Annotated in this window: 54 protein-coding genes and 1 tRNA gene (1 of these 55 running past the window's edge); 27 read left to right on the top strand and 28 right to left on the bottom strand. The window is 69.6% G+C overall.

The features are described from left to right. Positions 1-716, top strand: the 3' portion of a protein-coding gene (locus AB6A65_RS15355) for an aminotransferase class III-fold pyridoxal phosphate-dependent enzyme (RefSeq protein ID WP_371039301.1). The gene continues 634 nt to the left of window position 1, outside the view; the window shows 716 of its 1,350 coding nt (coding positions 635-1,350); its start codon lies off the left edge, out of view; it ends in the stop codon at positions 714-716. A gap of 110 nt (positions 717-826) precedes the next feature. Here the strand turns inward: AB6A65_RS15355 and AB6A65_RS15350 are convergent, their stop codons facing one another. Further along, on the bottom strand, positions 827-1,813 hold the full coding sequence (locus AB6A65_RS15350) for an adenosine kinase (RefSeq protein WP_371039275.1): 987 nt from the start codon (positions 1,811-1,813) through the stop codon (positions 827-829). Next, positions 1,810-2,454 carry an endonuclease III gene (gene nth / locus AB6A65_RS15345; RefSeq protein ID WP_371039274.1) on the bottom strand — a complete coding sequence of 215 codons (645 nt, stop codon included), beginning with the start codon at positions 2,452-2,454 and terminating at the stop codon, positions 1,810-1,812. The genes AB6A65_RS15350 and nth overlap by 4 nt, the downstream gene beginning before the upstream one ends. Before the next feature lie 108 nt (positions 2,455-2,562). Between nth and AB6A65_RS15340 the strand changes: the two genes are divergently transcribed. Both AB6A65_RS15340 and AB6A65_RS15335 read left to right on the top strand, forming a co-directional pair. Continuing rightward, the gene (locus tag AB6A65_RS15340) at positions 2,563-3,429 is read left to right on the top strand and encodes a methylated-DNA--[protein]-cysteine S-methyltransferase (RefSeq protein WP_371039273.1); all 867 of its coding nucleotides are present in this window, start codon (positions 2,563-2,565) and stop codon (positions 3,427-3,429) included. A gap of 169 nt (positions 3,430-3,598) precedes the next feature. Next, entirely contained in the window at positions 3,599-4,210 is a 612-nt protein-coding gene (locus AB6A65_RS15335; protein WP_371039272.1) for an OmpA family protein, read from the top strand. 65 nt (positions 4,211-4,275) lie between these two features. Here the strand turns inward: AB6A65_RS15335 and rsmD are convergent, their stop codons facing one another. Beyond that, positions 4,276-4,836: a 16S rRNA (guanine(966)-N(2))-methyltransferase RsmD gene (rsmD, locus tag AB6A65_RS15330; protein ID WP_371039271.1), complete on the bottom strand. Its 561-nt coding sequence runs from the start codon at positions 4,834-4,836 to the stop codon at positions 4,276-4,278. Further along, positions 4,833-6,044, bottom strand: a complete 1,212-nt coding sequence (locus AB6A65_RS15325) for an NAD(P)/FAD-dependent oxidoreductase (RefSeq protein WP_371039270.1) — start codon at positions 6,042-6,044, stop codon at positions 4,833-4,835. The genes rsmD and AB6A65_RS15325 overlap by 4 nt, the downstream gene beginning before the upstream one ends. A 95-nt stretch (positions 6,045-6,139) precedes the next feature. Here AB6A65_RS15325 and AB6A65_RS15320 point away from each other — a divergent pair, with 95 nt between their 5' ends. Then, positions 6,140-6,628, top strand: a complete 489-nt coding sequence (locus AB6A65_RS15320) for a peroxiredoxin (RefSeq protein ID WP_371039269.1) — start codon at positions 6,140-6,142, stop codon at positions 6,626-6,628. Between the two features lie 19 nt (positions 6,629-6,647). On the opposite strand, the gene AB6A65_RS15315 is transcribed toward AB6A65_RS15320, so the two are convergent. From AB6A65_RS15315 to AB6A65_RS15285, 7 genes are all read right to left on the bottom strand, one after another. After that, positions 6,648-7,403 (bottom strand): hypothetical protein, encoded by a 756-nt coding sequence (locus AB6A65_RS15315; protein WP_371039268.1) that lies wholly within the window; start codon positions 7,401-7,403, stop codon positions 6,648-6,650. After that, the gene (locus tag AB6A65_RS15310) at positions 7,400-7,702 is read right to left on the bottom strand and encodes a 4a-hydroxytetrahydrobiopterin dehydratase (protein WP_371039267.1); all 303 of its coding nucleotides are present in this window, start codon (positions 7,700-7,702) and stop codon (positions 7,400-7,402) included. Before AB6A65_RS15310 ends, AB6A65_RS15315 begins: the two co-directional genes overlap by 4 nt. Next, on the bottom strand, positions 7,699-8,898 hold the full coding sequence (locus AB6A65_RS15305) for a GNAT family N-acetyltransferase (RefSeq protein ID WP_371039300.1): 1,200 nt from the start codon (positions 8,896-8,898) through the stop codon (positions 7,699-7,701). The genes AB6A65_RS15310 and AB6A65_RS15305 overlap by 4 nt, the downstream gene beginning before the upstream one ends. A gap of 32 nt (positions 8,899-8,930) precedes the next feature. Then, positions 8,931-9,695 (bottom strand): glycerophosphodiester phosphodiesterase family protein, encoded by a 765-nt coding sequence (locus AB6A65_RS15300; protein WP_371039266.1) that lies wholly within the window; start codon positions 9,693-9,695, stop codon positions 8,931-8,933. After that, positions 9,692-10,159 (bottom strand): RidA family protein, encoded by a 468-nt coding sequence (locus AB6A65_RS15295; protein ID WP_371039265.1) that lies wholly within the window; start codon positions 10,157-10,159, stop codon positions 9,692-9,694. Before AB6A65_RS15295 ends, AB6A65_RS15300 begins: the two co-directional genes overlap by 4 nt. A gap of 104 nt (positions 10,160-10,263) precedes the next feature. After that, complete coding sequence (locus AB6A65_RS15290; RefSeq protein WP_371039264.1) at positions 10,264-11,577, bottom strand: HlyD family type I secretion periplasmic adaptor subunit; 1,314 nt, start codon at positions 11,575-11,577, stop codon at positions 10,264-10,266. After that, positions 11,574-13,307 (bottom strand): type I secretion system permease/ATPase, encoded by a 1,734-nt coding sequence (locus AB6A65_RS15285; RefSeq protein ID WP_371039263.1) that lies wholly within the window; start codon positions 13,305-13,307, stop codon positions 11,574-11,576. The genes AB6A65_RS15290 and AB6A65_RS15285 overlap by 4 nt, the downstream gene beginning before the upstream one ends. A 207-nt stretch (positions 13,308-13,514) precedes the next feature. Between AB6A65_RS15285 and AB6A65_RS15280 the strand changes: the two genes are divergently transcribed. Together AB6A65_RS15280 and AB6A65_RS15275 are read left to right on the top strand one after the other, a co-directional pair. After that, entirely contained in the window at positions 13,515-14,276 is a 762-nt protein-coding gene (locus AB6A65_RS15280) for a VacJ family lipoprotein (protein ID WP_371039262.1), read from the top strand. Continuing rightward, positions 14,266-14,865: a phospholipid-binding protein MlaC gene (locus AB6A65_RS15275; RefSeq protein WP_371039261.1), complete on the top strand. Its 600-nt coding sequence runs from the start codon at positions 14,266-14,268 to the stop codon at positions 14,863-14,865. Before AB6A65_RS15280 ends, AB6A65_RS15275 begins: the two co-directional genes overlap by 11 nt. Before the next feature lie 12 nt (positions 14,866-14,877). Here AB6A65_RS15275 and AB6A65_RS15270 read toward each other — a convergent pair whose 3' ends face one another. Beyond that, entirely contained in the window at positions 14,878-17,046 is a 2,169-nt protein-coding gene (locus AB6A65_RS15270) for a transglycosylase domain-containing protein (protein ID WP_371039260.1), read from the bottom strand. 252 nt (positions 17,047-17,298) lie between these two features. On the opposite strand from AB6A65_RS15270, the gene AB6A65_RS15265 reads away from it, so the two are divergent. Next, positions 17,299-17,637 (top strand): P-II family nitrogen regulator, encoded by a 339-nt coding sequence (locus tag AB6A65_RS15265; protein ID WP_371039259.1) that lies wholly within the window; start codon positions 17,299-17,301, stop codon positions 17,635-17,637. 33 nt (positions 17,638-17,670) lie between these two features. Continuing rightward, entirely contained in the window at positions 17,671-19,014 is a 1,344-nt protein-coding gene (locus tag AB6A65_RS15260; protein ID WP_371039258.1) for an ammonium transporter, read from the top strand. Between the two features lie 80 nt (positions 19,015-19,094). Here the strand turns inward: AB6A65_RS15260 and AB6A65_RS15255 are convergent, their stop codons facing one another. After that, the gene (locus AB6A65_RS15255; RefSeq protein WP_371039257.1) at positions 19,095-19,472 is read right to left on the bottom strand and encodes a rhodanese-like domain-containing protein; all 378 of its coding nucleotides are present in this window, start codon (positions 19,470-19,472) and stop codon (positions 19,095-19,097) included. A 148-nt stretch (positions 19,473-19,620) separates the two neighbouring features. On the opposite strand from AB6A65_RS15255, the gene mutL reads away from it, so the two are divergent. Further along, positions 19,621-21,477 (top strand): DNA mismatch repair endonuclease MutL, encoded by a 1,857-nt coding sequence (gene mutL, locus AB6A65_RS15250; RefSeq protein ID WP_371039256.1) that lies wholly within the window; start codon positions 19,621-19,623, stop codon positions 21,475-21,477. Beyond that, a complete protein-coding gene (locus tag AB6A65_RS15245; protein ID WP_371039255.1) occupies positions 21,474-22,643 on the top strand; it encodes a DNA recombination protein RmuC in 1,170 nt (389 codons plus the stop codon). Before mutL ends, AB6A65_RS15245 begins: the two co-directional genes overlap by 4 nt. Before the next feature lie 18 nt (positions 22,644-22,661). Here AB6A65_RS15245 and AB6A65_RS15240 read toward each other — a convergent pair whose 3' ends face one another. Then, positions 22,662-23,321, bottom strand: a complete 660-nt coding sequence (locus AB6A65_RS15240) for a ChrR family anti-sigma-E factor (RefSeq protein ID WP_371039298.1) — start codon at positions 23,319-23,321, stop codon at positions 22,662-22,664. An 8-nt stretch (positions 23,322-23,329) separates the two neighbouring features. Continuing rightward, positions 23,330-23,890: a sigma-70 family RNA polymerase sigma factor gene (locus AB6A65_RS15235; protein ID WP_371039254.1), complete on the bottom strand. Its 561-nt coding sequence runs from the start codon at positions 23,888-23,890 to the stop codon at positions 23,330-23,332. A gap of 228 nt (positions 23,891-24,118) precedes the next feature. Here AB6A65_RS15235 and AB6A65_RS15230 point away from each other — a divergent pair, with 228 nt between their 5' ends. The 5 genes from AB6A65_RS15230 (at position 24,119) to AB6A65_RS15210 (ending at position 28,751) form a co-directional block, all read left to right on the top strand. Then, positions 24,119-25,414 carry an NAD(P)/FAD-dependent oxidoreductase gene (locus tag AB6A65_RS15230; RefSeq protein WP_371039253.1) on the top strand — a complete coding sequence of 432 codons (1,296 nt, stop codon included), beginning with the start codon at positions 24,119-24,121 and terminating at the stop codon, positions 25,412-25,414. Then, positions 25,411-26,169: a DUF1365 domain-containing protein gene (locus AB6A65_RS15225; RefSeq protein ID WP_371039252.1), complete on the top strand. Its 759-nt coding sequence runs from the start codon at positions 25,411-25,413 to the stop codon at positions 26,167-26,169. Before AB6A65_RS15230 ends, AB6A65_RS15225 begins: the two co-directional genes overlap by 4 nt. Next, on the top strand, positions 26,166-27,374 hold the full coding sequence (locus AB6A65_RS15220; protein ID WP_371039251.1) for an MFS transporter: 1,209 nt from the start codon (positions 26,166-26,168) through the stop codon (positions 27,372-27,374). Before AB6A65_RS15225 ends, AB6A65_RS15220 begins: the two co-directional genes overlap by 4 nt. A gap of 270 nt (positions 27,375-27,644) precedes the next feature. Then, the gene (locus tag AB6A65_RS15215) at positions 27,645-28,376 is read left to right on the top strand and encodes an SDR family NAD(P)-dependent oxidoreductase (RefSeq protein WP_371039250.1); all 732 of its coding nucleotides are present in this window, start codon (positions 27,645-27,647) and stop codon (positions 28,374-28,376) included. Between the two features lie 48 nt (positions 28,377-28,424). Next, the gene (locus AB6A65_RS15210) at positions 28,425-28,751 is read left to right on the top strand and encodes a DUF3775 domain-containing protein (protein ID WP_371039249.1); all 327 of its coding nucleotides are present in this window, start codon (positions 28,425-28,427) and stop codon (positions 28,749-28,751) included. A 13-nt stretch (positions 28,752-28,764) separates the two neighbouring features. On the opposite strand, the gene AB6A65_RS15205 is transcribed toward AB6A65_RS15210, so the two are convergent. From AB6A65_RS15205 to AB6A65_RS15185, 5 genes are all read right to left on the bottom strand, one after another. Beyond that, the gene (locus AB6A65_RS15205; RefSeq protein WP_371039297.1) at positions 28,765-29,910 is read right to left on the bottom strand and encodes a saccharopine dehydrogenase family protein; all 1,146 of its coding nucleotides are present in this window, start codon (positions 29,908-29,910) and stop codon (positions 28,765-28,767) included. Further along, the gene (locus AB6A65_RS15200) at positions 29,907-30,962 is read right to left on the bottom strand and encodes a saccharopine dehydrogenase (RefSeq protein WP_371039248.1); all 1,056 of its coding nucleotides are present in this window, start codon (positions 30,960-30,962) and stop codon (positions 29,907-29,909) included. The genes AB6A65_RS15205 and AB6A65_RS15200 overlap by 4 nt, the downstream gene beginning before the upstream one ends. 10 nt (positions 30,963-30,972) lie before the next feature. Beyond that, positions 30,973-31,626 carry a histidine phosphatase family protein gene (locus AB6A65_RS15195; protein ID WP_371039247.1) on the bottom strand — a complete coding sequence of 218 codons (654 nt, stop codon included), beginning with the start codon at positions 31,624-31,626 and terminating at the stop codon, positions 30,973-30,975. Positions 31,627-31,719: 93 nt separating this feature from the next. Further along, on the bottom strand, positions 31,720-32,421 hold the full coding sequence (locus tag AB6A65_RS15190) for a response regulator (protein WP_371039245.1): 702 nt from the start codon (positions 32,419-32,421) through the stop codon (positions 31,720-31,722). Further along, complete coding sequence (locus AB6A65_RS15185; RefSeq protein WP_371039244.1) at positions 32,418-34,334, bottom strand: PAS-domain containing protein; 1,917 nt, start codon at positions 34,332-34,334, stop codon at positions 32,418-32,420. The genes AB6A65_RS15190 and AB6A65_RS15185 overlap by 4 nt, the downstream gene beginning before the upstream one ends. Before the next feature lie 204 nt (positions 34,335-34,538). Here AB6A65_RS15185 and AB6A65_RS15180 point away from each other — a divergent pair, with 204 nt between their 5' ends. From AB6A65_RS15180 to AB6A65_RS15145, 8 genes are all read left to right on the top strand, one after another. Then, a complete protein-coding gene (locus AB6A65_RS15180; RefSeq protein WP_371039243.1) occupies positions 34,539-36,515 on the top strand; it encodes an AMP-binding protein in 1,977 nt (658 codons plus the stop codon). A 125-nt stretch (positions 36,516-36,640) separates the two neighbouring features. Next, complete coding sequence (locus AB6A65_RS15175) at positions 36,641-37,399, top strand: ABC transporter ATP-binding protein (protein ID WP_371039296.1); 759 nt, start codon at positions 36,641-36,643, stop codon at positions 37,397-37,399. 95 nt (positions 37,400-37,494) lie between these two features. Further along, positions 37,495-38,481, top strand: a complete 987-nt coding sequence (locus AB6A65_RS15170; RefSeq protein WP_371039242.1) for a branched-chain amino acid ABC transporter permease — start codon at positions 37,495-37,497, stop codon at positions 38,479-38,481. 4 nt (positions 38,482-38,485) lie between these two features. Beyond that, positions 38,486-38,761 carry a hypothetical protein gene (locus AB6A65_RS15165; RefSeq protein WP_371039241.1) on the top strand — a complete coding sequence of 92 codons (276 nt, stop codon included), beginning with the start codon at positions 38,486-38,488 and terminating at the stop codon, positions 38,759-38,761. Beyond that, complete coding sequence (locus AB6A65_RS15160) at positions 38,748-39,824, top strand: branched-chain amino acid ABC transporter permease (protein ID WP_371039240.1); 1,077 nt, start codon at positions 38,748-38,750, stop codon at positions 39,822-39,824. The genes AB6A65_RS15165 and AB6A65_RS15160 overlap by 14 nt, the downstream gene beginning before the upstream one ends. A 66-nt stretch (positions 39,825-39,890) precedes the next feature. Next, on the top strand, positions 39,891-41,177 hold the full coding sequence (locus tag AB6A65_RS15155) for an ABC transporter substrate-binding protein (protein WP_371039239.1): 1,287 nt from the start codon (positions 39,891-39,893) through the stop codon (positions 41,175-41,177). Between the two features lie 115 nt (positions 41,178-41,292). Beyond that, positions 41,293-42,114, top strand: coding sequence for an ABC transporter ATP-binding protein (locus AB6A65_RS15150; protein WP_371039238.1), 822 nt, complete (start codon positions 41,293-41,295; stop codon positions 42,112-42,114). Positions 42,115-42,129: 15 nt separating this feature from the next. Continuing rightward, complete coding sequence (locus AB6A65_RS15145; protein WP_371039236.1) at positions 42,130-43,365, top strand: phenylacetate--CoA ligase family protein; 1,236 nt, start codon at positions 42,130-42,132, stop codon at positions 43,363-43,365. Positions 43,366-43,384: 19 nt separating this feature from the next. Here AB6A65_RS15145 and AB6A65_RS15140 read toward each other — a convergent pair whose 3' ends face one another. The 3 genes from AB6A65_RS15140 to AB6A65_RS15130 all read right to left on the bottom strand — a co-directional run bounded on the left by AB6A65_RS15140 (position 43,385) and on the right by AB6A65_RS15130 (position 45,644). After that, complete coding sequence (locus AB6A65_RS15140; protein ID WP_371039235.1) at positions 43,385-45,211, bottom strand: PHA/PHB synthase family protein; 1,827 nt, start codon at positions 45,209-45,211, stop codon at positions 43,385-43,387. A 148-nt stretch (positions 45,212-45,359) separates the two neighbouring features. Further along, complete coding sequence (gene ykgO / locus AB6A65_RS15135) at positions 45,360-45,485, bottom strand: type B 50S ribosomal protein L36 (protein ID WP_371039234.1); 126 nt, start codon at positions 45,483-45,485, stop codon at positions 45,360-45,362. Positions 45,486-45,569: 84 nt separating this feature from the next. After that, positions 45,570-45,644: transfer RNA gene (locus AB6A65_RS15130), tRNA-Val, on the bottom strand. 151 nt (positions 45,645-45,795) lie between these two features. Between AB6A65_RS15130 and AB6A65_RS15125 the strand changes: the two genes are divergently transcribed. Continuing rightward, positions 45,796-46,659, top strand: coding sequence for an N-formylglutamate amidohydrolase (locus tag AB6A65_RS15125; protein ID WP_371039233.1), 864 nt, complete (start codon positions 45,796-45,798; stop codon positions 46,657-46,659). 4 nt (positions 46,660-46,663) lie between these two features. On the opposite strand, the gene AB6A65_RS15120 is transcribed toward AB6A65_RS15125, so the two are convergent. Beyond that, a complete protein-coding gene (locus AB6A65_RS15120) occupies positions 46,664-47,917 on the bottom strand; it encodes a DNA polymerase IV (RefSeq protein WP_371039232.1) in 1,254 nt (417 codons plus the stop codon). A 79-nt stretch (positions 47,918-47,996) separates the two neighbouring features. Continuing rightward, positions 47,997-48,686, bottom strand: a complete 690-nt coding sequence (gene pyrF / locus AB6A65_RS15115) for an orotidine-5'-phosphate decarboxylase (protein WP_371039231.1) — start codon at positions 48,684-48,686, stop codon at positions 47,997-47,999. Positions 48,687-48,877: 191 nt separating this feature from the next. Here pyrF and clpB point away from each other — a divergent pair, with 191 nt between their 5' ends. Further along, a complete protein-coding gene (gene clpB / locus AB6A65_RS15110; protein ID WP_371039230.1) occupies positions 48,878-51,502 on the top strand; it encodes an ATP-dependent chaperone ClpB in 2,625 nt (874 codons plus the stop codon). Positions 51,503-51,578: 76 nt separating this feature from the next. Here clpB and AB6A65_RS15105 read toward each other — a convergent pair whose 3' ends face one another. From AB6A65_RS15105 to AB6A65_RS15095, 3 genes are all read right to left on the bottom strand, one after another. After that, on the bottom strand, positions 51,579-52,073 hold the full coding sequence (locus AB6A65_RS15105; RefSeq protein WP_371039229.1) for a fasciclin domain-containing protein: 495 nt from the start codon (positions 52,071-52,073) through the stop codon (positions 51,579-51,581). A 90-nt stretch (positions 52,074-52,163) separates the two neighbouring features. After that, entirely contained in the window at positions 52,164-52,640 is a 477-nt protein-coding gene (locus AB6A65_RS15100; protein WP_371039227.1) for a fasciclin domain-containing protein, read from the bottom strand. A gap of 224 nt (positions 52,641-52,864) precedes the next feature. Next, the gene (locus AB6A65_RS15095; RefSeq protein ID WP_371039226.1) at positions 52,865-53,305 is read right to left on the bottom strand and encodes a DUF302 domain-containing protein; all 441 of its coding nucleotides are present in this window, start codon (positions 53,303-53,305) and stop codon (positions 52,865-52,867) included. A gap of 288 nt (positions 53,306-53,593) precedes the next feature. Here AB6A65_RS15095 and msrP point away from each other — a divergent pair, with 288 nt between their 5' ends. Then, positions 53,594-54,499, top strand: coding sequence for a protein-methionine-sulfoxide reductase catalytic subunit MsrP (gene msrP / locus AB6A65_RS15090; protein ID WP_371039225.1), 906 nt, complete (start codon positions 53,594-53,596; stop codon positions 54,497-54,499). Beyond that, a complete protein-coding gene (gene msrQ / locus AB6A65_RS15085) occupies positions 54,499-55,125 on the top strand; it encodes a protein-methionine-sulfoxide reductase heme-binding subunit MsrQ (protein ID WP_371039224.1) in 627 nt (208 codons plus the stop codon). The genes msrP and msrQ overlap by 1 nt, the downstream gene beginning before the upstream one ends. Positions 55,126-55,286 lie beyond the last annotated feature (161 nt).

The following is a 55,286-nucleotide window of genomic DNA, read 5'->3' as shown; positions in this document are numbered from 1 at the left end:
CCTTCCAGGGGCCGGGCACCATCGCCGCCTTCATCATGGAACCGATCCAGGGCGCCGGCGGCGTCATCGTGCCGCACGAGACGCTCATGCCGCTCATGCGCGACATCTGCGACCGTCACGGAATCCTGATGATCTCGGACGAGGTGATCACCGGCTTCGGGCGCACCGGCGACTGGTCGGGCGCGCGGCACTGGGGGGTGAAGCCCGACCTCATGAGCGTCGCCAAGGGCATCACCTCGGGCTACTTCCCGGTGGGCGCCGCGCTCGTCAACGAGAAGGTGGCCGAGGTCTTCGAAACCGCCGACGCCGAGGGCGCGATCTTCCACGGCTACACCTACTCCGCCCACCCGGTGGGCGCGGCGGCGGTGGTGGCCTGCCTCGAGGAGACGCTGCGCCTCGACACGCGCTCGAACGCCGGCCCGCGCGGCACGCAGCTCTACGAGGGGGCGAAGCGGCTTGCCGAGAAGCACGACATCGTGGGCGACGTGCGCGGCGGGCACGGGCTGATGACCGGCATCGAGATCGTGTCGGACCGCGCCGCCCGGACGCCGATGGATGCGGTCACCATGAAGCGCATCCACCAGGCCACCTACGAGGCGGGGGCCATGGTCCGGCTCGGCATGCACAACATCCTGATGTCGCCGCCGCTGACCATCACCGAGGCGGAGGTCGACACGATTCTCGACGCGCTCGAAAAGGGGTTCTCGGCGGCCTGACGCGGGGGCGGCGCGACCCGCGCTGCTTCTTCTTGGTGGAAATACTCTCGGGGGGGGTGAGGCCCGGAACGGGCCGAGGGGGGCGGACAGCCCCCCTTTTGCGTTTCGGCTCAGACCGGCAGCCCGGCCTCGGCGAACAGCGCCTTCAGCTCCGTCTCCGGGCGCGCGCCGTAATGCGAGATCACCTCCCCGGCCGCCACCACGCCCATGCGGCCCGCGATCTCCAGCGACTGGTTGCCGGCAAGGCCGTAGAGGAACCCGGCCGCGAACTGGTCGCCCGCGCCGGTGGCGTCCACGGGGGTGACACGCTCCACCGGCACCACTGCCTCCTCCTCGCCGCGCACCAGCACCACGTCGTGGCCCGAGCGGGCGCACACCACCAGCCCGCTCTCCGCCGCGGCCCGCTCGAGCGCCGCAGAGAGATCGGTTTCGTAAAGCGATTCCCATTCGTGCTCGTTGCCGATGACGAAATCGCGCTCGCGCACGAGCTGGCGGAAGTCCTCACGATGGCGATCCACGCAGAAGGAGTCCGACAGGGTGATGCCCGCCATGCCGCCCGCGGCGCGGCAGGCGCGCGCCGCGGCGGTGAAGGCCGCCTTTCCCGCGGGCTTGTCGTAGAGATAGCCCTCGAGGAACAGGATCTCGGCGTCGCCCGCCACGCCCTCGTCGACGTCGCCGGGCCCAAGCTCGGCCGAGATGCCGAGATAGGTGTTCATCGACCGCTCGCCATCCGGCGAGACGAAGATCATCGACCGCGAGGTGGGCAGCTGCCCCTCTGCCACGGGCGGGTTCGGAAAGGCGGTGCCGTCCCGCGCCATGCCCTCGGCGTAGAAGCGGCCGAGCGCATCGTCGCGCACGCGCCCGATGAAGGCGGTGCGCAGCCCCAGATTGCCGAGCCCCGCGAGGGTATTGGCGACCGAACCGCCCGCCGCCTGCCAGCGGTTCTCCATCGCGCCGTAGAGCAGCTCGGCGCGGTCGCGCTCGATCAGCTGCATGATCCCCTTCTCGATTCCCATGCGCGAAAGGAAACCGTCGTCGCAGTTGCTGATCACGTCGACGATGGCGTTGCCGATGCCGACCACCTGGTAGCGTTTCACAGGGTCTTCTCCTCGTAGGCGCAGAGATCGCGGATGAGGCAGGCCGCGCAGGCGGGCTTGCGCGCCTTGCAGACGTAGCGGCCGTGCAGGATCATCCAGTGATGGGCGTGGAGCTGGAATTCGGCGGGCACGTTGTCCTCGATGGCGCGCTCCACGGCGACCACGTCCTTGCCCACCGCGAGGCCCGACCGGTTGCCGAGCCGGAAGATGTGGGTGTCCACCGCCTGCGCGGGATGGCGCCACCACATGTTCAGAACCACGTTCGCCGTCTTGCGGCCCACCCCCGGCAAGGACTGGAGCGCCGCGCGCGAGGACGGGACCTCTCCCCCGAACGCCTCGACGAGAATGCGCGAGAGCTTCAGGACGTTCTTCGCCTTGTTGCGGTAAAGGCCGATCGTCCGGATGTGCTCGATCAGGCCCTCCTCGCCCAGCTCCAGCATCTTCTGCGGCGTGTCGGCCACCTCGAAGAGCTTGCGGGTCGCCTTGTTCACGCCCGCGTCGGTGGCCTGCGCCGAGAGCGCCACCGCGACGAGCAGCGTGAAGGCGTTGGTGTGCTCGAGTTCGCCCTCCGGCTCGGGCTCGGCCGCGCGAAAGCGGGTGAAGATCTCCCGGATGCTGTGGTAGTCGAGTTGCGCGGCCATGGCGCTCCTCATGCCCCGCCGGGGCGGGATGCGCAACAACCGGGTCGCGCGGGCGCGCGTCCGGGCTTAGCCCTGTCGCCATCAGGACACCGGTCGCGGGAGGACGGCATGGACGGCAACGCGGAAACCGGCGGCACCGCGGACCCCGGGGCGGGGGCGGGCTATCACTACCAGCTGGTGCGCCGCGCCATCGCCGAGATCGACGCGGCGGAGACGCCGCTGTCGCTCGACGAACTCGCGGCCCGGATGCACATGAGCCCGGCCCATTTCCAGCGCGTCTTCTCGCGCTGGGCGGGCGTCTCGCCCAAGCGCTTCCAGCAATACCTCGCGCTCGGCCACGCCAAGACGCTTCTGCGCGAGCGTTTCACCACGCTCGACGCCGCCCATGCCGCGGGGCTTTCAGGTGGCGGGCGTCTCCATGACCTGTTCCTGCGCTGGGAGGCGATGCGGCCGGGCGACTACGCGCGACGGGGTGCGGGTCTTTCGATCCGCTGGGGGTGTTTCGACAGCCCTTTCGGCGAGGTGCTCGCCATGGGCACCGCGCACGGCCTCTGCGGGCTGGCCTTCACCGATGAGACGGGGCGCGAGGCGGCTTTCGAGGATCTCTCGTCCCGCTGGCCCGCCGCGCGCTTCGCCGAGGATGCGGACCCGCTCCGCGCCTCGGTGGAGGCCGCCTTCGGCGGCGGCGGGCGCGCGGCGCTGCACGTCCTGGGCGCGCCCTTCCAGATCAAGGTCTGGGAGGCGCTGCTCGCCGTGCCCTCGGGCCACGTGACGACCTACGCCGAGATTGCGCGCGCCATCGGCAGCCCGCGTGCCGTGCGCGCGGTGGGCGCGGCGGTGGGGCGCAACCCGGTCGGCTGGCTCATCCCCTGCCATCGCGTGATCGCGGGGTCCGGCAAGCTTGCGGGATATCATTGGGGCCTGCCGGTCAAGCGTGCCATACTCGCCTGGGAATCGGCCCGGGCAGAGGCGTGACCGGCGCATGCCGACCGGCGAAGAACCGCCCAGACTCGTGGAAAACCGGTGTCGGAGGCGCCGGGCTCTTGGCATACTGTGTCGGAACCGGGCCGACACGGACCCAGAAAGACGAGGCACAGACATGACTTCACTGAAGCGTTCCCTGATTTTGGCCACCGCGTCGGCGATGGCTCTCGGGGCCTGCACCACGGACCCCAACGATCCCAACCGCAACACCCAGCAGGGCCTTCTGCTCGGCGGCGCGCTGGGCGCGGCAGCGGGCGCGATCGCGGGCAACAACCCCGAGGAGCGCCGGCGGAACGCGGTCGCGGGCGCGATCATCGGCGGCGCCGCGGGCGGTAGCACCGGCAGCATCCTCGACCGACAGGAAAGGGAGCTCCGCCAGCAATTCGACGACGATCGCATCAGCATCACGAACACGGGCGACCGCCTGATTGTGACGATGCCCAACGGCATCCTCTTCGACACCGACAGCGCGGCGGTCCGCACCGGCCTGCGCGGCGACCTTTCGGTGCTGGCCCAGAGCCTGCAACGCTACCCCGACAGCGCCGTCCAGGTGATCGGTCATACCGACAATACCGGCGAGGCGGCCTACAACCAGCGCCTGTCCGAGCGCCGGGCGGAGGCGGTGGCCTCGACCCTCGTGACGGACGGCGTGCGGCCCCAGCGCCTGCGCATCATCGGTCGCGGCGAGGACCAGCCCGTGGCGAGCAACCTGACGCCCGAGGGGCGCCAGCAGAACCGCCGCGTCGAGGTGGTGATCATCCCGACCACCTGATCGGGACGGCACGCGCGGCGGGGATCGCCCGTCGCGCGCTTTGGCTGCCGGGGCGCCGGTGACGGTCAGGGCGCCCGGAGAAGCGTGACGGTCGTGTCGCCGTACCGCCGCGCTTCGAGCGTTTCGAAACCCTCGGGCGGCACCACCGCCCCGCCTTCCTCCCAAACCACGAGCGCGCCGGGCGCGAGCCAGCCGCCGCGCCGTGCGCCTTCCAGCGCGGCCCCGCCCAGGGCCTTGCCGTAGGGCGGATCGAGGAAGACGAGGTCGAAGGGCTCCCCCGGGTTCTCTCCGAGCCGCGTGGCGTCGCGCCGCCAGATCCGCGTCACTCCGCCCGCGCCGCAGATCTCGACGTTGCGGCGCAAGAGCGCGCGCGCCTTGGCGCCCTCGTCCACGAATGTCGCGCGGGCGGCCCCGCGCGACAGCGCCTCGAGCCCGAGCGCCCCGGTGCCGGCGAAGAGGTCGAGCACCCGCGCCCCGGTGACCGGATCGCCGAAGCGACCGCCGTCCAGCACGTTGAAAAGGCTTTCGCGCACACGGTCCTGCGTCGGGCGCAGATGCGCGCCCGCATCCCCCGCGCCGAGCCCCGCAAGCGCCCGGCCCCGCCACCGTCCGCCGACGATCCTCACGCCGCGAGCAGCGCCTTGAGGTCGGTCCCGGGATCGGCGAGGGCGGCCCGGTCGGGCGAGCGGCCCGCCTCCAGCAGCCGCTTGCCGACCATGTAGTCGCGGGGCGCGTTCATCGCGTCCACGGCGAGCAGCGTATCGTCCGCGAAATACCAGTGCGACACCGATCCCGTGGTCGTCCCGGGGCGCACCACCACGCGGTCATGCCCCTGGCCCAGCCCCGCGATCTGGAGCTTGACGTCGTACTGGTCGGACCAGAACCAGGGCGTGGGATCGTAGGCCACGCCCGCGCCCAGCATGTTCCGCGCCACGGTTTCTGCCATGTCGATCGCGTTCTGCACGCTTTCCAGCCGAAGGCGTCCGCCGCGCCAGGGAAACGAGGCGCAATCCCCCGCTGCCCAGATCGCCGGGTCGGAGCTGCGCCCCTCCGCGTCGGTGCGGATGCCGTTCTCGATGGCGAGCCCCGCCGCCTCGGCCAGCGCGGTCGCGGGCGTGATGCCGATCCCCACGATCACCATGTCGAGGGCAAGCTCGGTGCCATCGGAGAGCGCGGCGCCCGTCACCCGGTCCTCGCCCACCAGGCGTTCGAGCCCGGTGCCTTCGCGCAGGTCCACGCCGCGGGCGCGGTGCAGCGCGCGGAAGTAGTCGGCCGTCTCGGAACAGGCGACGCGGCCCAGGATGCGGGGGGCCGCTTCCACCAGAGTGACCTCCATGCCCGCCTTCGCGCAGACCGCCGCGGCCTCGAGCCCGATATAGCCGCCGCCCACCACGAGGGCGCGCCCGCCCGCCCGGATCGCCGGGGCCATGGTGTCCACGTCCCTGAGGTCGCGCACGACATGGACGCCCGCGAGTTCCCCGCCGATCGCGCCGGGCAGCCGCCGCGGCACCGCGCCGGTGCAGAGCGCGAGCGTGTCGTAGGGATGGGTGTGGCCGCCCGCGATCACCGTCCGGTCGGCGCGGTCGATCGCCACCGCGGTTTCGCTCAGGTGCAGGTCGATTCCGTTTTCCGCGTAGAAGCTTTCGGGCCGCAGGAAGAGCCGCTCTAGCGCCATCTCGCCCATGAGATACTGCTTGGACAGCGGCGGGCGCTGGTAGGGCGGCACGGGCTCTTCGCCGATCATGGTGATCGCGCCCTCATGTCCCTCGGCCCTGAGCCGCGCGGCGAGCGACGCACCCGCCTGCCCCGCGCCGACGATGACGATCCGCTTCATCCCGCATCCCTTCCCGTTTGCCGTGGTCCTGCCCCGCGCCGGAGCCTATATCGCGTCTGGAGACAGGTGCAACGAAACTGGAGAGAGGGACAGACATGACCATTTCCACAGGCGAGAAGCTGCCCGCCGCGACGCTGATGCGCATGGGCGCGGATGGCCCCGAGGCGGTGGCGCTCGAGGATATCACGGCGGGCCGCAAGGTCGTGATCTTTGCCGTGCCCGGCGCCTTCACCCCCACCTGCCATTCGGCCCATGTGCCGAGCTTCGTGCGCACGAAGGACGGGTTCGCGGGCAAGGGCGTGGACGAGATCGTCTGCGTCGCGGTGAACGACCCGTTCGTGATGGGCGCGTGGGGCGAGGCCACCGGCGCGAGCGCGGCGGGTCTTTCCATGCTGGGCGATCCCGACGCCGCCTTCACCAGGGCGATCGGCATGGACTTCGACGCGCCGCCCGCGGGGCTGCACGCGCGTTCCAAGCGCTACGCCATGCTGGTCGAGGACGGCGAGGTGAAGCTCTTGCATGTCGAAGACAATCCCGGCGCCTGCGAAAGCTCCGCGGGCGAGGCGCCTCTCGCCGCGATGTGAAGGGCGCGGGGCCGCGGGCTCAGCCGCGGCCCCGTGACCCTGCGAGGAGCGGCGCTGCGAGAAGCGCCAGAAACAGGATCGCCGAAAGGCCGCTGCCCGCCCCGCGCCCGCCCAGGAGAGCGGTGCCGGCCCAGACAGCCAGAAGCGCGCCGGACAGAAGGACGACCCGGGCCGCCGGCCGTCGCGCCCGCAGCGCCGCGATCTGTACGGCGGCGATCAACGCGCCCGCGCCCGCCGTGGCGGCCGCGGATGCGGCGGCGGGGGGCAGGTCGGCGCCCACCAGCACCGCATGGGCCGCCGCCGGGAAGAACACCAGCGCGAGATGCGACGGGTCGGCGCGCGCCGCCATCGCCGCCGGGCGCGCCCTGGGCCAGCGATGGCCGACGGCCACCAGCCCGGCACCGAGCGCGAGGGGCAGGCCTGCGAGAAAAAGCGCCGACGCCAGCCAGCCCATCGGCTCCAGCCCCGGCAGGCGTTTCAGCGTGAGGATCAGCCCGCCCACCGCTGCGAGGATCACCGGATAACCGAGATAGCCGAGTGCCCAGCGCGGGACGCCGACCCAAAGCCCGGCAAGGCCGAGCGCGGCGACGATGGCAGGCAGCGCACGGGCGAGCGGGCCGGGCAGCTCCGTTCCGGTCGCGAGCACCCAGAGCCCGGGCAGGGCCACCAGCGCCATGGCGGGCAGCGCGGCGAGCACCGCCTCGCCCGTCGATCTCTCGGCCGGGCGCAGCCGCGTGCCCTGTCCGAAGGGGGCCGGCCCGTGCGTCTCGCTCACCCGAGGCCGGCGAGCTGGTCGAACTTGCGCGCGAGCTTGGCGTCGAGCGACGACAGCCCGTCCACGTCATGGGTCGTCAGGGTGACGGTGACGGTCTTGTAGACGTTGGACCATTCCGGGTGATGGTCCCACTTCTCCGCCCAGAAGGCCGCGCGGGTCATCCAGCCGAAGGCTTCGACGAAATTGTCGAACTGGTAGGTGCGGGTGATCGCGTCGCGCCCGTCCACCATCTGCCAGCCGGCGTCCAGGAGCGGCTGCAACACGGTCTTGCGTGCGGTATCGCTGAGCTTCTCGGTCATTCGGGTTCCTCCACATCTGCCTTTCGGAATGGCCCGTAGGCCGTGAGCACCTCTATGTCCTGCGTCACCGCGCGCCGCTCGGCCTCGAGGTAGCGCGCGACCGCGTCGGCGAAGCCCGGATCGGCGATCCAGTGCAGGGAATGCACCTCGCATGGCAGGTAGCCGCGGGCAAGCTTGTGTTCCCCCTGCGCGCCGGCCTCGACGCGGGAAAGACCCTCCGCGATGGCGAAGTCGATCGCGCGATAGTAGCAGGCCTCGAAATGAAGGCAGGGGTGATGCTCCACGCAGCCCCAGTAACGGCCGAAAAGCGTGTCGCGCCCGATCAGGTTCATGGCGCCCGCGACATGGCCGCCCTCGCGGCGGGCCATCACCAGGAGGATGTCGTCGCGAAGCCGCTCCTGCGCGAGGTCGAAGAAGGCGCGTGTCAGGTAGGGGCGGCCCCATTTGCGCGCGCCGGTATCCTGGTAGAAGCGCCAGAAGGCGTCCCAGTGCCCGGGCCGGATCGCGTCGCCCGTCAACGTCTCGATCTCGCCGCCGAACTCGTTGGCCTGTCGGCGCTCCTTGCGGATCGTCTTGCGCTTGCGCGAGGAGAGGTCCGCGAGGAAGGCGTCGAAATCCGCGTAACCGCGGTTCTGCCAGTGGAACTGCTCGGTCACGCGGCGCATCAGCCCCATCTTCTCGCCCGCCGCTGCCTCCTCTTCCGTGCAGAAGGTGACGTGGACCGAGGAGAGCCCGTTGTCGGCGGCAAGCTGCACCGCCCCCTGCACCAGCGCCGTGCGGCCCCGGAGTTCTTCACCGGGGCGGACCAGAAGACGCCGCCCGGTGGCGGGCGTGAACGGTACCGCGATCTGGAACTTCGGGTAGTAGCGCCCGCCGGCGCGCTCGTAGGCGTGCGCCCAGTTGTGGTCGAAGATGTATTCGCCCTGGCTGTGGCCCTTGGCGTAAAGCGGTGCCACCGCGATGACGCGCCCGCCGGCGCGCGCCACGAGGTAGCGCGGCTCCCAGCCGGTGCCGGGCCCGACCGATCCGCTTTCCTCCAGCGCGGAAAGGAAGCGGTGGGTCGTGAAGGGGTCGATCGGCCGACCGCCGCTGGCGGCCTCGGGGCAGGCGCAGGCATCCCAGTCCTCCGCCGCAATGTCGGCGAGGCTTGCATGGGCCGTGACCTCGATCGGCTCGTCCTGTGCACCGTCGTCCATCATGCGGGAAACTGGGCCGCGACGGTCCGCGATCAAGCCGGAACCGCCGCGCGGTAGCATTCGAAGGTCACGTTCTGCGCCAGCCGGCGCGCCGCGCGTTCCTCGGCCTCCGACCGGATCGTCCAGGACAGCACCGGAACGCCGGTCGCGCGGATATCGGCCACGCGCGGGCGATCGAGGTCGGTATGCTCGTGGCTGATGAACATCGCGCCGCTGCGCTCGAATTCGGGCGCCTCGCGCAGTCGGGCGCGAAGTTCCTCGGGCATGTGCGGCCAGAGCGCCTCATCGAAGGCGCTGGTGGTGAGGCCGCGCGGGATGTCGGGCCGAAGCGCGCCCATGCGCGCGACGGCGTGACCGTTGAAGGACATCACCGCCAGCGGCCCCGTGTAACCGGCAAGTGCGCGCGCGGCCGCGGCCTCCAGTGCGCCATCCGTCGGTCCCATGCGGCCGTGCTGGTCCTTGAGCTCGACCAGCAGCGGCACGCGGCCGCCCACGATAGCGAGGATCTCGCGCAGCGTGGGGATGCCCTCGCCGTCGCCGCCCGACAGCGCGATGCGCCCGAGTTCCGCCGCGTCGCGCTTGCGGATCACGCCGGTTTCGCCGGTCAGCCGCCGCAGGTCGTAGTCGTGAAACACCATCGCCTCGCCGTCGGCCGAGGGCTGCAGGTCGATCTCGATGCCGTAGCCCGCCGCGACGGCGGCGCGCACCGCCGCGCGGCTGTTCTCGGGCCGGCCCTCGCCGTGAAGCGCGCGGTGGGCGATGGGCGTTTTCAGGAAGACTGGGTCGAGCGCCGTCATGCGATCTCGAAGATCCCCTCGATCTCGACGGCGACGCCCAGCGGCAGCGACGCCGCCGAGACGGCCGAGCGCGCGTGCCGGCCGGCATCGCCCAACGCCTCGACGAGAAAGTCCGACGCGCCGTTCACCACCTTGGGCTGCTCGGTGAAGTCGGCGGTGGAGTTGACGAAGCCGGTCAGCTTCACCACCCGCGTCAGCCGGTCCATATCGCCGCCGCAGGCCGCGCGCAGCTGCGCCAGAAGCGACAGCGCGCAGCGCCGCGCCGCGGCCGCGCCGGCCTCGGTGGACAGCTCCGCGCCGAGTTTGCCCGTGATGAGCGCGCCGCCCTCGTCCATGGAAATCTGGCCCGATACGTGCACCAGGTTCCCGGTCTGCACGTAAGGCACGTAATTCGCCGCCGGGGCCGGCGCGTCGGGCAGCGTCACCCCAAGCTCCGCCAGCCGTGCCTCGATCTTTCCGCTCATGCTGTCCTCCCGTGTTCCTCCAGAGTCGTGGCGGACGCTACAGTCTGGCGGCGGCCGGGAAAAGCGCCAATCGGGCCGGGCGCGGGGCGTTCGGCGCGGCCCGCTCAGCGTTCGCGGAACGCCTTCGAGAAATAGTCCGTGAGCGGCTTCAGCAGATAGGCGATGGGGGTGCGGTCATCGGTCCGGATGAAGGCCTCGACCGGCATGCCGGGCACGAGCACCAGGTCGTCTGGCAATCGGTCCTGTTCGGCTTCCGACAGCGTGATCTCGGCCCGGTAGTAGGCGTTCTGCGTGGCCTCGTCGGTAAAGATGTCGGCCGAGACCTGCGTCACCTGCCCGAAGAGTTCCGGCGTGCTGCGCTGATCGAAGGCGGAAAAGCGCAACGTCACGTCCTGCCCGGGATAAACCTGGTCGATGTGGATGGGCGCCACGCGCGCCGCGATCACGAGCGGGCGATCCTGCGGCACGATGTAGAGCAGAGGGTCCGCCGGGCGGATCACCGAGCGCGGCGCGAAGACCTGAAGCCCGTAGATGATGCCCGCGACCGGTGCGCGCACTTCCATCCGGCGAAGCCGCTCGACGAGGGTGCGGCGGCGCTCGGACAGTTCGAGTTCGCGGAACTGCAGGTCGCGCAACCGGGTGATCGCCTCTTCGCGTCGCCGCGAGCGCAGGTTCAGGATCTCGATCTCGATCTCGGTGATGCGCCCCTGCGCCTCCGCCCGCTGGGCGGTCAGCTCGCCCACCAGCCCGCTGAGCCGGGCTTCCTCACGCTGCAACGAGAGGACGCGCGAAGTCTGCGCGAGGCCGCGATCGAGAAGCGATTGCTGGTCGGAAAGCTCTTCCTCGATCAGGCTCAGCTGCCGCGTCAGCGCCGTCTGCTGCGCGTCGATCCCCTCGATCTGGTTGCCGATCTGCGCTGCGCGGCGGCGCAGCTGTCCGGCTTCGGTCTCGGCGGATTCGCGCCGCGCCTCGAAGAGCCGCAGTTGCCCGTCGATGAGGCCGCGCACCTCGGCGCTGATGTCGGCCCGTTCCACGAGCAGACTGTCGAAGACCGGCGCATCCGCCTCGTCGCGTTCGGCCTCGAGCCTGCCGCGACGGGCCATCAGTTCGAAAAGCTGGCCTTCGACGATGGCAAGTTCCGAGCGCATTTCGCCGGCATCGAGGCGGATCAGCACCTGGTCGGCCCGAACCGTGTCGCCCTCGTCGACCAGGATGCCCTCCACCACGCCGCCGTCCGGGTGCTGGACCACCTGCCGGTTGCGCTCGACCTCGATCTGGCCGGAGGCGACGACGGCGCCCGAGATCTCGGTCATCGCCGACCATGTTCCGAAGCCGCCCACCAGCGTGACCAGCGCGACGAGTCCCACGGCCATGGGCATCCGCATCCGGAAGCGCGGAGAGGTCGCCTCGTCGCTCATCGCATGCCTCCCGGCGTCGCGGATTTCAGGATCTGCTGATGGTTCTTGACCTGGCTTTGAAGCACTTCGTCCTTGGGGCCGAAGGCGACCCGGTTGCCCTGGTCGAGCATCAGAAGCATGTCGCATTCCACGATCGCCGCCGGGCGATGCGCCATGATGAGCACCGCGCCGCCCCGCGCCTTGACGCCGCGGATGGCCGCGTTGAGCGCGAGGCTCCCCTCGTTGTCGAGATTGGAGTTCGGCTCATCGAGCACGAGCAGGACCGGATCGCCGTAAAGCGCGCGGGCGAGGCCGATCCGCTGGGTCTGGCCGCCCGAAAGCCGCCCGCCGATGTTGCGCAGCTTGGTGTCGTAGCCATCGGGAAGTTTCAGGATCATCTCGTGGGCGTCGGCGAGCTTGGCGGCCTTCACCACCGCGTCCGGATCCGGGGTCAGGGACAGGCGGGCGATGTTCTCGGCGACCGTCCCGTCGAAAAGCTCCACGCTCTGCGGCAGGTAGCCCACATGGCGCCCGAGCACTTCCGGCACGTACTGGTCCAGCGTCGCGCCGTCGAGGCGCACCTTGCCGCCTGCCGGCCGCCAGAGCCCCGTAAGCGCGCGCGCGAGCGTGGACTTGCCCGCGCCCGACGGCCCGATGACCCCGAGCGCCTCGCCGGGGTTCCCCGCGAAGCTGACGATCCGGAGCGCCGCCTGCGTCTGGCCGGGTGGCACGACGGTCAGTTGCTGCACGTCGAGCTTCGCGCGCGGCGCGGGCAGGCTGGTGCGCGCCGTCTCGGGGGGCACCTCGGACAGGAGTTCGGCAAGCGAGGCCCAGCCGCGCCGGGCGGCCTGCATCAGCGGCCAGTTCCCGATGGCAAGCTCGATCGGCGCGAGCGCCCGGCCAAGCAGGATGGAGCCCGCGATCATCGCGCCGGGCGTCAGCTCCCCGCGCAGCACCAGCCAGGCGCCGAGGCCCAGCATCGCCGATTGCAGCATCAGCCGGAAGGTCTTGGTCAGCGAGGTGAAGGTCCCGGCCACGTCGGAGGCGCCGACCTGGTTGTCGAGCGCCTCGTCGCGCGCCTGCCGCCAGCGATCGAAGGCCGCGCCGCGCATTCCGAGGCTCTGCACCGTCTCCGCCTCGTCGCGGATCTGGTTCGCCATGGTCTCGGCGCGGTAGACGGCGGCGTTGCCCTTGTCGAGCGGGCGGCGCGAGAGCCACTGGTTGATCGCCGTGAAGGCGATGAGCAGCGTGCCGCCGGCCACGGCCAGGATGCCCAGCCAGGGATGGAAGAGCGCGATGCCGAAAAGGAAGAAGGGGGTCCACGGGATGTCGAAGAAGGCCATGAGCCCCGGCGACGTCAGCAGGCGCTGCACCGATTCGAGAGCGCGCAGCCCGGTGCCGGAGCGCTGGTCGGGCGCGATGGCCGACTTGCGCATCACCGCGTCGAAGACCCGCCTGTCGAGCCGCGACTGGAAGCGCGCACCGACGCGCGCCATGATCCTCGAGCGGGCGTAATCCAGAAAGCCCATCATGCCGTAGAGAAAGACAACGAGGATCGAGAGCGCGACGAGCGTCGCCTCGGACCGCGAACTCAGGACACGGTCGTAAAGCTGGAGCATGTAAAGCGGCCCCGTCAGCATCAACAGGTTCACGAAGAAGCTGAAAACGCCCACGAACCAGAAATAGCCGCGGTTCTCGCGACGCGCCGCCCGAAGCTCTTCCAGCCCGGGCGAAGGATCGATCTTTCTCATACGCGTCGTTCCGCCCTGCGCTCTTGTCCGCTCAGCGTGCTTTTGCCAGAGTTTGCAGGGCGGGTCCACTTGTCGCGCATCCGCCACAGCGCGGCGAAGACGGCGCGGAGGGTGATGGGCATTCCGCTCGCTTGTCCTCATGAAAGCGCCTAGTCTGCGCCGGGCGGGTCTCTTCCGCGCTTAGATGATCCTTGAAGGAAATCCATGGTGTCCCCTTTGCGCCTTCGCCGCCTCGTGATGCTTCTGGCATTGCCGCTTCTGGCCGCGTGTTCCGTGCCCGAGCCCGGAAACGAGGGCGGGATCCACGATCCCTACGAGCCGGCGAACCGGCGCGTTCACGAGTTCAACAAGAGCCTCGACCGCTCCGTGGTCCGGCCGCTGGCGCGGGGCTACACCCGGGCCGTGCCCGACGGGATCGAGGACAGCATCGTTCAGTTCGGCGACACGTTCTCGACCCCGGGCTATGCCGTGAACCGCCTTCTGCAGGGGGATCTCAGGGGCGCCGGGCTCAACACCGTGCGGTTCGCGACGAATGCGGTTCTCGGGTTCGGGGGCATCTTCGATGTCGCCAAGGAGTTCGGGCTGCCGGCCGACGAGACCGATTTCGGCGAGACGCTGGCGGTCTGGGGCGTTCCGGAGGGCGCCTATCGCGTGTCGCCCGTTTTCGGGCCCTCCACCGAACGCGATTCGGCGGGCCGCCTCGTGGGCTGGTTCCTCAACCCGCTCGACATCGCTCTGCCGCGGCCCGAACGGTATTCGGGGCTCGTGGCGCGGGGCCTCGGCGGGCTGACGGAGCGCGGGCGCTTCTCGGACACCTACGATTCCGTTCTGCATGAAAGTGCCGACAGCTATGCGCAGACGCGCCTGATCTATCTCCAGAACCGGCGCTTCGAGCTGGGCGCGCGCAGCGGCGGCGCGCCGGCCGAGGAGACCTTCACCGATCCCTACGAGGAACTCTATGGCGACTGACATCTCCCGCCGCGGCTTCCTTGCCGGCGCTGCTACCGCCGCCGTCCTCGCGCCGCGCCCCGCTTTCGCGCTGACGGAGGGCCGGGCGCGCGGCCTCGTCGACAGCCTCGTCGAAGAGATCAACGCGGTCATCTCGTCCGGACGGTCGGAACGGCAGATGTACCCAGAATTCGAGCGCATCTTCCGGCGCTACGCCGACGTGCCGACCATCGCGGCCTACGCCCTCGGCGTGGACCGGCGCCGGGCGAGCGAGGCGCAGATGCGCGCCTTCACCGAGGCGTTCACCGGTTACATCTCGCGCAAGTACGGCAAGCGGTTCCGGGAGTTTTCCGGCGGGCGGCTCGAGGTCGAGACCGTGAGCCGGGTGAAGAACTATTACCAGGTCCGCACCACCGCCTACCTGCCGGGCCAGTCCCCCTTCATCGTGGATTTCCACGTCTCGGATCGGTCGGGCCGCGATCTCTTCTTCAACATGTTCATCGAAGGCGTGAACATGCTCCTGACGGAGCGCGAAGAGATCGGCGCCATGCTCGACCGGCGGGGCGGCGACATCGACCGGCTCATCGCGGAGCTGCGCGGCGCGGGCTGAGCGCCGGGCCGGTCAATTGGCGCCGAAAAGATCGCGCAGCACCTGCTCCAGCACCGAATCGGCGACATCGTCACGGCCGCGCCGCTCCGCGGCGGGCCCGTCGCGCGATGCCGCGGGCGCGCGTTCCGCCGGGCGCAGCATCGGCAGGGGCCGCGGCGGCAGATCCGCGTGCACGCGGCGCATGGTTTCATGCCAGATCTCGGCGGGCAGCCCGCCGCCGGTGACGCCTGAGAGCGGGGTGTTGTCGTCGTATCCCATCCCGACGCCCGCGACGTAATCGGCGGTGAAGCCCACGAACCAGGCGTCGCGCGCGGCCTGCGTGGTGCCCGTCTTGCCCGCGGCCTCGCGATCGGGCAGGGCGGCGCGGCGGCCCGTGCCCTCGCTCACCACCTTCTCCATCATGTAGATCAATTCGCGCGCGGCCTCCTCGCGGATCACGCGTTCGCCGATGCCGCCTTCCGAATTGTCGATGAGCGCCCCCGCGTCGCCTTTCAGCCGCAGCTCCATCAGGCCGTAGGGCGATACCGAGGATCCGCCGTTCAGGATCCCGGCATAGGCGGCCGTCATCTCCAGCAGCGTCGACTCCGACGCCCCGAGCGCCAGCGCGGGGCCGGCGGCGAGATCGCTTTCGATACCGAAATCGGCGGCCACGCGCCGCACGTTCTCGCGCCCCACATGTTCGGAGATCTTCACCGCCGGGATGTTCAGCGAGCGCTTGAACGCCTCGGTGAGCGTCACGAGCCCCGCGTAGTCGTTGGTGTAGTTCTCGGGCGACCAGGGGCCCGAGCCGGGAATGTCGATGGTCAGCGGCTCGTCGCGGATCATGTCGTTGGGGTGGTAGCCGAGTTCGAGCGCGGTGGCGTAGACGAAGGGCTTGAAGGCCGATCCGGTCTGGCGCTTGGCTTGCGTCGCGCGGTTGAACACGCCCGAGACGCGGGTCTTTCGGCCGCCCACCATGGCGCGCACCGCGCCGTCGGCCGACATCACGACGATGGCGGCCTGCGCCTCCGAGCCCTCGCGCACCTTGGTTTCGAAGATGTGCAGCAGCGCCTCTTCGGCGGCGCGCTGCATGGCCCGGTCGAGCGTGGTCGTGATGACCACGTCCTCGGTGGTGTCGCGCGTGAAGTATTCCGGCGTCGAGGACATCACCCAGTCCGCGAAATACCCCCCCGCCTTGGCCTCCGCGGTCTCGGAGAGCGCGGCCGGCTGCGCGAGCGCGGCCGCGGCCTCCGCCTCCGTCAGGTAGCCCTGCTCTTCCATCAGCCGGATCACCGTGGCCGCGCGTTTGCGGGAGCGTTCGAGGTTGTTGGTGGGTGCGAGCGCGGTGGGCGCGGTCAGCAGCCCCGCGAGCATCGCGCCCTCGGACGGCGCGAGGTTCCGCGCAGGCTTGCCGAAGAAGCGCTGCGCCGCGGCCTCGGCGCCGTGCGCGCCGCCGCCCATGTAGGCGCGATTGAGGTAGATCGAGAGGATCTCGTCCTTGGAGTACTTGGCCTCCATCGCCATGGCGTAAAGCGCCTCGCGCAGTTTCCGCCAGAGCGTGGTCTGCCGGCAGTCGGCCTCGTAGGCGGCCTGAGTTTCCCACGCGGCGGGGTCGTATCGCACGCCGAGGCAGAGCAGCTTCGCGGTCTGCTGGGTGATCGTGGAGCCGCCATGACCCTGAAGCGGCCCGCGCCCTTCCGACAGGTTGATGCGGATGGCGCCCGCGATGCCGATCGGGTCCACCCCGGGATGCAGGCGGAAGCGCTTGTCCTCGGTGGCGATCACGGCGTTCTTGAGATGCGGCGACACGGTATCGGCCGTCACGACGCCGCCGAAGACCTCGCCGCGCCAGGCGAACACCTCGCCCTGCCGGTCGAGCAGGGTGACCGAGCCGCGCGCCCGCCCGTCCAGGATCTGCTCGTAGGGAGGCAGGGTGGCGTAATAATAGGCGACGCCGCCGCCGATCAGCAGCGCGACGATGAGGGTGACGCGCCAGGTCAGCCCCCAGAGCATCCGCGTGACGAAGGCGAAAAGGCCCGTGACGGCCGCCACGACGGGATTGCGCGGCGCCTTGCGCCGGCTGCCAGTCCTGCGTTTGCGCCGCGCGGGTTTGCGCGCGGCGGTCCTGGAGGGGGGGTTCCCGCGGCCCTTGCCCCGGCGATCCGCCACCAGCCGGGGCGGCCTGCGGCCTGAATCACTCATTATGCTTCTCTCGGCGCCTGCTCTGGGGGCGAGCATATCCTTTAAACGGCGCGATGTTTAGGGCGTCCGTGCCGCGGTGCAGCTTCACGTGTAGATTAAAAATAAGGCATATTTTTATTAATGCTCAAAAATTACGCATATGTTCGCGCCTTGCCGTCCCCGAGCGGGGGCAAATCTTTGCACCGCCTCCCCTGACCGATTTTCTGCATCTGCACAGGAGCAGCGGCAGCTGCCTAAGCGAAGGGGATGACGTTGAAACTGATCATAGCAACGATCAAGCCGTTCAAGCTCGAGGAGGTGCGCGAGGCGCTCACCTCCGTCGGCGTCCGCGGCATGATGGTCACGGAAATCAAGGGGTTCGGGTCGCAGTCCGGCCATACGGAGATCTATCGCGGCGCGGAATACGCCGTGAACTTCGTGCCCAAGGTCAAGCTCGAGATCGCGGTGGACGACGGCATGGTCGACCAGGTGGTCGAGACCATCGCCAAGACCGCGCGCACCGGAAAGATCGGCGACGGGAAGATCTTCGTCCTGGATCTTGCGCAGGCCGTTCGGGTGCGCACGGGCGAAACCAACGCGGACGCGCTTTGACGCGGGTCACAGGATGAAAGAGGGGAAAAACCTATGAAACTCACGAGAACTCTTGCCCTGGCCGGCGTGCTGGCGGCGCTGCCCGCGCTCGCCATGGCGCAGGACGAGGCGCCGGCGCCGCTGGCGACGGACGAATTCGTCTGGATCATGAACTCGCTGCTGTTCCTGATCGGCGGCTTCCTGGTGTTCTTCATGGCCGCCGGCTTCGCCATGCTCGAGGGCGGGCTCGTCCGCTCTAAGAACGTGACAATGCAGATGACGAAGAACGTCGGGCTCTTCTCGCTCGCGGCGATCTTCTACTGGCTGATCGGCTACAACCTGATGTATCCGCTGGGCGACTGGGCGATCGAGGGCTGGTTCTCGGGCCTCTTCCCGGCCTGGGCGGTGCTCGAGCCCGTGGGCGTGACGCTCGCGGACGCCGATGATGCCTCCTACGCCTCGACCGGATCGGACTACATCTTCCAGCTGATGTTCTGCGCGGCGACCGCTTCGATCGTCTCGGGCGCGCTCGCCGAGCGGATCAAGCTCTGGCCGTTCCTGATCTTCACGATCGTCCTGACGGGCTTCATCTACCCGCTCACGGCGTCCTGGCAGTGGGGCGGCGGCTGGCTGTCCGAGGCCGGGTTCTCCGACTTTGCCGGCTCGACCGTCGTGCATGCCTGCGGCGCGGCCGCGGCGCTTGCCGGCGCAATCGTGCTCGGCCCGCGCAAGGGCAAGTACGACAAGGACGGCAAGGTGCACCCGATGCCGGGCTCCAACCTGGCGCTGGCGACGCTCGGGATGTTCATCCTGTGGCTCGGCTGGTTCGGCTTCAACGGCGGCTCGCAGCTCGCCATGGGGTCGGTCGGCGACGTGGCGGATGTCTCCCGCATCTTCTCCAACACCAACATGGCCGCGGCATCGGGCGCCGTCACCGCGCTGATCCTGACGCAAGTGCTCTACGGCAAGCCCGACCTGACCATGGTGCTCAACGGCGCGCTGGCGGGCCTCGTCTCGATCACCGCGGAGCCGCTCGCGCCCTCGCTTCTGCTCGCGGGCATCATCGGCGCCGTGGGCGGGGTGATCGTGGTGCTGACCGTCCCGATGCTGGACAAGTTCAAGATCGACGACGTGGTCGGCGCCATCCCGGTGCACGGTTTCGCCGGGATCTGGGGCACCTTCGCGGTCGTGCTGACCGGCACCTCCACGATCGGCCCGCAGATCCTCGGCATGGTCGGCATCATCGGCGCGACCTTCGTCCTGTCGCTGATCGTCTGGCTGATCCTCAAGGCCGTGATCGGCATCCGCGTCGACGAGGAGGCGGAGATCAACGGCCTGGACGTGTCCGAGCTGGGCATGGAGGCCTACCCCGAGTTCTCCAAGGGCGGATCTTCCTGAGCCGATCCCGAGAGAACCTTAAAAGAGGCCCGGGCATGGTCGTGCCCGGGCCTTCCTCGTTTCCGTCGGTCATGCGGGGCTCAGGGCTCGACCTTCTGCGGCGCGCCGCTTGCCATGTTCGTGCCGACATAGGGAAGTTTCGCGGTCTTCCATCCGGCGAACCCTCCTTCCATGTGCGCGATCCGGTCGAAACCCGCCTCGATCGCGGCGCGCGCGGTCTTCTCGGAGCGCACGCCGGAGCCGCAGTGGAACACGAGCCGCTTCTCGGACTGGCCGGGCAGGGATTTCGCGTCGAAGAAGGCGAGCGGCATCAGAAGCGCGCCCTCGATGTGCTCGAACATGTATTCCTGGGGCGTGCGCACGTCGATCAGCACGATCTCGCCTGCCCGGGCGGCGCGGGACACCTCCTCGGGGCTCCAGGTCTCGAGCTTGGCGTCGCCGACGGTCTCGGTCTTCATGAACGTCTCCTTGGCTGCATGGTCGGTCGGGGTCCGAAGGCTGCCCCGCGCGCCCAAGACTAGCGGTTCGCCGCGCCGCCGCACAGAGGGCGGCGACGCGGCCGTGCCGGGTGGTCGAATCGTGCATGGGCGTGCTAGGTCTTGTTGAATGAACGAGTTCAGCCACAAGATAACCGCGTCGCGCCCGGTCATTCGTGCGCTCGACGAGGCCGCCATCAACCGCATCGCCGCCGGCGAGGTCGTGGAGCGGCCCGCCTCGGCGGTGAAGGAGCTTGTGGAGAACGCGATCGATTCCGGCGCCGGGCGGATCGAGATCGCCCAGGCCGGCGGCGGCAAGACGCTGATCCGTGTCCGCGACGACGGCTGCGGCATGACGGCGGACGACCTTCCCTTCGCGGTGGCGCGTCATGCCACCTCCAAGATCGACGGGTCGGACCTTCTCGATATCCGCAGCTTCGGGTTCCGCGGCGAGGCGCTGGCCTCGCTCGGCGCGGTTGGCCGGCTGACGCTCACCAGCCGGGCGCAGGGCGCGGAGGCCGCGTCGCTGACCGTCACGGGCGGCGACATGGGCCCGGTGCGGCCCGCCGCGCTCGACCGCGGCACGGTGGTGGAACTGCGCGACCTCTTCCGTGCGACGCCCGCGCGGCTGAAGTTCCTGCGCACCGACCGCGCAGAGGCGCAGGCCATCGCCGACGCCGTGCGCCGCCTCTCCATGGCCAAACCCTTCGTGGGCTTCACGCTGCGCGACGTGACGGGTGGCGGCGAAGGGCGGGTCAGCTTCCGCGCCGACGCGGAGACCGGCGATCTTTTTGACGCGCTTGCCGGGCGGCTTGCATCGGTCCTCGGAGAGGATTTCCTGCGAAACGCGCTTCCCATCGAGGCCGAGCGCGAGGGGCTGCGGCTGCGCGGCTACGCGGCGCTTCCCACCTACTCGCGCGGGGCGGCGGTGGCGCAGTATCTTTTCGTGAACGGCCGCCCGGTGCGCGACCGGATGCTGGTGGGCGCGCTGCGTGCCGCCTACATGGACGTGCTGCCGCGCGACCGCCACGCGGTGGCCGCGCTTTACATCGACTGCGATCCGCGGCTCGTGGACGTGAACGTGCATCCCGCCAAGACGGAGGTGCGCTTTCGCGACCCGGGCGTGGCCCGCGGGCTGATCGTCTCGGCGCTTCGTCATGCGCTGGCCGAGGCCGGGCACCGGGCGTCCACCACCGTGGCGGGGGCGGCGCTCGGCGCGGCCCGGCCGGAAGCGCCGGCCGCGCCCCGCTACCAGATGGACCGGCCCTCCGCCGGGGCGCGGGCCGCCTCCTACATGGCCCAGTCACCGGGCTTCGCCGAGATGGCGGACGACTGGAGCGCGCGGATCGACGCGCCGCAGGACGTGGCCGAGGACGCGCCAACCGCGCAGGCGGCGCCGGCGGAGCGGCTGCCGCTCGGCGCCGCGCGCGCGCAGCTTCACGAGACCTACATCGTCGCGCAGACGGAAGACGGCGTGGTGATCGTGGATCAGCACGCGGCGCATGAGCGGCTGGTCTACGAGCGGCTGAAGCGCCAGCTCGCCGAGGCGGATGTCGCGTCGCAGGCCCTGCTCATTCCCGAGATCGTGTCGCTGGCCGGCCCGGACCGGGCGCGCCTTCTGGACGCGGCGAAGGATCTGTCCCGTCTCGGGCTGGCGCTCGAGCCTTTCGGCGGCGACGCCATCGCGGTGCGCGCGACCCCGGCCGCGCTGGGCGCGGTGGATGCGCGCGCGCTCGTGCGCGACGTGGCCGACGAACTGGCCGACGAGGGCGAAAGCCAGGCGGTCGAGACGCGGCTGCTCTCGGTGCTGAGCCGCGCCGCCTGCCACGGCTCCATCCGTGCGGGACGGCGGATGCGGGCCGAGGAGATGAACGCCCTGCTGCGCGAGATGGAGGCGACGCCGCTTTCGGGCCAGTGCAACCACGGGCGGCCCACTTACGTCGAGTTGAAGCTTGCCGACATCGAGCGGCTTTTCGGACGGCGATGATCGCGTTCGGCGACCGTGCCGTGGCGCTTGACGATCCCCTCGCCCTCGCGCTCATCGGCGGGGCGGCGCTTCTCCTGCTCGCGCTGTGGCTGCTGATTGCGACCGCGCGCGCCGCGGGCCGGGCGGCGCGGACGGTCGAGCCGCTTCAACGGCAACTTGGCGCGCTCGGCCAGCGGGTGCGCGAACTGGGCGACGGGCAGCACCGGCTTTCGGGCGGGCTGACCCACGTCGCCGAGGCGCAGGCCCGCTCGCAGACGGAGACGCTGCGCCTGATGGAAGAGCGCCTCGCGCAGGTGAACGAGCGGATCGGCGAGAGCCTCTCGGGCAGCGCGCGGCGCACCGCCCATTCGCTGGGCGAGCTTCAGGAGCGTCTGAAGACCATCGACCGCGCGCAGGAGAAGATCGCCCAGCTTTCCGGCGATGTGCTCGGCCTGCAGGACATCCTGTCCAACAAGCAGACGCGCGGGGCGTTCGGCGAGATCCAGCTTTACGACATCCTCGCCAAGGCGCTGCCGCGCGACAGCTATTCGGTGCAGGGCAAGCTTGCCTCGGGCGCGCGCCCCGATGCGCTCGTGCATCTGCCGCACCCGCCCGGGCCCATCGTCATCGACAGCAAGTTCCCGCTCGAGGCGTACGAGGCGCTGCGGCGCGCGGAAACGCGCGAGGCGGCGCAGCGCGCGGCGCAAGCGTTCCGGCAGGCCGTGCGCACCCATGTCCGCACGATCGCGGAGAAATACATCGTCGAGGGTGAAACGGCCGACGGCGCGCTGATGTTCCTGCCGTCCGAGGCCGTCTACGCGGAGCTTCACGGCAACTTCCCGGACCTCGTGCGGGAGGGCTTCGCGGCGCATGTCTGGATCGTGTCGCCCACCACCTGCATGGCCACGCTCAATCCCATGCGCGCGGTCCTGAAGGACGCGCGGCTGCGCGCCGAGGCCGCGCGGATCCGCCGGGAACTGTCGCTGCTGGGGTCGGACATGGCCCGGCTCGGGCAGCGCGTGGAGAATCTCGAGCGCCACTTCGGGCAGGCGGCGCGGGACGTCGCCGAGATCAGGCTGAGCGCGGAGAAGGCGGCCGCGCGGGCGCACCGGCTCGACCGGTTCGAGTTCGACGACCCGATCGATGAGGCGGCGGCTGGACCGCCGTCCCCCGACGCGGCGGAGTGAGCGGCCCGCCGGCCGGGATCAGATTTGCAGGAAGGGCTGGGCGAGCCGCGGCACGAGGCCCGAGAACCGCAAGGGGGCGTCGGTGACCGCGAGGCAGATGCAATCCTCGCCCTCTTCGGCGACGGGGCTGTGGTGCAGCTTCTCGTCGGCGATCTCGACGTCGCCCGGCCCGAAGCGATCGGTCTCGTCACTGAATGCGCCGCGCAGGACGAGCGTGACCTCGGCACCGCTGTTCCCGTGATCCGGAACCGCCATGCCTGCGGGGATGTAGAGAAGCCGCGCGCGCGCCTCTCCGGTCATCGGCAGGAGGGCCTGCCTTACGCCGCGGCCGATGTTCTGCCAGCGCACGTCTTCGAGCCCCCCGCCGACATAGACCCGAACGGGCGCGGGCAACGCCTCGCCGGGCGCGGCGGCCGGAACGGCCGCCTCGGCCGGTTCGGGAAGACCCGTCTCGATCAGGCGCAGCGTCGCGGCGAGGCTGTCCTCGTCGAGCGCCACCGCGTCCTCGTTTTCGAGCACGGCGCCACCCAGGGTTTCGTAGCTCGCGGCCTCGGCACGGCAGGCGTCGCACAGGGACAGGTGCGACGCCACCACGAGATCGAAGGCCTCGGGCAGGGCGCCTGCGGCGTAAGCCATCAGCAGTTGCGGACTCAGGTGATGCTTGATCTTGGCAGTCATCGGCATGGTCACTTCATTTCGTGGCGCAGGCGCTCCAGCGCCAGGCGAATTCTCGATTTTATGGTGCCGAGCGGCAGGCCCGTCTCGGCGGCGATCTCGGTGTGACTGAGTTCCCCGAAATACGCGCGCTCGATCAGGTATCTCTGCTTGTCCGGCAGCGCGCGCAGCGCCTCGGCCAGGCGGTCCGTCTCCTGCTGGAGCGTCACCACCTCTTCCTGGTCGGGGTCCGCCTCGGGCCCCCAGGGAAGATCCTCGGGCTCGGGGCGGCGCTGGCGGCGCAGCGCGTCGATCCGGCGGTTTCGCGCGATCGTGAACACCCAGGTGGCGACGCTGGCGCGGGCCGGGTCGAACTGGTGCGCCTTCTGCCAGAGCGTCGCCATCACTTCCTGCGTGCATTCCTCGGCAAGGCCGGCATCCGCGCCCGACCGGATCAGGAACGCCTTCACGCGCGGGGCGAAATGTCCGAAAAGCTCGGCGAAGGCGCCCTGATCGCGCGTGTCCCGGATGCGATGGACATGCGCGGTCCAGTCGCAGGCGGCATCGCTCTTGGCGTCTCCCGCACCCGTCACGATCGCGGCCCGCGCTGCATGAGCGCGCCCGCCCGGAAAGCTGGAAAGCACAGGCGCCGGAGGCGGCGTGAATGCGTGGTCGAGTGTGTCGACATCCGTAAACATACCTTTATTACGGGTCGCCGAAAGCGGTGGATCACCCGGGCCGAAAGATTCCTTGTCATCGGCCCGGCCAAGATCACCGTAATGAAGTGCACAAGACAACCCAAGAGACGGAGTCCGCCCCCCATGCCATTCGAGCAGCCCCCCACCACCCCCCGCAGGATCGCCGTGATCGGCGGAGGCATTTCCGGCATGGGCGCGGCGCATTACCTGGCGGACGCGCACCGCGTGACGCTCTTCGAGGCGGAGCCGCGGCTGGGCGGTCATGCGCGCACGGTGCTCGCGGGCAAGCACGGCGACCAGCCGGTGGACATGGGCTTCATCGTCTTCAACAACGCCAATTACCCGCTGCTCACCCGGCTGTTCGACGAGCTCGACGTCCCCGTGACGGAAAGCCGCATGAGCTTCGGCGTCTCGATCGACGGGGGGCGCTTCGAATACGGTCTTTCCAGTCTCGGGTCGGTTTTCGCGCAGCGCCGCAATCTCGCAGACCCGCGCTACTGGCGGCTCATCCACGACGTGCTGCGCTTCAACGCGCGGGGGTACGACACCGCGCAGGAGGCCGGGCTGACCGTGGGCGGCCTGCTCGACCGGCTGCGCTCGGGCCGCTGGTTCCGCGACTACTACCTGCTGCCCTTCTCGGGCGCGATCTGGTCGGTGCCCAAGGCGCAGATACTGGAATTCCCGGCCCGCGCGATGCTGGAATTCTTCCGCAACCACCACCTGCTCGGGATCACCGGACAGCACCAGTGGTACACCGTGGCCGGCGGCTCGATCGCGTATGTCCGCCGCCTCGAGGCGGCGCTCGGCGGCCAGGGAGTGGACATCCGCAAGTGCTGCGCGGTGCGTTCCGTGCGCCGGGATGCCGGCGGCGTGGAGGTGGCGGTGCCCGGCGGCCCACCCGAGCGGTTCGACGAAGTGGTGTTCGCCACCCATTCGGACCAGGCGATGCGGCTTCTGTCGGATCCGACCGCCGAGGAGCGCGCCACGGTCGGGCGCATCGGCTACCAGCCCAACCGCGTGGTGCTGCATTCCGACACCGGCGTGATGCCGCGCCGGCGGCTCGCCTGGTCGTCGTGGAACTACACCGAGGACCCTGGCGGGCCGCAGGGGCGGATCGGGGTGAGCTACTGGATGAACTCGCTTCAGCCGATCCCCGAGGACGATCCGCTTTTCGTGACGCTGAACGACGCGCGCCCCATCCGCGAGGAGCTCATCCACGAAGAGACCACCTTCGCGCACCCGGTCTACGACACCGCGGCGCTCGAGGCGCAGGCGCGGTTGCCCGAACTCCAGGGCGCCAACGGCACATGGTTCTGCGGCGCCTGGGTCAAGAACGGGTTCCACGAGGACGGCCTGTCGAGCGCCCATGACGTGGCGCGGACGATCCTTGCCCGCGACGCCGGGATCGCGGCGGCGTGACCGCGCGGATCGAGCATATCGCCGGGCAGACCTTCCACGGGCGGAAGGGCGAGGTCCGCAACGCGTTCCGCTACGGCGTGGATTACCTTCTGCTCGACGCGGAGGCGGAGGTTGCCGCGCCGCGGCTCTTTTCCCGCAACGCGCGGAACCTCGTCTCGCTCTGGGACGTGGATCACGGCGGGGCGCGGGGCGCGGGGCGCGGGGCGGCCTGGGTGCGCGACGTGCTTGCCGCCCACGGGCTCGATCTGCCGGGACCGGTGCTGCTGCTCGCGCAGCCGCGGATACTGGGCCACGTCTTCAACCCGGTCAGCTTCTGGCTGTGCCATGACGCGGAGGCGCGGCTTTGCGCGGTGATCGCGGAGGTCAACAACACCTTCGGCGACCGTCACTCCTATCTCGTGCATCACGACGACCTGCGCCCGATCGCGGCCGAGGACCGGCTGACCTCGCGCAAGATCTTCCACGTCTCGCCGTTCCAGCCGGTGGAGGGCGACTACACTTTCCGCTTCGACATAACCCGCGAGCGTGTCGGCGTGTGGATCGACTACCTGCGGGAGGATGGCGGCCTTCTGGCCACGCTGACGGGGCCGCGTCGCCCGCTGACCACCCGCCGGCTTCTCGGTACCGGTCTGCGCCGGCCCTTCGGCTCGCGGAGGGTGCTCGCGCTCATTCACTGGCAGGCGCTGAAGCTGTGGTGGAAGGGCGCACGCTTCCATTCCCGCCCCGAGCCGCCGGAGGCCGAGATCACCCGATGACCCAGCGCCTCCCGGCCTATGGCCTGTTCGCCGCGATGCTCGCGGCGGCCGGGCTTCCGCTCTATATCCACGCGCCGAAGGTCTATGTGGACGAATACGGCGTGAGCCTTGCCGCGCTGGGCGCGGTGCTCTTCGGTCTGCGCCTTCTGGACGTGGTGCAGGATCCGCTGCTCGGTCGGCTCGTCGCGATGCTGCGGGGCCGCCGGCGGATCGCCGTCGCGGCAGGCGTCGCCATCATCGGCGCGGCGATGGTCGGGCTTTTCGGCGTGACGCCGCCGGTGGCCCCGCTTCTGTGGTTCGCGCTGATGCTGACATTCGTCTTCTCCGCGTTCAGCTTCCTGACCATCGCCTTCTACGCGCAAGGCGTGACCAAGGCGGACGACCTCGGACAGGGTGGGCATCTTCGTGTCGCGCGATGGCGCGAGACCGGCGCGCTTCTGGGCGTTTCCGCGGCGGCGGTGGCCCCCGCCGTGCTGGGATTCTCGGTCTTCGCCTGGGTTTTCGCCGCGCTGGCGCTGGCGGCGGGCCTTTCGATGCGGCGCGAATGGCGCGGCCCGGCCGGCGACGCGCTGGGCGGCGGGGGATTCGGACCCGTGCTGGCTGACCCGGGCGCGCGCCGGCTGCTGCTTGTCGCGCTCGCGAACGCGACGCCCGTGGCGGTGACATCCACGCTCTTCCTGTTCTTCGTCGAAAGCCGCCTTCAGGCGCCGGGCTACGAGGGGCCGTTGCTGCTGCTGTTTTTCATGGCCGCGGCCGGGGCGGCGCCCGCCTGGGGCGTGGCGGCCGACCGTTACGGGGCGCGGCGCGTGCTTCTTGGCGCGATGTCGCTGTCGGTCCTGGGCTTCATCTTCGCGCTCGGGCTCGGCGCGGGGGACTGGCCGGCCTTCGCCGTCATCTGCGTCATCACCGGCGCGGCGCTCGGCGCCGACATGGTGGTGCTGCCCGCGCTCTTCGCGAGCCGTCTCGCGGTGGTCGCGCCCGGGGCGGCGGAGGGCTTCGGGCTGTGGTCCTTCGTGTCGAAGGCCACGCTGGCGATCGCGGCGGTCTCGCTTCTGCCCGCGCTCGAGGCCGCGGGTTTCGAGGCCGGCACCGAGAACGACGAAACCGCCCTCTGGACGCTGACCTTCCTCTACGCGGGCATACCTTGCGTGCTGAAACTCCTGGCCATGGGGTTGCTCGTCACCGCGCCCCTCGACGAGAAGTGAGGCGATGAGCGCCCGCCCGAATGCCGTGACCGGCACGGACGGACACGCCCGCGCCGGCATCGTGGATGTTGTGGACGCGCAGCCGGGCTGGCACAAATGCGAGACGGGCATGCGACGCGGCAGCACCCGTCCGCCCGCGGCAAGCATCCGGGCGCGCGCAGCCGCTGCGGCCCGGCGGGTCCGCGCGGCGGACGGCAACGACGCGGACGCGGTCGACAGCCGCTGGGCCGTTCGGGCGGAACCGGCGACTACTCATGGAAAGGAGACGGCGTGAAGGACTGGACTGGTAAACGCTACTGGCTGATCGGGGCGAGCGAAGGGCTCGGTGAGGCGCTCGCGCGCAAGATGAGCGCGGCGGGCGTGGAACGCATCCTGTCCGCGCGCAGCGCAGAAAAGCTCGAGGCGCTGGCGGAGGACCTGCCGGGCCGCGCCTCGGCCGTGCCGGTGGACGTGACCGATCGCGAAAGCCTCGAGCGCGCGGCGGCCGAGATCGGAGAGATCGACGGGATGGTGTTCCTCGCCGGGGTCTACTGGCCGATGCCGTCGCAGGAGTGGAAGCCCGAGCAGGTCGAGGCCATGGCCGACGTGAACTTCACCGGCGCGGTGCGCGCGGTGGGCGCCGTCCTGCCGGCCATGGTGGCGCGCGATCGGGGCCACATCGTGCTGACCGGCAGCCTCTCGGGGTTCCGCGGTCTGCCCGGCGCCATCGGCTACGCCGCTTCGAAGGCCGGCGTCATGGCGCTGGCCGAAAGCATGCATTGCGACCTGCGAAAGACGGGCGTCGAGGTGCAACTCGTCAACCCGGGTTTCGTGCGCACGCGGCTCACCGACAAGAACGAGTTCCACATGCCCTTCCTGATGGAACCCGAGCACGCGGCGCGGGAGATCTTCGAGCACATGAGCGCGGGCGGCTTCGCGCGGAACTTTCCCACGCTCTTCTCGCTTCTGTTCCGGGGAAGCCTCTTTCTGCCGGACTGGCTTTACTACCGTGTCTTCTCATAGCATGAGCGGCTTCGCGGCAGCCGCCGCCCAGCCGGAGGGAGAGAAAGGATGCTGAGCATTTCGTCGCGCAAGGTCGCGCAGGTCGTGCTGATGGACCGCGAGCTCGGGCGGGCCGAGGCCGAGCTGCGCGCCTTCATCGACAACCTGCCCGAGGACGAGAAATACGAACTCGTGGCGGTGATGTGGATCGGCCGGGGCGCCTTCGACGCCGAGGAGCTCGGGGAAGCGGTCCGCACCGCCGAGGCGGAGGCGTCGACGCCCACCGCCGACTACCTCATCGGCACGCCGCATCTGTCCGATCACCTCGAGGCGGGCATGGAGGCGCTGGGCCTGCCGCTCGCCGACGACGAGGACGATCTTCTCGGGCACAGCTAGGCGCGGCGCGCCCTCAGCGAAGGAAGTCCACCACCTCGAGGTGCTGGGCCAGCCGGTCGATCTCCTCCAGCCAGCGCGCGACGAGGCGCGGATCCGAAGGCGCGGCGGAAACGCCCGCCGGTATCTCGCGCGCGAGAACGGACTCGACCGCCTGCGCGACGGTCCGGCTGACCAGACGGCCCATGGCGGTGCCGCGCGCGTCGCCCCAGGCATCCATCACGTAGGTCTTGTGCCAGACGGGCGCGCCCGCCTTTTCGGCCAGCAGCGAGACGCAGAGCACGACCCTGTCGGCCTCGCCCTCGTCATAGGCATTCTCGGCCCAGAGCCGTTCGGAGAGATCGCGGAGGATCGTCTCGCCCTCCTCGCCCTCGGGCAGCGTTTCGATCGTGCGGAAGATGTCGGCCCAGGCGTCCGACCAGCCCTCGAGCCGGAGCGTGCCGCGCACGAATTCCTTCACCTTCCAGCGCGGCTCGAAGCCGTATTCCTCCATGAAGGGCAGCGAGTCGCGGTTGGGATAGACCTCGAAGCTCTCGGGGCGCGGCAACGGCGCGTCGTAGCGGCGGATCGCGTCCCAGGGCCGGGTCACGCGAAGCTCGCTGAAGTCGCGGATCGAGCGCGAGGGCGAGCGGAGCGCCTTCAGCACCCCGAGGGGCGACCAGCTGAACTTGTAGCGGAAGGCGTTGGCCTGCTTCGGGATGCCGCCGCAATAGGACAGGAAGGAGAGCGTGTTCTCCGGCTCGAAGGCCGGCGAGGCGCGGTACTCGGCCACGAGGTGATGCGCCATCAGGTGGTCGATGCCGGGGTCGAGCCCGACCTCGTTCACGAGCGCCACGCCCGCCGCCCGCGCCTTGCTGTCGAGCGTGCGCATCTCCGGTGAGATGTAGGAGGAGGAGACGAAGCCCGCCCCGGCCGCGATCGCGCGCTCGGCCAGCGGCACGTGCCAGTCGCCCGGCAGCATGGACACCACCACATCGCCCGGTTCCAGCGCCGCCGCGAGCGCGTCGATGTCGAAGGCCGAGATCCGGTCGGTCAGGTCGCCCACCGCGGCCTGCGCCTTTTCCGCCGTGCGGTTCCAGACATGGACGTCGTGGCCCGCCTCGATCAGCCGCCTGAGCCCGGGCACCGCCGAAAGCCCCGTTCCGCACCAGTGGATCGTCAGGCCTGTACCTCCCTCACATGCCTGTCGAATTCCGCCCGCGCCCGGCCCCAGACGCCGCTCTCCAGCTTGTCGAGCGCCCGGAGCGAGGGCAAGAGCTGCGCCGCGAAGTCCTCCGAGGACTCCCGCGGCAGGAGCGAGGGCAGGTTGTCGATGGCCATGACGTCGAGCGGCGGCGCGTCGTGCACGCGCACCACCGGCGCGGCCCAGTTCGTGGCCGCGTCGTAAAGCGGGATCGGGTTGTAGTCGCTGTCGGGATCGCAGGCGATATCGCCGATCACCCGCAGTTCGCGCCCCGTATCGCGCGCGTCGGGCCCCACGAAGACGGGCGTGCCCGGCCGCGCGAGGATGCAGTTGAAGAAGAGCGTGTGCCCGAGGATCTCGGGGAAGGGGCCGCCATGGGCCGTTTCCTCCATGTCCCAGCGCGTGGGCGCGATGCCCATCGCCTCGCAGAGGTCGGCCGCGCCCGGGCCGACGCGCCCCTTCGCGCCGATCACGATGGCCGAGGGCGCGTCGAGGCCCGCCCTGTCCTGCCCCAGCTCGTCCAGAAGCGCGGCCGTGTCGTCGCGGGGCGCAACCGGCGGGCAGAGACCGCCACGGGCCTGCGCGGCCCAGGCCTTCAGGCTGACCGCCGCGCCGGCGTAGCCCGCCCAGTACCCGAAGGCCGCCACCCGGCGCCCCGCCTCGTCCACGAGATATTCGAGGTCGTAGAGCGCCCCGCCCCCCGCCGCGAAGCGCGCGAGCAGCCGTTGCCCCGCGTGCTGTCCCTTGAAGGCGTGGCCGAACATGATGTGGCGGTGCACGAGCGGCGTGCCGTCCTCCGGCAGCTCCTTCAGGCCGAAGATCAGCGCGTCGCGCGGCGCCTCCCGCCAGCTTCCGGCCTCGGCCAGCCCGCAGCCGGAGGCGGCGTAGTCGGCGGCCGGGATCACGCGGGTCGCGCTGTCCTCCACCGTCACCCGGATGCCCCGCCGAAGAAGATCGGCCGCGCCGGCGGGCGTGATGCCGACCCGTCGCTCGTTCGGCCGCGCCTCGGCCCTGACCCAGAGATGCGCCATGCTGCCTCCGTCAGTAATGGGTGCGCGCGTGGGCGCGGTCGGGCCGGTCGAGATGCGGCACGGCGTTGAAGCCGGAAAGGATCGTGCCGTGGTCGGTCACGAGGATCCGGTGGACCGAACTGTTGAGGATCGGCATCAGGATCCGCGCGAAGCTCTTCGGGTCGAGGCCGAGAAGGCTGCGCACGATCATGCCGATCACCCCGCCCGAGGTCACGCAGAGCACCCGGCGGCCGGGCTGCGCGGCCTCGTGCAGGATGTCGGTGACGCGAAGCTCGAACTCGCTGAAGGTCTCGTTGCCCATGATCTCTGCGTCGTGCCAGGCCTGCATGACCTCGGTGATGTGGGCGGCGAACTCCTCGTCGCTGCGCGGCATCGGCGTGCCGCGGTGCTGCCGCAGCGCGTCGCCGAGGTTGAAATAGTCCATCTCGTTGAGGCGCGGATCCGCCTCGGGGGCGGGGCCGAGCTCTCCCATGGCCGTGTGGGTCTCGCGGTGGCGGCGCAGCGTGCCGGTGAGCACCGCGTCGAAGGTCTCGCCGGTTTCGCGCATGTGGTTGCCGAGCCATTGGCTCTGCTGGTGGCCGAGCGGCGACAACCGGTCGTAGGACGCCTCGTCCGCCGCTGCCGAATTCGCCTGGCCATGCCGAATCAGGATGATCTCGCCCATGAAGGTCCCGCCTTGTTCCGGCGACAGCGCCTAGCCGATTTCGCGGGGCTTGCCAAACCGTTGGGCGAAAGCGCCGCGCGGCCTCGCATGGGCTCAGCCCCACTGCACCTCGCCGAGGAAGATGTAGCCCGCGCCGTAGACCGTCTTGATCAGGCGCGGGTTGCGCGGATCCTCGCGCAGCTTGGTGCGCAGCCGCGAGATGCGGACATCCATCGCGCGGTCGAAGCTTTCGCCGGCCGCGCCGCCGAGCGCCTCCTGCATGTGCCCGCGCGAAATGAGCCGGCGCGGGCTTTCGAGGAAAAGCCGCAGCACCTCGCCCTCGGCATGGCTGAAGGGGGTTTCCGTCCCGGCGTCGTCCTCGAGCGTGTACCGGTCGAAATGCGCGGTCCAGCCCTCGAAGCGCGCCGTCTCCGATGCGGCGGGCGCGGGCGCGCGCTTGCGCAGCCGCGCGCGGATCCGGGCGACCACCTCGGTCGGGTCGAAAGGCTTTATGATGTAGTCGTCGGCGCCGAGTTCCAGCCCGGTGACCCGGTCCTGCACCTGCGCGCGGCCCGAGATGATGATGACCGCCGCCCCGCTTTGCAGCGCGAGCCGGTGCACGAGCGTCAGCCCGTCGCGGTCGGGCAGGCCGAGATCCACGAGGCAGACATCCGGCACGGACTGGCGCAGCGCGGCCTCGAATTCGGTGGCCCGGGCGAAGCTCATGGTGCGGAACCCCGCCTCCTCCAGCGCGGTGGCGAGCATGGCGCGGATCGCCGGCTCGTCGTCGAGGATGGTGACGAGCGGCGCGCTCATGCCGCGGCCTGGGGGCCGAGCGCGGCGGCGAGCGTCTCCACCCCGAAGGGCTTGGCCAGCACCGGCGCGAGCGACAGCGCCTCGCGGTGGCGGGGATCCTCGGGCGGCAGCGAGGTCATCAGCCAGATCGGCGGGCCGTCGGGGCCGAGCGCGCGGGCGAGGTCGAGGCCCGTCTCGGCACCGGCGAGCGAGATGTCGGAAAGCACCGCGCCGATTTCCGGCAGGCCGTCGAGAAGCGCGCGCGCCTCCGCCACGGAGGCCGCTTCCGCGACCGCGTGGCCAAGTCCCGTCAGCATGGCGCGGAGCGACGCGCGCAGATCGGCGCTGTCCTCCACCAGCAGCACGAGCCGGCCATCGCCCAGCGTCGGCGCGGGCCGAAGCGGAAGCCGCAGCGCCACCCGCGCCCCGGAGAGGGTGTTGCCGAGCGTCACGCGCCCGCCGGCGAGCTTCGCCATGTCGTAGACCATCGCGAGGCCGAGGCCGGACCCCTCGCCGCCCTTGGTGGTATAGAACGGCTCCAGCGCGCGGGCGAGCGCCGCATCGGAAAAGCCCGGGCCCGTGTCGCTGACGCTGAATTCGGCCCAGGTGGCCTGCACCTCCTCCAGGACGACCGAGATGCGCCCGGCGCCGCCGCAGGCGTCGCGCGCATTCAGGATGAGGTTGAGGAGCGCGTCCTGGACGAGCCCGGCGTCGAGCAGGATCCGCCGCCCCTCGAGCCCGTTCACCACCGAGAGCGCGACGCCGTCGGGCAGCGCGGCGCGCGCCAGCGTCGCGAGATCGCCGAGGAAGGCGGACGTGTCGCACGGCCGTGGGCGCCAGTCCCGCGCGCCGGTCAGATCGGCCAGCCGGTCGAGCAGCGTGCCGCCCCTGTGCGCCGCGGAAAGCGTCGCCTCCACCAGCGCGCGCGCGTCCGTGTCGAGCGACCGCCGCGCGAGCTGGGCCTGGCTGCCGAGAATGATGGTGAGCAGGTTCGCGAAATCATGCGCGAGCCCCGAGGTGAGCCGCGCCGCCATCTCCCGGCGCCTCGTCTGCTGGAGCGTGGCGCGCGCCTGGGTCTCCTCGGTCACGTCCATCGAAAGGATGTAGACGCCCGCGATCCCGTCCGCGCGCCGGTCCGGCGTGAAGGCCGCGCGGATGCGGCGCTGGCTGATCTCGTCGGTGAACTCGAAGACGCTTTCGCGCCCCTCGAAGGCGGCGTCGAGGCGCGGGCGGATCCGGGCATGGGCCTGAAGCCCCAGAACCTCGGCGATGGGCCGGCCCACGATGTCGCGCGGGCGGCCCGGCATGACCGAGGACAGCCGCCGGTTCGAGTAGGTGTAGCGCCGCTCGCCGTCCACATGGGCGATGTGCGCCGGCATCATCTCGGCGGTGAGGCGCGTGCGCGCCTCCATCTCGGTGAGCTGGCGCGTCGCCTCCTCGAGCGCGGCGTTCGTGGCGGCGAGTTGCCGGTTCGTGGCGGCGAGTTCCTCGGAATGGGCGATCAGCCGGTCCGACAGCTCGGCCGAGCGCGCGCGCAGAAGCGCCTCGTGCTGCTTGGCCGGCGTTATGTCCGTGTAGACGGTGACCCAGCCGCCCTGGGGCAGCGGCGCGCCCTCGACGCTGATGGTGCGCCCGTTGGCGCGGGTACGCTCCATGTAATGCGGCTCGAAGGCGCGGGCGATGTCGACGCGGTCGCGCACCGCCTGCTCCACGTCCTCGACGGGTCCGTATTCGCCGCGCGTCACGAGGTGGCGGATCGTGTCCTCGAAGCGCGCCCCCGGCTCCACCAGCCATCGCGGCAGGTCGAACATCTCCTGGAACCGGCGGTTGCAGGCCGCAAGGCGCAGATCGCTGTCGTAGATCGACAGCGCCTGCTGGATCAGGTTGAGCCCCGCCATCGTCAGGGCCTCGGTGCCGCGCGCGTGCTCGGCCATCGGCGTCCTCTCCTCCCGGATGGAATGGCTAGCACCGGACGCATCGGGCGCAAAGGGCCTCCGCAGCGGGCCTGTTACAATTTGCAAGGATTTCGACATTTTCCCGAAAAGGTTGACGCCGACCCTTTCCCACGGGTCAGATATGATCTCGTCGCTTGGGAGGGCGGCGCCCCGGAGACGACCCCGGGACTGGGAGGAGACATCTTGGCGACGACACCAGCGGGCGCGGCGGATCTTCGGTCGATCCCGGCGCTACTAGAGCGGAATGTGCGCGCGTTCGGCGATGCCCCGGCCTACCGGGAGAAGGAATTCGGCATCTGGCAGGGCTGGAGCTGGGCCGAGGCCGCGCGCGAGATCGACGCGTTCGCCCTCGGGCTTCTCAACCTTGGCGTGGCGGAGGGGGATTCCGTCGCCGTCATCGGGCGCAACAGGCCCTATCTCTACTGGGCGATGGTGGCGGCGCAGTCGGTGGGCGCGGTGCCCGTGCCGCTTTACCAGGACGCCGTCGCCGAGGAGATGGCCTATGTGATGGGGCATTGCGGCGCGCGCTTCGCCGTCGTCGCCGACCAGGAGCAGGTCGACAAGCTCATCGAGGTGCAGGAGCGCCTGCACCAGCTCGAGCACATCATCTACATCGATCCGCGCGGGCTTCGGAAATACGAACATTCGCGGCTGCACCAGTTCAGCCACGTTCAGGACCAGGGCCGCGCCGCGGAAGAGGAGTTCGCGCCGGAGCTGGAGCGGCGGCGCGCGCGGCTGACCTACGACGACATCTGCGTGATGCTCTATACCTCGGGCACCACGGGAAAGCCCAAGGGCGTCGTGCTTTCGAACCGCAACATCATCGAGACGGCGAAGGCCTCCGCCGAGTTCGTCGCCCTGACACGGCAGGAGGAGGTGCTGGCCTACCTGCCGATCGCCTGGGTGGGCGACTTCATCTTCTCGATCGGGCAGGCCTCCTGGGCGGGGTTCTGCGTGAACTGCCCCGAGAGCCCCGACACGATGATGACCGACCTCCGCGAGATCGGCCCGACCTACTATTTCGCCCCGCCGCGCATCTTCGAGACGCAGCTGACCACCGTGATGATCCGGATGGAGGACGCGGGGAAGATCAAGAAGCGGATCTTCGACGCCTTCATGGCGCACGCCCGCCGGGTGGGGCCGGCGATCCTCGACGGCAAGCCCGTGGGCGGCTGGGACCGGTTCCGCTACTGGCTCGGCAACATCCTCGTCTACGGGCCGCTCAAGAACGTGCTGGGCCTGTCGCGCATCCGCGTGGGCTACACCGCCGGAGAGGCGATCGGGCCGGAGATCTTCGACTTCTACCGCTCCCTCGGGATCAACCTGAAGCAGCTCTACGGCCAGACGGAAGCGTCGGTCTTCATCACCCAGCAGCCCGATGGCGAGGTACGCTCGGACACCGTCGGCGTGCCCTCCCCGGGCGTGGAAGTCGAGGTGCGCGAGAACGGCGAGGTCTATTACCGCAGCCCCGGTGTCTTCGTCGAATACTACAAGAACCCCGAATCCACCGCCGAAACGAAGGATCCGGACGGCTGGGTGGCCACGGGCGACGCGGGCTTCTTCGAGCCCGATACCGGGCACCTGCGCATCATCGACCGCGCGAAGGACGTGGCCAAGATGGCGGACGGGAGCCTCTTCGCGCCGAAATACGTCGAGAACAAGCTCAAGTTCTACCCCAACATCCTGGAGGCGGTGGTGTTCGGGGCGGGCCGCGACCGCTGCTGCGCCTTCGTCAACATCGACCTCAGCGCCGTCGGCAACTGGGCGGAGCGCAACAACATCGCCTACGCCTCCTACCAGGAGCTGGCGGGCCACCCGCGTGTGCTGGAGATGATCCAGAACCACGTCGAGGAGACCAACCGCTCCATCGCCGAGGACGAGATGCTGTCGGCCTGCCAGGTTCACCGCTTCCTCGTGCTGCACAAGGAACTCGACGCCGACGACGGGGAGCTGCCGCGCACCCGCAAGGTGCGCCGCAAGATCATCGGCGAGAAGTTCGACGACCTCGTGACCGCGCTCTATGCCGGCTCGGAGAGCGTCTACACCGAGACGGAAGTCACCTACGAGGACGGCCGCAAGGGCAAGATCAAGGCGACGCTGGAGATCCGCGACTCGGAGGTCGGGCCGGTGCGCGCGCCACGGCAGGAGGCCGCGGAATGAGCGCCGAGCCCGTCGTCAGCCGAGACGAGCTTGCCGAAACGGTGCATGAACGCACCCATGCGGGCGGCGCGCACCGCGACGCGGGCCATGTCACCGCCGATGGCCGCACGATCGGCGGCGTGGTGATGGAGATGAAGAACATCACCCTGCGTTTCGGCGGCGGCACCGCGATCAGGGACATCTCCTTCGACATCCGCGAGGGCGAGATCCGCGCGATCATCGGGCCGAACGGCGCGGGAAAGTCCTCGATGCTGAACGTCATCTCGGGCTTCTACGTGCCGCAGGAGGGCGAGGTCTGGTTCCGCGGCGAGAAGCGCCCGTGGATGCGGCCCTACCAGGTCGCGCGGCAGGGCATCGCGCGCACCTTCCAGAACATCGCGCTCTTCGAGGGGATGAGCGTCCTCGACAACGTGATGACCGGGCGGCTGACGCAGATGCGCACGGGGATCTTCGCGCAGGCGCTCTGGAAGGGCGCGGCCGAGCGCGAGGAGGTGGCAAACCGCGAGAACGCGGAACGGATCATCGACTTTCTCGAGATCCAGCACATCCGCAAGACGCCCGTCGGACGTTTGCCCTACGGGCTGAAGAAGCGGGTGGAACTGGCCCGCGCGCTCGCTGCCGAGCCGGCGCTGCTGCTGCTCGACGAACCGATGGCGGGCATGAACGTCGAGGAGAAGGAGGACATGAGCCGCTTCATCCTGGACGTGAACGACGAGTTCGGCACCACCATCGCCCTGATCGAGCATGACATGGGCGTGGTCATGGACCTCTCGGACCGTGTGGTGGTGATGGATTACGGCAAGAAGATCGGCGACGGGACGCCCGACGAGGTGCGCAACAACCAGGAGGTGATCGATGCCTATCTGGGGGTGGCCCATGACTGAGCGACGGACGGACGGCGCTCGGCTTCGCCATCGCCCCGCCCGCCGTCCCGCGGGCGTGGCGCGCGGTGCGTCGGGAACGGCAAGGGAGGCGAGCGATGCCTGAACAGTTCTTCTGGGGCATCGAGGTCGTGCTGAACGGCCTGATGGCCGGCGTGCTCTACGCGCTCGTCGCGCTGGGCTTCGTGTTGATCTTCAAGGCGAGCGGGATATTCAACTACAGCCAGGGGGTGCTGGCGCTCTTCGCGGCGCTGACGCTGGTCGGCATCATGGACGGGCAGGTGCCCTTCTCGCATCTCATCAACGCCGTCTTCGGAACCGAGATCCACCATTTCGGCTGGCACCTTCCGGCGCTGGCCGCGATCCTGCTGACCGCGCTCGTCATGGTGGGGCTGGCCTGGGCGGTGCAGCAGCTCATCTTCCGCCACCTCGTGGGGCAGGAACCGATCATCCTGTTCATGGCGACGATCGGCCTGGCCTATTTCCTCGAGGGGCTGGGCGACGTCATGTGGGGCGCGGACATCAAGAACCTCGACGTCGGGCTGCCGCAGGGCATCAACACCACGATCGACGAGATGACCTACACCTGGTTCGGCTACGGGTTCTTCATCGACAATCTCGACATCGCGGCCACGCTGATCGCCGCGGCGCTGGTCACGCTGCTGATCCTTTTCGCGCAATACACCAAGCAAGGCCGTGCCATGCGCGCGGTGGCCGACGATCACCAGGCCGCGCTTTCGGTCGGCATCTCGCTCAACTTCATCTGGGTCATGGTCTGGTCGCTGGCGGGCATCGTCGCGCTTGTGGCCGGCATCATGTGGGGCACGAAGATGGGCGTGCAGTTCTCGCTCTCGCTCATCGCGCTGAAGGCGCTACCGGTGCTGATGCTGGGCGGCTTCACCTCGATCCCCGGCGCGATCGCCGGCGGCCTCATCATCGGCGTGGGCGAGAAGCTTTTCGAGTTCCTCATCGGCCCCATGGTCGGAGGCGCAACCGAGAACTGGTTCGCCTATGTGCTCGCGCTCGTCTTCCTCGTCTTCCGGCCGCAGGGCCTGTTCGGCGAGAAGATCATCGAGAGGGTCTGAGCCCGTGGGCAAGCTGATCGCCATCGCCAATGTCGTCGCCTGGTCGGGCTTCTGGGCCTTCGGCTACCTCGCCCTCGCCGCCGCGGGGGAGCTGTCGGGCGGGCAGATCGCCGTCGCGGCGCTGCTGGCCTTCGCCGGGCTTGCGACGGGCGTGACCTGCTGGCTCTGGCTCGCGCGGGCGGCGGAGGCCACGGGCTACGCGAAACCCTCGAAGCAGCTGACGCCGCAGGCGCGCGCCAGGGCACAGGAACAGGGAGAGGTTCGAGATGCTCTATCGTGAGGCGGGCGACTTCAAGACGAGCTACGTCGCCGACAGTCAGACCTTCCCGATCCGGTTCGATCGCTGGCGCTACTACGCGGTGCTGGCCGTGGCGTTCCTCGTCGTGCCGTTCGTCGTCAACGACTACTGGGCCAACGCCGTCCTGCTGCCGTTCCTGATCTACGCCATCGCGGCGATCGGGCTGAACATCCTGACGGGCTATTGCGGGCAGGTGAGCCTCGGCACCGGGGGCTTCATGGCGGTGGGGGCCTACGGCTGCTACAAGCTGATGACGGCCTTTCCCGACGTGTCGATCGTCCTTCACATCGTCCTCGCCGGGGGGATCACCGCGGCGGTGGGGGTGCTGTTCGGGCTGCCCTCGCTCAGGATCAAGGGCTTCTATCTGGCCGTCGCCACGCTCGCCGCGCAGTTCTTCCTCGTCTGGCTCTTCAACAAGGTGCCGTGGTTCTACAACTACTCCGCCTCCGGGCAGATCACCGCGCCGGAGCGCACGGTCTTCGGCGTGGCCGTCACGGGACCCGAGGCCCCGGCCTGGGCGGCCTATCTTCTGTGCCTCGTCTTCGTCACCGTGCTGGCGATCGTCGCGCGGAACCTGACCCGCGGCACGCAGGGCCGCAAATGGATGGCGATCCGCGACATGGACATCGCCGCCGAGATCATCGGGGTGAGCCCGCTCGCCGCCAAGCTGTCGGCCTTCGCCGTCTCGTCCTTCTTCATCGGCATCGCGGGCGCGCTCTTCTTCGCCGTCTACCTGGGCGCGGTCGAGGTGGGCGAGGCGTTCGGCATCCAGAAGTCGTTCCTGGTGCTCTTCATGATCATCATCGGCGGGCTCGGCTCGATCTTCGGAAGCTTCGCGGGCGCGGCCTTCCTGGTGCTGTTGCCGGTCTTCCTGAAGAACGTGCTGGTGGGCATGCTCGGCTGGCCGTCGGACCTTGCCGCGCATCTGGAACTCATCATCGTGGGCGGGCTCATCGTGCTCTTTCTGGTGGCCGAGCCGCATGGCCTCGCCCAGCTCTGGCGCCTCGCGAAGGAAAAGCTGAGGCTCTGGCCCTTCCCCTATTGAGGGGGCGGGCACGGCGGAAGAGGAGCCGCCGTCACTGAACGAAGATCGAAAGGGAGGAGAACCCCAATGAGAAAGACACTGACTGCCCTGGCGCTTGCCGCCAGCATGGCCGCCGGGCCGGCGCTCGCCGACCTGGTGTTCCCGGACCTGAGCTATCGCACCGGCCCCTACGCCGCGGGCGGCATACCGTTCTCGGACGGCTACCGCGACTACTTCACCCTGGTGAACGAGCGCGACGGCGGCATCGGCGGCGTGCCCGCCCGCGTGATCGAGTGCGAGACGGGCTACAACACGGAGAAGGGGGTCGAGTGCTACGAGGCCACGAAGGGCGAGGGCGCGCTGATCTACCAGCCGCTCTCGACCGGGATCACCTACCAGCTGATCCCCAAGGTCTCGGCCGACGGCATCCCGCTTCACACCATGGGCTACGGCCGCACCTCGGCGAAGAACGGCGAGGTGTTCGAGTGGGTGTTCAACTACCCCGCGAACTACTGGGACGCGGCCTCGGTGGCAATCAAGTACCTGCTGGACGAGAACGGCGGCGATCTTTCGGACAGCAAGATCACCCTGCTCTACCACAACTCCGCCTACGGCAAGGAGCCGATCCGCACGCTCGAAAGCCTGGCCGAGAAGCACGGCTACGAGCTCACGACCATCGCGGTGGACCACCCCGGCCAGGAACAGAAGAGCCAGTGGCTTCAGATCCGGCGCGAGCGGCCCGACTACGTCATCATGTGGGGCTGGGGCGTGATGAACCAGGTCGCGATCCAGGAGGCCGCCAACATCCGCTTCCCGATGGAGAACTTCATCGGCAACTGGTGGGCGGGCGCCGAGCATGACGTGACGCCCGCGGGCGCCGCCGCCGACGGCTACAAGTCGCTCAACATGAACCGGATCGCGGACTACCCGGTCTTCGCCGACATCCGCACCCACGTGATCGACAAGGGCCTCGCGGCCGGCGACGGATCCAACGTGGGCAAGGTGCTCTATACCCGCGGCATGTATGCGGCCATGCTCGCCGTCGAGGCGGCCAAGACCGCGCAGGAGATCCACGGCACCGACCAGATCGACGCGGCGATGATGCGCGACGGCATGGAAGCGCTGGAGATGACGGCCGCGAAGATGGAGGCGCTGGGCGCGCCCGGGATCGGGCCCGAGTTCGGCGTGACCTGTTCGAACCACGGCGGCTCGGGCGGCGGCATCGTCCAGCAATGGGACGCCTCGGCCGGAGAGTGGACGGCGCTGACCGACTACATCGCGCCCGACGACCAGATCCTGCAGCCCTTGATCGAGGAGGACTCCATGGCCTTCGCCGCGGAGAACGACATCGATCTGCGCTGCAACGAGAGCTGAACCGGCCGCCCCGGCCGCCCGCCTGCAAGGGCGGCCGGGCACCCGGTATCCAGGGAGCGAGGACCGGCCGGGCGGCACCGCCGCCCCGACCGGCCCCGAAACGAGAGAGGCGAGGATGCTCGACGCAGGCCGCACGGAGGAGGCGCTCCTCGAGGTCAACAACATCGAGGTGATCTACAACCACGTGATCCTCGTGCTGAAGGGCGTGAGCCTTTCCGTGCCGAAGGGCGGCATCGTCGCGCTTCTCGGCGGCAACGGGGCGGGCAAGACCACCACGCTCAAGGCGATCTCGAGCCTCTTGGCCTCCGAGCGCGGGGAGGTCACCAAGGGCTCCATCGTCTACCGCGGGGAACGCGTGCAGCATCTCGACCCCTCCGCGCTGGTGAAACGCGGCGTCATCCAGGTGATGGAGGGGCGCCACTGCTTCGAGCACCTCACGGTGGAGGAAAACCTGCTGACGGGCGCCTCCACTCGCAGCGCGGGGGCCGCGGCGATCCAGCAGGATCTCGAGATGGTCTACGAGTACTTTCCCCGTCTGAAGCAGGTGCGCAAGGGCCAGGCGGGCTATACCTCGGGCGGCGAGCAGCAGATGACGGCGATCGGGCGCGCGCTGATGTCGCGCCCCGAGACGATCCTGCTGGACGAGCCGTCCATGGGCCTCGCGCCGCAGCTCGTCGAACAGATCTTCGGCATCGTGAAGTCGGTGAACGAGAACGAGGGCGTGACGTTTCTGCTGGCCGAGCAGAACACCAACGTGGCCCTGCGTTTCGCGCGCTACGGCTACATCCTGGAATCGGGCCGCGTGGTGATGGATGGCCCCGCCGACGAGTTGCGCGAGAACCCGGACGTGAAGGAATTCTACCTCGGCATGTCCGAGGAGGGGCGCAAGTCGTTCCGCGACGTGCGCTCCTACCGCCGTCGCAAGCGGTGGCTCTGAGCAAGGGAGACGGCGATGGACACGGCCCGCACAGGCACCCACTACGACGAGCTGGAAACCCGGAGCGCCGATGCCCGCGCGGCATGGATCGCCGGGGCGCTGCCCGCGCAGATGGCCCGCGCGAAGGCGCTTCCGGGCTATGCCGAGACGCTCGCGGAGGTGGATCCCGAGGCGATCACATCGGCCGAGGCGCTTTCCGCGCTGCCGGTGCTGCGCAAGGCGCGGCTGGGCCGCGCACAGGCCGGCGACCCGCCCTTTGGCGGCTACACGACCCGGCCGGCCTCGGGTTTCGCGCATGTGTTCCAGTCGCCCGGACCGATCTACGAGCCGGGCGGCGACGCGCATGACTGGTGGCGGATGGGCCGCTTCCTGCATGCCTGCGGCGTGGGCGTGGACGATATCGTGCAGAACTGCTTCGGCTATCACCTGACGCCCGCCGGCATGATCTTCGAGTCCGGTGCGCGGGCGGTTGGCGCGGCGGTGCTGCCTGCGGGCACCGGGCAGACGGAGCTTCAGGTGCGCGCCGCGGCGGATATCGGCAGCACGGCCTATGCCGGGACGCCCGATTATCTGAAGGTGATCCTCGACAAGGCCGACGAGATGGGCGAGCGGCTGAGGCTCACGAGGGCGGCTGTGGGGGGCGGCGCGCTCTTCCCGTCGCTGCGCCAGGAATACGCCGACAGGGGCATCGCCTGCCTGCAGTGCTATGCCACCGCCGATCTCGGCAACATCGCCTATGAGAGCGCGGCGATGGAGGGGATGATCCTCGACGAGCATGTCCTCGTGGAGATCGTGACCCCGGGCACCGGCGACCCGGTGCCGGCCGGCGAGGTGGGCGAGGTCGTCGTCACCACGCTCAACCCCGACTATCCGCTGATCCGCTTCGCGACCGGCGACCTTTCGGCGGTGATGCCGGGGGAAAGCCCCTGTGGCCGCACAAACATGCGGATCCGGGGCTGGATGGGCCGCGCGGATCAGACCACGAAGATCAAGGGCATGTTCGTGCGCCCCGAGCAGGTGGCCGCGCTGGTGGCGCGCCACGACGAGATCGGGAAGGCCCGCGTCATCGCCCTCCGCGAGGGAGAGATGGACGCGATGACCGTGCAGGTCGAGGCCGAGGGCGGCGATCCCGCCGCCTTCGAGGCGAGCGTCGCGGAACTTCTGAAGATGCGCGGCCGGGTCGAGGTGGTGCAGCCCGGCAGCCTGCCGCGCGACGGCCTCGTGATCGAGGACCGGCGCAAATACGACTGATCCGCGCCGCGCGCGGGGCTCAGCGCTGGAAGACGTAGCTGCCGGGTGCGGGCTCGATCGGGCGGAGCCCCTTGCCGGGCGCGCCCATCGGCGGGGGCGGGATCCCTGCCCCGCTGCCCTGCTCGCGCAGGAAGCGCGCCCATTCCGGCCACCAGGAGCCGTCTTCCTTCACGGCGCATTCAAGCCACGTGTCGGGGTCCATGTAGTGCGCGCCGGGGGCGCGGTGCCCGATCCGGTAATGCCGGTGCGGGTGACCGGGCTCCGACACGATACCGCCATTGTGGCCGCTCGAGGTCAGCACGAAGCGCATGTCGGTGTCGGTGAAGAGCTTCGCCTTGTAGACCGAGTGCCAAGGCGCGATGTGATCCTTCTCGGTGCCGACCACGAACATCGGCGCCGAGATGTCGCGCAGCGCGATCACCCGCTCCTCGACCGCGAAACGGCCTCCGGTCAGGCGGTTCTCCATGAAGAGCGCGCGCAGATACTCCGAATGCATGCGCGCCGGCATCCGGGTGGTGTCGCGGTTCCACACGAGGATGTCGGCGTCGGGCTCCTCCTGGCCCATGAGGTAGCGGCGCACCCAGCGCGTCCAGATCTGGTCCTCGGGGCGCAGCGCGCGGAATGCGCCGCTCATGTGATCGCTGTCCAGCGTGCCCTGGTCCCACATCATGTCCTCGAGGAAGGCGAGCTGGCTTTCGTCCACGAAAAGCATGATCTCGCCCGCCTCGGAGAAGTCGGTCTGCGCCGCGAGAAGGGTGATCGAGGCGAGGCGGTCGTCATGGTTGCGCGCCATGGTGGCCGCCGCGATGGAGAGGATCGTGCCGCCCAGGCAATAGCCGCAGGCATGGATGCGCTGCCCCTCGCAGATGGTCGAGACGGCGTCGATCGCCGCCATCACGCCAAGCCGGCGGTAATCGTCGAGCGACAGGTCGCGGTGCTCTGCCGTGGGGTTCACCCAGGAAATGGCGAAGACCGTGAAGCCCTGGCCCACGAGCCAGTTGATGAGCGAATTCTCCGGGCGCAGGTCGAGGATGTAGTATTTCATGATCCAGGCCGGCACGACGAGCACGGGCTCGGCCTGGACGGTCTCGGTCTGCGGGGTGTACTGGATCAGCTCGAAGAGGGCGTTGCGGAAGACCACCTGGCCGGGCGTACAGGCGAGGGTTTCGCCCACGCGGTACTCCGAGTCCGGTTCACTGGTCTCTCCGGTCAGCGCGTCGCCCATGTCGCGGGCGAGATGCCGCGCCCCGTCGAGGACGGCATGGCCCCGCGTCTCGCGCACGGTCTCCAGGATCTCCGGGTTCAGCCAGGGCATGTTCGAGGGCGAGACGGCGTCGAGCATCTGGCGCGCCATGAAGCCCGCGCGCTTCGCGCTCTGGGGCCGCGCGCCGCGGATCGGCTGGGTCGCGAGGTCCCACCAGTCATGCGCCGCAAGAAAGCCCTGCTGGTAGAGGCTGAAGGGGAACCGGCCCCAGTCGGCATGGCCGAAGCGGTGATCGTTGGAGCCCGGCTCGAACGGGGGTGACGCCTCGGCGTTCGTCGCGGCGGCGGCGAAGCCTGCGAGTTTCCACCAGTTCTGCTGGGCCCGCTCCACGAGTTCGAGCTGGCGGCCCGGCGCGCGGGCAAGATGCGTGGCCCAGTCCGCCCAGGCGGCCCAGGCCGCGTGCGGGGATATCCCGCCGGTCTGCCGCGCGAGGACCGCGCGGGTGGCGCGGTCGAGCGTCTCGTGGGGATGATCGAGCGCGCGGTGCGACGCGCGCGGCGCGGGAGATGGCGTCGGGTTGCGTTGCGCGTCGCTCGTGGGCGGCGGGGAAAATCGTTGGCGGGGTGCTTTGTCGTCGGGCATGGGGCCTTGTCGTGCTGGTTTCCGTCTTGGTGCCAGCCGAACATGCCAGTTTCATGACGCATCATCCAGAAGACGCGTCCGCGCACATGAAAACGGGCCGCGCCGGCTGGCGCGGCCCGGCGACCACCTGACGGCGGCCGGTGTTCTTTCAGCCCTGGCGGGCCTTGAAGCGCGGCTGGGACTTGTTGATGACGTAGACGCGGCCCTTGCGGCGCACAACGCGGCAATCGCGGTGGCGCGTCTTGAGCGAGCGCAGCGAGTTTCTGACCTTCATGGTCCTCTCCTTCTTCGCGCGGCGCGTGCCTTCCGGATGCGCCAGACCGTTGTGTCGGGCCGCCCTTGCGGGCGGAGCGGCCGGTGGTGGGCGGTACTGGGATCGAACCAGTGACCCCTACGATGTCAACGTAGTGCTCTACCGCTGAGCTAACCGCCCGAAAACCGGCACCGATTCCATGCCCCCAAACAAAACGGGGCGCGGGTGTCCGCGCCGGTAGCGCGCTCTATAAAAGGAGTCGTGGGGTGGATCAAGGTCTTTTGGCAGGGTGTGCAATCGCGCTATCATCACCCTCAGCAGGGAGAAACGCGTGGCCCATTCGCCGTACCAGATCAGCCATCCGCGGCAGCGCACATCGTGCGTCGTCTTCGCCTCTCCCCACAGCGGACGGGACTATCCCTGGAGCTTCCTGCGCCGGACCGTTCTCGACGAGCATTCCATACGCTCGTCGGAGGACGCCTATGTCGACAGGCTCTTCGAATGCGCGCCGGACTTCGGCGCGCCCCTGCTCAAGGCGGGTGTGCCGCGCGCCTTCGTGGACCTGAACCGCTCCGCCGAGGAGCTCGACCCGGCGCTCATCGAAGGCGTGCGCCGGACGAGCCACAACCCGCGGGTGTCCTCGGGCCTCGGGGTGATCCCGCGCGTGGTCGCCAACGGCCGCGCAATCTATCGCGGCAAGATACCCCTGGAAGAGGCGCAGCGGCGCATCTCGCTTTACTGGCGGCCCTATCACGGCGAGTTGCAGCACCAGCTGTCGCAGGCCCACGGTCTTTTCGGCCGGGCGATCCTGGTGGACTGCCATTCCATGCCCCATGAGGCGGTGGACGGCATCACGCGCGCCGGCGCCCGCCGGCCCGAGATCGTGCTGGGCGACAGGTTCGGCGCCTCGGCCTCGGCCGAGATCGTGGACCGGATCGAGGCGGCGTTTTCCGCCGCGGGGCTGGTCGTGGTGCGCAACGCGCCCTTCGCCGGCGCCTACATCGCGCAGAACTACGGGCGCCCCTCGCGCAACCAGCACGCCGTCCAGATCGAGATCGACCGCGCGCTCTACATGAACGAGCAGGTGATCCGGCCCAACGCGAACTTCAACGCCTTCCGCGACCTTCTGCGCGGCGTGATCGCGGACATCGCGGCGATCGGAGAGGCGGAGGCGCGGCCGCTCGCGGCCGAGTGAGGCGCTAGCGCAAGGACCGCCCCTTCAGGATCGCCGCCGGTCCGAACCGGGCGCGGATCGTGTCGGCCGCGCGCTCGGCCTGTCCGCGCCGCGCCGCCTGCGGGTCGAGCAGGTCGCCCGACCGCTCGGCCTCGGCCGCCGGGCAAAGCTCCGACAGGCCGACGCCCAGCAACCGGTAGGGCCCGTCCGCCCCCGCCGCGTCCAGAAGCCCGCGCGCGGTACGGTAGATCCGGTCGGCGAACTGGGTCGCGTCGCGCAGGGACTGGCGGCGCGTCACGGTCCGAAAATCGGCGCGTTTCAGTTTCAGCGTGACGACGCGGCCCGCCAGATCCTTGGCCTTCGCCCTGTCCGACACCTTCTCCGACATGCGCCACAGATGCCCGTCCAGCAGATCCGGGTCGGCGGTGTCCTCCCCGAAGGTCGTCTCGTGGGAGATCGACTTCACCGGCCCGTCGGCCGAGACGCGGCGCGTGTCCTCGCCCCGCGCGAGATGCCAGAGCCGCCCGCCCATGGACCCGAAACGCGCCTCGAGCGCCGGTTTCTCCCAGCGGCGCAGATCGCTGAAACGGTGGATGCCGGCGCGGGCGAGCGCCTCCTGCCCCGCATCGCCCACGCCCCAGATGAGGCGCACGGGCCGGTCGTGCAGGAAATCCTGCGTCTCGGCCCGTCCGATGACCGAGTATCCCTGCGGCTTGTCGAGGTCGGAGGCCACCTGGGCGAGGAACTTGTTGTGCGAAAGCCCGATCGAGCCAGTGACGCCCAGCTCGTCCTTCATTCGCCGGACGAGCCGCGCGAGCATCACGGCGGGCGGGTGCCCGTGCAGCCGCTCGGTGCCCGAGAGATCGAAGAACGCCTCGTCGAGCGACAGCGGCTCCACCGCGGGGGTGAGTTCCGTCATCATCGCGCGGATCGCGCGGCTGACCTCTGCGTAGAGATCCATCCGCGGCTTCATCACCACCGCCTCGGGGCAGAGCTCCAGCGCCTTGAACATCGGCATGGCCGAGCGCACGCCGCGGATCCGGGCGACGTAGCAGGCGGTGGAGACGACGCCCCGCCGGCCGCCGCCGATGATGAGCGGCCGGTCGGCCAGCTCGGGGTTCTCGCGTTTCTCGACGCTGGCGTAGAAGGCGTCGCAGTCCATGTGGGCGATGGACAGCTCGAAGAGTTCGGGATGCGACGTGACCCGCGGCCGCCCGCAGGCAGGGCAGCGACGTCCGGTCTCGAAGGTGGTCAGGCAGTCGCGGCAGAGGGCGGGCATGGCGCGATCATAGCATTGCGCGGCGGCGCGCACAGGGTCTTCGGGGCGCGCGATTCCCCGAGGCGCGATCCCGGGCGGCTCAGGGCAGGGTGGAAAGGATCGCCTCCGCCGCGGCGCGCGGGTCCGCCGCCTGCCAGACGGGGCGGCCGACGACGATGTGGTCGGCGCCGGCGCCGATGGCCTGCGCCGGCGTGGCCACGCGCTTCTGGTCGCCCAGGCCCGCGCCCGGGGGCCGCACCCCGGGCGTCACGATAAGCCGGCCCGCCGCCTCGGGCCGCGCGCGGATCATCGCCGCTTCCTGCGGGCTCGCGATGACGCCGTCCGCCCCGGCCTCGAAGGCCCGCGCGGCGCGCTCCACCACGAGGTCGGGAACCGCGCCCGCCCGGATGAGGCTCGCGTCGAGGTCCGCACGGTCGAGCGAGGTCAGGATCGTGACCGCGAGGATCTTCATCCCGGACCCGGCCGCGCCCGCCTTCGCGGCGCGGACGACATGAGGATCGCCGTGAACCGTCAGGAAATCGAGATCGAACCGCGCCAGCCCGCGCACCGCCGCCTCGACCGTGGCGCCGATGTCGAAGAGCTTCATGTCGAGGAAGATGCGCTTGCCGTGCTCACCCTTCAGCTCGTTGGCGAGCGCAAGGCCCCCGCCCGTGAGCATGCCGAGCCCGATCTTGTAGAAGCCCACCGCGTCGCCCAAGCGCTGCGCGAGGGTGAGGCCGGTATGCGCGTCGGGCACGTCCAGCGCCACGATGAGGCGGTCGTCGCTCATGCGGGTCCCCTTCCTGTCACGTGTCCCGCTTGCCGCAAAGCGCGCGCGGGAGCAAGCCGGCGAAAAAACGCGCGGCCCGCGTCTTGAAGCCCCGATGGGGTGTCGCCATCTTGCAACAGAAGGCCCGATGGGGGGCGTGCCGCAAGGCGGGCGGCCCCGGCAAGGGTGCTTGATGAAAGGAGAAAAGACCCATGGACTTGTCCAAGTTCACGGAACGCTCGCGCGGTTTCGTCCAGGCGGCACAGACCATCGCGGTGCGCGAGGGACATCAGAAACTCGGCCCCGAGCATCTGCTCAAGGCGCTGATGGACGACGAGCAGGGGCTCGCCGCAAATCTAATCCGCCGCGCCGGCGGCGCGCCGGAGCGCGTGCTCGAGGCGGCGGAGGCCGGGCTGGCCAAGCTGCCCAAGGTCTCGGGCGACGGGGCCGGGCAGATGTATCTCGACACCCAGACCGCCAAGGTGCTCGACGAGGCGGAGAAGCTTGCCAAGAAGGCGGGCGACAGCTTCGTCCCCGTGGAACGCATCCTGACCGCGCTCGCGCTGGTGCGCTCGCCCGCGAAAGACGCGCTCGACGCCGGTGCGGTGAACCCGCAGAAGCTCAACGAGGCGATCAACGACCTGCGCAAGGGCCGCACCGCCGACACCGAGAGCGCGGAAGAGGGCTATGACGCGCTGAAGAAATACGCCCGCGACCTGACCGAGGCCGCGGCCGAGGGCAAGATCGACCCGATCATCGGCCGCGACGAGGAAATCCGCCGGGCGATGCAGGTGCTGTCGCGGCGCACCAAGAACAACCCGGTTCTCATCGGCGATCCCGGCGTCGGCAAGACCGCCATCGCCGAGGGCCTTGCGCTGAGGATCGTGAACGGCGACGTGCCCGAGAGCCTGAGGGACAAGAAGCTTCTGGCGCTCGACATGGGCGCGCTCATCGCCGGCGCGAAATACCGCGGCGAGTTCGAGGAGCGTCTGAAGGCGATCCTCTCGGAGGTCACCGCGGCGGCGGGAGAGATCATCCTCTTCATCGACGAGATGCACACGCTCGTGGGCGCGGGCAAGGCCGACGGGGCGATGGACGCGTCGAACCTTCTCAAGCCGGCGCTCGCGCGCGGGGAGCTTCACTGCGTCGGCGCCACCACGCTCGACGAGTATCGCAAGCATGTCGAGAAGGACGCGGCGCTCGCCCGGCGCTTCCAGCCGCTCTTCGTGGCGGAACCGACGGTCGAGGACACGGTCTCGATCCTGCGCGGCATCAAGGAGAAGTACGAGCTGCACCACGGGGTGCGGATCTCGGATTCCGCGCTGGTGGCCGCGGCGCAGCTGTCCGACCGCTACATCACCGACCGCTTCCTGCCCGACAAGGCGATCGACCTCATGGACGAGGCGGCATCGCGGCTGCGGATGGAGGTCGACTCCAAGCCAGAGGAACTCGATGCGCTCGACCGGCAGATCCTGCAGATGCAGATCGAGGCCGAGGCGCTGAAGAAGGAGGACGACCAGGCTTCGCGCGACCGGCTGGAGAAGCTGGAAAAGGAGCTTTCGGACCTGCAGGAGCAGTCAGCCGAGATGACCGCGAAATGGCAGGCCGAGCGTGACAAGCTCGCCTCGGCGCGCGGGCTGAAGGAACAGCTCGACCAGGCGCGCAACGAGCTCGAGCAGGCCAAGCGCGAGGGCAACCTCACGCGTGCGGGCGAGCTCAGCTACGGGGTCATCCCGCAGCTCGAGAAGCAGCTCGCCGAGGCCGAGGCCGTCGAGGGCGAGGCCGACGTGATGGTCGAGGAGGCCGTGCGCCCCGAGCAGATCGCTGCGGTGGTCGAACGCTGGACCGGCATCCCGATGTCGAAGATGCTTGAGGGCGAGCGCGATAAGCTGCTGCGCATGGAGCAGGAGCTTCACGCCCGGGTGGTCGGCCAGGCGCAGGCGGTGCGGGCGGTGTCGAACGCCGTGCGCCGGGCGCGTGCCGGCCTGCAGGACGAGAACCGGCCGCTCGGCTCCTTCCTGTTCCTCGGCCCCACCGGCGTGGGCAAGACCGAGCTCACGAAGGCGCTTGCCGACTTCCTCTTCGACGACGAGGGCGCGATGGTTCGCATCGACATGTCGGAGTTCATGGAGAAGCACTCCGTCGCCCGCCTGATCGGCGCGCCGCCGGGCTATGTCGGCTACGAGGAAGGCGGTGTGCTGACCGAGGCGGTGCGCCGCAGGCCCTACCAGGTGCTGCTCTTCGACGAGGTGGAGAAGGCGCACCCGGACGTGTTCAACGTGTTGCTCCAGGTGCTGGACGACGGTCAGCTCACCGACGGGCAGGGCCACAAGGTGGACTTCAAGCAGACGCTCATCGTGCTGACGTCGAACCTCGGCAGTCAGGCGCTGAGCCAGTTGCCCGAGGGCGCCGATCCGGGGGCCGCCAAGGCCGAGGTGATGGAGGCGGTGCGCAACCACTTCCGCCCCGAGTTCCTGAACCGGCTCGACGAGATCATCGTCTTCGACAGGCTGGACCGCGAGGACATGACCGGCATCGTGGACATCCAGCTCTCGCGCCTCGCGCGGCGTCTCGCGGACCGCAAGATCCGGCTGGAGCTCGACGACACGGCGCGCAAGTGGCTCGCCGACGAGGGTTATGACCCGGTCTTCGGCGCACGGCCGCTCAAGCGGGTGATCCAGCGCGCGTTGCAGGATCCGCTGGCCGAGAAGCTGCTGGCCGGCGACGTGCGCGACGGCGATGTGCTGACGGTGACGGCCGGCCCGGACGGGCTGGAGATCGGCGGGCATGTCGCCAGTTCCGGAAGCGAGCCGCCGCAGGACGCGGTCCTGCACTGAGGCGCGCGGGCCTTCGAAAACGCAAAGGCCCCCCGCGATTGGCGGGGGGCCTTTTTTCACGCGCCGGACCGGCGGCTCACTCGGGCAGAAGCACCGTGTCGATCACGTGGATGACACCGTTCGATGCCGAGATGTCGGCCTGCGTGACGCGGGCGTTCTCGACATGCACGGCGCTGCCTGTCGCGTTGATGTGAAGGCTTTGGCCCTGCACGGTCTCGGCGCTGAGGCGCTTGCCGGCAAGCTGGTCGGACGTCACCGCGCCGGGCACGACGTGGTAGGTCAGAACGCTCACGAGCTGGTCGCGGTTCTCCGGCTGGAGAAGCGACTCGACCGTGCCGGCGGGCAGTTTCTCGAATGCCGCGTTCGTCGGCGCGAAGAGCGTGAAGGGCCCCGGGCCCTGAAGCGTCTCCACGAGGCCGGCGGCCTGCACCGCGGTCACGAGGGTCGAGAACTGGTCGTTCGACGCGGCGACGCCGACGATATCGGGCTGGCTGGGCGCCGGTGCGCAGGCGGCGAGGCCCGCGGCGAGGCCCGTGGCGGCGAGGGCGCGAAGTGCGAAACGGCGGTTCATCACTGTCTCCTTTCGAAATGCACTGTCAGGATACGACGGCGGGGCGGCTGAGCCGCCCCGCGCCAAAAGATCGTTGCGGTTCGCGCCGGATCACTCCGGCAGGATAACCGCGTCGATCACGTGGATGACGCCGTTCGAGGCTTCCACGTCGGCCTGGATGACGCTCGCGCCGTCCACGGTCACGCCACCCTCGGTGCCGATGGTCACCGACTGGCCGTTCACGGTCTCGGCCATCATGCCGTCCGACAGATCGCCCGACATGACCTTGCCCGGCACGACATGGTAGGTGAGGATCGCGGTCAGCGCATCGGTATCCTCGAGCAGGCCCTCGACGGTGCCCTCGGGCAGCGCCGCGAAGGCGTCATCGGTCGGCGCGAAGACGGTGAACGGGCCTTCGCCCTTCAGCGTCTCGACGAGGCCTGCCGCCTCGAGTGCGGCCGCGAGCGTGGTGAAGCTGCCGGCCTCGACCGCGGTGTCGACGATGTCCTTGCCCATGTGGTTGTCGGCGAAGGCCGGCGCGGCCAGGGCGGTTGCAGCGGTCATCGCGAAGAAAGTTCTGCGGAACATTCGAGTTTCCTCCTTGAACGTCATGTCCCTGCGCTCGATGGCGCAGGCCTTGGTGCCGGGGCGGCGGCGTGCCGCACCGATCATCCGTTGCAGACTACGGCACGCGGACCGGTCCGGTTCACCGGGGATTTCCGCCGATGCGGCTTGACGTCGCAAGGCGGCGCGCTAAGCGCGGTGCCTCGCAGGTTTCGACTTAAATTTTCGTGATCCGCCGTGATCGCCGGTTACTCGGCGATGGCTGCGCGCGTGATCCTGTCCAGAAGATCCTCGACTTCCTGCATCGGTCCGTCGGGGAAGCCGCGATAGCCGATCATCACCCGGTCCTCGCCTGCCTGCTGCACCACGAAGATATGGTAGGGGCAGTATGCCACGTTCATCGGATCGGCCTCCATCACGCTGCGGGAGACCTTGGCCGAGCAGAAGCCGAACACGTCCGCGGCCTCGTAGAGCTGCACGTCCGAGCCCACATCCTCGCGGGTGCGCGCCAGCATGTCTCCCACATGGCTGGTGTGGTCGATCACCAGCCCCTCGTCGAGGATCGCGTTCTCGAGCCCGAACACGACATCGCCGTAGGACAGATCCGTGTCGTAGGTGACGATGTCCTCGGCAAGGGCCGGGCCGGCGGCAAGGCACAGCGCGGCGGCTGCGCGGGCGAATGCGGTCATGGTGTCCTCCCAGAAAGGTGCGCGGCGCGGAGGGACCGGGCCGCCAATCCGGTCTTGACGGTAAGGCCCCCGCGGCCGCGTGACATTGAGGCAAATCAACATGCGGGCGACCCGGCCAACCGGCTCGCAGCCGATGGCCAGCCCGCGAGCGGGCGCTGCATCACCACGGGGCTTGCGACCGTGACACCGCGCCTCTGCCGATCCCAACGCCATCGTGACGCGCCGTGCATTGGGCGGCGCGGCGGCGGAACCTATGTTGCGAGCGATAACTGGATCAGGGAGAGCCCCATGTCCCACCGCTGGAAGAACGACCTGACGGAGAATGACGTGACGCCGGAAGGCGCCTGGATCAGCCGCCGCGGCCTGATCGCGGGCGGCGCGGCGCTGGGGCTGGCGGGCCTCGCCCCCCTTGCCGAGGCCGCCGCGGAGGATCTTGAGTCCAACAGCTGGGAAGAGATCACCACCTACAACAATTTCTACGAGTTCGGCACGGACAAGAAGGATCCCGCGCGCCGCGCCGGGCAGATGACGGTGTCGCCCTGGTCGATCCGGATCGACGGGATGGTGGACCGCCCGGCGGACTACGCGTTCGAGGATATCCTCGCGCGGATGACGATGGAGGAGCGGATCTACCGTTTCCGCTGCGTGGAGGCGTGGTCGCGTGTCGTGCCGTGGAACGGTTTCGAGCTGGCGGACCTGCTCGATATGGCGGGCGTCCAGCCCGGCGCGAAATACGTGGCGTTCGAGACCTACCTGAACCGCGAGGAGATGCCGGGCACGCGTTTCCCGGTGCTCGACTGGCCCTATGTCGAAGGCCTTCGCCTCGACGAGGCGATGCACCCGCTTACCATCATGGCGACCGGCATCTACGGCCGCGATCTTCCCAACCAGAGCGGCGCGCCGCTCCGCCTCGTGGTGCCGTGGAAATACGGCTTCAAGTCGATCAAGTCCGTGGTGCGGATCACGCTGACCGAGGAAGAGCCGCCCACGAGCTGGAACAAGGCCAATCCGCGCGAATACGGCTTCTATTCCAACGTGAACCCCGAGGTCGACCATCCGCGCTGGAGCCAGGCGACCGAGCGGCGCATCGGCGGCGGGCTCTTCTCGGCGCGCCAGCCCACGCTCATGTTCAACGGTTACGCCGATGAGGTGGCGCCCCTTTACGCCGGCATGGACCTCACGAAGTTCTTCTGATGGCGCTCGCGCGGGCGATCTCTGCCGGGGCGCGGCGCGTCCCGGTCTGGGCGGTCTGGGCCGTGGCGCTCGCGCCCGTGCCGTGGCTCTTCTGGGCCGGGGCCACGGGCGGGCTGGGCGTGGAGCCGGTGGAGGTCCTGGAGCACCGCCTCGGCCTTTACGCGCTGCAGTTCCTGATCGCGGGGCTCGCGATCACGCCTCTGCGCCGGCATCTCGGCGTGAACCTGCTGCGCTTTCGCCGGGCTTTGGGCCTCATCGCGTTCACCTATGTCGCGCTGCACCTCGCCGTCTGGCTGCTGCTCGACGTTCAGGATCCGGCGCGGGTCTGGTCGGACATCCTGAAACGCCCCTACATCACCATCGGCATGGGCGCCTTCCTGCTCATGGTTCCGCTCGCGCTTACCTCGAACGACTGGGCCGTGCGCCGTCTGGGGGCCGCCATGTGGCGGCGCCTGCATCGCGTGACCTATGCGGTTGCGGTGCTTGGCGCGCTGCACTTCGTCATGCTGTCCAAGGGGCTCCAGCTCGAGCCGTTGTTCTACATGGGGGCGATTGTGGCGTTGCTGGCGTTGCGGCTGCGCCCGCGCGGCGCGGGCCGCGGTCTGTGGCGCGCCGACTCGGCCTGAACCGCCGCTTGCCGCTAGGTCACGACCCCGCATCCATGAGCCCCGCGGCGGTGGTTGGGTGGCAATACGCTGATAAATAACAAAAATCCGAGATGTCGAAAATTTCGCGAGGCGTCGGATTTTCCTCTTGCGGAGGTGTGTTGTGATCCGTAAATACGCCT

Origin of the sequence: Rhodosalinus sp. FB01, from assembly GCF_041365715.1 — a bacterium.
In the GTDB taxonomy this organism is placed as follows: Bacteria; Pseudomonadota; Alphaproteobacteria; order Rhodobacterales; family Rhodobacteraceae; genus Rhodosalinus.
Note: the sequence above shows the minus strand (reverse complement) of the source record. Positions and strands in the feature narration are given on the sequence as shown.

Bases quoted from the DNA above. Each gene is read 5' to 3' on its own strand.
- nth (WP_371039274.1), bottom strand. From the start codon at position 2,454: ATGGCCGCGCAACTCGACTACCACAGCATCCGGGAGATCTTCACCCGC.
- AB6A65_RS15340 (WP_371039273.1), top strand. From the start codon at position 2,563: ATGGACGGCAACGCGGAAACCGGCGGCACCGCGGACCCCGGGGCGGGG.
- AB6A65_RS15335 (WP_371039272.1), top strand. From the start codon at position 3,599: ATGGCTCTCGGGGCCTGCACCACGGACCCCAACGATCCCAACCGCAAC.
- AB6A65_RS15325 (WP_371039270.1), bottom strand. From the start codon at position 6,044: ATGAAGCGGATCGTCATCGTCGGCGCGGGGCAGGCGGGTGCGTCGCTC.
- AB6A65_RS15320 (WP_371039269.1), top strand. From the start codon at position 6,140: ATGACCATTTCCACAGGCGAGAAGCTGCCCGCCGCGACGCTGATGCGC.
- AB6A65_RS15310 (WP_371039267.1), bottom strand. From the start codon at position 7,702: ATGACCGAGAAGCTCAGCGATACCGCACGCAAGACCGTGTTGCAGCCG.
- AB6A65_RS15305 (WP_371039300.1), bottom strand. From the start codon at position 8,898: ATGGACGACGGTGCACAGGACGAGCCGATCGAGGTCACGGCCCATGCA.
- AB6A65_RS15300 (WP_371039266.1), bottom strand. From the start codon at position 9,695: ATGACGGCGCTCGACCCAGTCTTCCTGAAAACGCCCATCGCCCACCGC.
- AB6A65_RS15295 (WP_371039265.1), bottom strand. From the start codon at position 10,159: ATGAGCGGAAAGATCGAGGCACGGCTGGCGGAGCTTGGGGTGACGCTG.
- AB6A65_RS15290 (WP_371039264.1), bottom strand. From the start codon at position 11,577: ATGAGCGACGAGGCGACCTCTCCGCGCTTCCGGATGCGGATGCCCATG.
- AB6A65_RS15285 (WP_371039263.1), bottom strand. From the start codon at position 13,307: ATGAGAAAGATCGATCCTTCGCCCGGGCTGGAAGAGCTTCGGGCGGCG.
- AB6A65_RS15275 (WP_371039261.1), top strand. From the start codon at position 14,266: ATGGCGACTGACATCTCCCGCCGCGGCTTCCTTGCCGGCGCTGCTACC.
- AB6A65_RS15270 (WP_371039260.1), bottom strand. From the start codon at position 17,046: ATGAGTGATTCAGGCCGCAGGCCGCCCCGGCTGGTGGCGGATCGCCGG.
- AB6A65_RS15260 (WP_371039258.1), top strand. From the start codon at position 17,671: ATGAAACTCACGAGAACTCTTGCCCTGGCCGGCGTGCTGGCGGCGCTG.
- AB6A65_RS15255 (WP_371039257.1), bottom strand. From the start codon at position 19,472: ATGAAGACCGAGACCGTCGGCGACGCCAAGCTCGAGACCTGGAGCCCC.
- mutL (WP_371039256.1), top strand. From the start codon at position 19,621: ATGAACGAGTTCAGCCACAAGATAACCGCGTCGCGCCCGGTCATTCGT.
- AB6A65_RS15245 (WP_371039255.1), top strand. From the start codon at position 21,474: ATGATCGCGTTCGGCGACCGTGCCGTGGCGCTTGACGATCCCCTCGCC.
- AB6A65_RS15240 (WP_371039298.1), bottom strand. From the start codon at position 23,321: ATGACTGCCAAGATCAAGCATCACCTGAGTCCGCAACTGCTGATGGCT.
- AB6A65_RS15230 (WP_371039253.1), top strand. From the start codon at position 24,119: ATGCCATTCGAGCAGCCCCCCACCACCCCCCGCAGGATCGCCGTGATC.
- AB6A65_RS15220 (WP_371039251.1), top strand. From the start codon at position 26,166: ATGACCCAGCGCCTCCCGGCCTATGGCCTGTTCGCCGCGATGCTCGCG.
- AB6A65_RS15210 (WP_371039249.1), top strand. From the start codon at position 28,425: ATGCTGAGCATTTCGTCGCGCAAGGTCGCGCAGGTCGTGCTGATGGAC.
- AB6A65_RS15200 (WP_371039248.1), bottom strand. From the start codon at position 30,962: ATGGCGCATCTCTGGGTCAGGGCCGAGGCGCGGCCGAACGAGCGACGG.
- AB6A65_RS15195 (WP_371039247.1), bottom strand. From the start codon at position 31,626: ATGGGCGAGATCATCCTGATTCGGCATGGCCAGGCGAATTCGGCAGCG.
- AB6A65_RS15190 (WP_371039245.1), bottom strand. From the start codon at position 32,421: ATGAGCGCGCCGCTCGTCACCATCCTCGACGACGAGCCGGCGATCCGC.
- AB6A65_RS15185 (WP_371039244.1), bottom strand. From the start codon at position 34,334: ATGGCCGAGCACGCGCGCGGCACCGAGGCCCTGACGATGGCGGGGCTC.
- AB6A65_RS15175 (WP_371039296.1), top strand. From the start codon at position 36,641: ATGGAGATGAAGAACATCACCCTGCGTTTCGGCGGCGGCACCGCGATC.
- AB6A65_RS15170 (WP_371039242.1), top strand. From the start codon at position 37,495: ATGCCTGAACAGTTCTTCTGGGGCATCGAGGTCGTGCTGAACGGCCTG.
- AB6A65_RS15160 (WP_371039240.1), top strand. From the start codon at position 38,748: ATGCTCTATCGTGAGGCGGGCGACTTCAAGACGAGCTACGTCGCCGAC.
- AB6A65_RS15155 (WP_371039239.1), top strand. From the start codon at position 39,891: ATGAGAAAGACACTGACTGCCCTGGCGCTTGCCGCCAGCATGGCCGCC.
- AB6A65_RS15150 (WP_371039238.1), top strand. From the start codon at position 41,293: ATGCTCGACGCAGGCCGCACGGAGGAGGCGCTCCTCGAGGTCAACAAC.
- AB6A65_RS15145 (WP_371039236.1), top strand. From the start codon at position 42,130: ATGGACACGGCCCGCACAGGCACCCACTACGACGAGCTGGAAACCCGG.
- AB6A65_RS15140 (WP_371039235.1), bottom strand. From the start codon at position 45,211: ATGCCCGACGACAAAGCACCCCGCCAACGATTTTCCCCGCCGCCCACG.
- ykgO (WP_371039234.1), bottom strand. From the start codon at position 45,485: ATGAAGGTCAGAAACTCGCTGCGCTCGCTCAAGACGCGCCACCGCGAT.
- AB6A65_RS15120 (WP_371039232.1), bottom strand. From the start codon at position 47,917: ATGCCCGCCCTCTGCCGCGACTGCCTGACCACCTTCGAGACCGGACGT.
- pyrF (WP_371039231.1), bottom strand. From the start codon at position 48,686: ATGAGCGACGACCGCCTCATCGTGGCGCTGGACGTGCCCGACGCGCAT.
- clpB (WP_371039230.1), top strand. From the start codon at position 48,878: ATGGACTTGTCCAAGTTCACGGAACGCTCGCGCGGTTTCGTCCAGGCG.
- AB6A65_RS15105 (WP_371039229.1), bottom strand. From the start codon at position 52,073: ATGAACCGCCGTTTCGCACTTCGCGCCCTCGCCGCCACGGGCCTCGCC.
- AB6A65_RS15100 (WP_371039227.1), bottom strand. From the start codon at position 52,640: ATGTTCCGCAGAACTTTCTTCGCGATGACCGCTGCAACCGCCCTGGCC.
- AB6A65_RS15095 (WP_371039226.1), bottom strand. From the start codon at position 53,305: ATGACCGCATTCGCCCGCGCAGCCGCCGCGCTGTGCCTTGCCGCCGGC.
- msrP (WP_371039225.1), top strand. From the start codon at position 53,594: ATGTCCCACCGCTGGAAGAACGACCTGACGGAGAATGACGTGACGCCG.
- msrQ (WP_371039224.1), top strand. From the start codon at position 54,499: ATGGCGCTCGCGCGGGCGATCTCTGCCGGGGCGCGGCGCGTCCCGGTC.